This is a genomic window from Flavobacterium agrisoli (assembly GCF_016522065.1).
Classification (GTDB): Bacteria; Bacteroidota; Bacteroidia; order Flavobacteriales; family Flavobacteriaceae; genus Flavobacterium; species Flavobacterium agrisoli.
This window is the reverse complement of record NZ_JAEHFV010000002.1, coordinates 346,029-403,699: the sequence shown is the minus strand read 5'-3', so window position 1 is coordinate 403,699 and position 57,671 is coordinate 346,029. Positions and strand designations below refer to the sequence as shown.

52 protein-coding genes (2 of these 52 cut by a window edge) are annotated in these 57,671 nt (G+C 35.8%); 15 read left to right on the top strand and 37 right to left on the bottom strand.

Going from position 1 to position 57,671, the window contains the following annotated elements; genetic code table 11:
* From dusB to I5M07_RS06645, 33 genes are all read right to left on the bottom strand, one after another.
* Positions 1 to 302, bottom strand: the start of a protein-coding gene (gene dusB, locus I5M07_RS06805) for a tRNA dihydrouridine synthase DusB (protein WP_200105468.1). 691 nt of this gene lie to the left of the window's left edge; the window shows 302 of its 993 coding nt (coding positions 1-302); its start codon is at positions 300 to 302; its stop codon lies off the left edge, out of view.
* A gap of 154 nt (positions 303 to 456) precedes the next feature.
* The gene (locus tag I5M07_RS06800) at positions 457 to 1,743 is read right to left on the bottom strand and encodes a phenylacetate--CoA ligase family protein (protein WP_200105467.1); all 1,287 of its coding nucleotides are present in this window, start codon (positions 1,741 to 1,743) and stop codon (positions 457 to 459) included.
* Positions 1,740 to 3,404: a C45 family autoproteolytic acyltransferase/hydolase gene (locus I5M07_RS06795; RefSeq protein WP_200105466.1), complete on the bottom strand. Its 1,665-nt coding sequence runs from the start codon at positions 3,402 to 3,404 to the stop codon at positions 1,740 to 1,742. The genes I5M07_RS06800 and I5M07_RS06795 overlap by 4 nt, the downstream gene beginning before the upstream one ends.
* A 7-nt stretch (positions 3,405 to 3,411) precedes the next feature.
* On the bottom strand, positions 3,412 to 4,929 hold the full coding sequence (locus I5M07_RS06790; RefSeq protein ID WP_200105465.1) for a phytoene desaturase family protein: 1,518 nt from the start codon (positions 4,927 to 4,929) through the stop codon (positions 3,412 to 3,414).
* Positions 4,926 to 8,603 (bottom strand): 1-acyl-sn-glycerol-3-phosphate acyltransferase, encoded by a 3,678-nt coding sequence (locus tag I5M07_RS06785; RefSeq protein ID WP_200105464.1) that lies wholly within the window; start codon positions 8,601 to 8,603, stop codon positions 4,926 to 4,928. Before I5M07_RS06785 ends, I5M07_RS06790 begins: the two co-directional genes overlap by 4 nt.
* Before the next feature lie 41 nt (positions 8,604 to 8,644).
* Positions 8,645 to 9,820, bottom strand: a complete 1,176-nt coding sequence (locus I5M07_RS06780; protein WP_200105463.1) for a DUF2062 domain-containing protein — start codon at positions 9,818 to 9,820, stop codon at positions 8,645 to 8,647.
* Positions 9,821 to 9,835: 15 nt separating this feature from the next.
* Entirely contained in the window at positions 9,836 to 10,321 is a 486-nt protein-coding gene (locus I5M07_RS06775; RefSeq protein ID WP_200105462.1) for a hypothetical protein, read from the bottom strand.
* A 2-nt stretch (positions 10,322 to 10,323) separates the two neighbouring features.
* Positions 10,324 to 10,695: a hotdog family protein gene (locus tag I5M07_RS06770; RefSeq protein WP_200105461.1), complete on the bottom strand. Its 372-nt coding sequence runs from the start codon at positions 10,693 to 10,695 to the stop codon at positions 10,324 to 10,326.
* A gap of 3 nt (positions 10,696 to 10,698) precedes the next feature.
* Entirely contained in the window at positions 10,699 to 11,298 is a 600-nt protein-coding gene (locus I5M07_RS06765) for a porin family protein (protein WP_200105460.1), read from the bottom strand.
* A gap of 34 nt (positions 11,299 to 11,332) precedes the next feature.
* Positions 11,333 to 11,968, bottom strand: coding sequence for a hypothetical protein (locus I5M07_RS06760; RefSeq protein ID WP_200105459.1), 636 nt, complete (start codon positions 11,966 to 11,968; stop codon positions 11,333 to 11,335).
* Positions 11,934 to 12,563 (bottom strand): LolA family protein, encoded by a 630-nt coding sequence (locus tag I5M07_RS06755; RefSeq protein ID WP_200105458.1) that lies wholly within the window; start codon positions 12,561 to 12,563, stop codon positions 11,934 to 11,936. Before I5M07_RS06755 ends, I5M07_RS06760 begins: the two co-directional genes overlap by 35 nt.
* Positions 12,553 to 13,212, bottom strand: a complete 660-nt coding sequence (locus I5M07_RS06750) for a polysaccharide deacetylase family protein (RefSeq protein ID WP_233621976.1) — start codon at positions 13,210 to 13,212, stop codon at positions 12,553 to 12,555. The genes I5M07_RS06755 and I5M07_RS06750 overlap by 11 nt, the downstream gene beginning before the upstream one ends.
* Positions 13,213 to 13,325: 113 nt before the next feature.
* Positions 13,326 to 14,387, bottom strand: coding sequence for a beta-ketoacyl synthase N-terminal-like domain-containing protein (locus tag I5M07_RS06745; RefSeq protein ID WP_200105456.1), 1,062 nt, complete (start codon positions 14,385 to 14,387; stop codon positions 13,326 to 13,328).
* The gene (locus tag I5M07_RS06740) at positions 14,384 to 15,583 is read right to left on the bottom strand and encodes a beta-ketoacyl-[acyl-carrier-protein] synthase family protein (RefSeq protein WP_200105455.1); all 1,200 of its coding nucleotides are present in this window, start codon (positions 15,581 to 15,583) and stop codon (positions 14,384 to 14,386) included. The genes I5M07_RS06745 and I5M07_RS06740 overlap by 4 nt, the downstream gene beginning before the upstream one ends.
* 131 nt (positions 15,584 to 15,714) lie before the next feature.
* Positions 15,715 to 15,972, bottom strand: coding sequence for a phosphopantetheine-binding protein (locus tag I5M07_RS06735; protein WP_200105454.1), 258 nt, complete (start codon positions 15,970 to 15,972; stop codon positions 15,715 to 15,717).
* A complete protein-coding gene (locus tag I5M07_RS06730) occupies positions 15,960 to 16,589 on the bottom strand; it encodes a 3-oxoacyl-ACP synthase (protein WP_200105453.1) in 630 nt (209 codons plus the stop codon). Before I5M07_RS06730 ends, I5M07_RS06735 begins: the two co-directional genes overlap by 13 nt.
* Before the next feature lie 31 nt (positions 16,590 to 16,620).
* Positions 16,621 to 17,625, bottom strand: a complete 1,005-nt coding sequence (locus tag I5M07_RS06725; protein ID WP_200105452.1) for a virulence RhuM family protein — start codon at positions 17,623 to 17,625, stop codon at positions 16,621 to 16,623.
* Between the two features lie 3 nt (positions 17,626 to 17,628).
* Positions 17,629 to 18,768, bottom strand: a complete 1,140-nt coding sequence (locus I5M07_RS06720) for a beta-ketoacyl synthase N-terminal-like domain-containing protein (RefSeq protein ID WP_200105451.1) — start codon at positions 18,766 to 18,768, stop codon at positions 17,629 to 17,631.
* Positions 18,769 to 18,867: 99 nt separating this feature from the next.
* Positions 18,868 to 19,317 carry an acyl-CoA thioesterase gene (locus I5M07_RS06715; protein WP_200105450.1) on the bottom strand — a complete coding sequence of 150 codons (450 nt, stop codon included), beginning with the start codon at positions 19,315 to 19,317 and terminating at the stop codon, positions 18,868 to 18,870.
* Positions 19,292 to 20,572, bottom strand: coding sequence for an ABC transporter permease (locus I5M07_RS06710; RefSeq protein ID WP_200105449.1), 1,281 nt, complete (start codon positions 20,570 to 20,572; stop codon positions 19,292 to 19,294). The genes I5M07_RS06715 and I5M07_RS06710 overlap by 26 nt, the downstream gene beginning before the upstream one ends.
* Positions 20,562 to 21,314: an ABC transporter ATP-binding protein gene (locus tag I5M07_RS06705; RefSeq protein WP_200105448.1), complete on the bottom strand. Its 753-nt coding sequence runs from the start codon at positions 21,312 to 21,314 to the stop codon at positions 20,562 to 20,564. Before I5M07_RS06705 ends, I5M07_RS06710 begins: the two co-directional genes overlap by 11 nt.
* 101 nt (positions 21,315 to 21,415) lie before the next feature.
* Complete coding sequence (locus tag I5M07_RS06700) at positions 21,416 to 22,414, bottom strand: BtrH N-terminal domain-containing protein (protein WP_200105447.1); 999 nt, start codon at positions 22,412 to 22,414, stop codon at positions 21,416 to 21,418.
* Positions 22,414 to 22,818: a hypothetical protein gene (locus I5M07_RS06695; protein ID WP_200105446.1), complete on the bottom strand. Its 405-nt coding sequence runs from the start codon at positions 22,816 to 22,818 to the stop codon at positions 22,414 to 22,416. Before I5M07_RS06695 ends, I5M07_RS06700 begins: the two co-directional genes overlap by 1 nt.
* 15 nt (positions 22,819 to 22,833) lie before the next feature.
* On the bottom strand, positions 22,834 to 23,298 hold the full coding sequence (locus tag I5M07_RS06690) for an ABC transporter permease (protein WP_200105445.1): 465 nt from the start codon (positions 23,296 to 23,298) through the stop codon (positions 22,834 to 22,836).
* Positions 23,299 to 23,302: 4 nt separating this feature from the next.
* Complete coding sequence (locus tag I5M07_RS06685; protein ID WP_200105444.1) at positions 23,303 to 23,725, bottom strand: hypothetical protein; 423 nt, start codon at positions 23,723 to 23,725, stop codon at positions 23,303 to 23,305.
* A gap of 10 nt (positions 23,726 to 23,735) precedes the next feature.
* Complete coding sequence (locus tag I5M07_RS06680) at positions 23,736 to 24,869, bottom strand: beta-ketoacyl-ACP synthase III (RefSeq protein ID WP_200105443.1); 1,134 nt, start codon at positions 24,867 to 24,869, stop codon at positions 23,736 to 23,738.
* A gap of 19 nt (positions 24,870 to 24,888) precedes the next feature.
* Complete coding sequence (locus I5M07_RS06675) at positions 24,889 to 25,791, bottom strand: dialkylrecorsinol condensing enzyme DarA (RefSeq protein WP_200105442.1); 903 nt, start codon at positions 25,789 to 25,791, stop codon at positions 24,889 to 24,891.
* Positions 25,792 to 25,887: 96 nt separating this feature from the next.
* Positions 25,888 to 26,778: an LpxL/LpxP family acyltransferase gene (locus I5M07_RS06670; RefSeq protein ID WP_200105441.1), complete on the bottom strand. Its 891-nt coding sequence runs from the start codon at positions 26,776 to 26,778 to the stop codon at positions 25,888 to 25,890.
* On the bottom strand, positions 26,778 to 27,032 hold the full coding sequence (locus tag I5M07_RS06665; RefSeq protein WP_200105440.1) for an acyl carrier protein: 255 nt from the start codon (positions 27,030 to 27,032) through the stop codon (positions 26,778 to 26,780). The genes I5M07_RS06670 and I5M07_RS06665 overlap by 1 nt, the downstream gene beginning before the upstream one ends.
* Positions 27,033 to 27,035: 3 nt before the next feature.
* The gene (locus I5M07_RS06660; protein WP_200105439.1) at positions 27,036 to 28,259 is read right to left on the bottom strand and encodes a beta-ketoacyl-[acyl-carrier-protein] synthase family protein; all 1,224 of its coding nucleotides are present in this window, start codon (positions 28,257 to 28,259) and stop codon (positions 27,036 to 27,038) included.
* Positions 28,260 to 28,279: 20 nt separating this feature from the next.
* Positions 28,280 to 29,011, bottom strand: coding sequence for a 3-oxoacyl-ACP reductase FabG (gene fabG, locus I5M07_RS06655; protein WP_200105438.1), 732 nt, complete (start codon positions 29,009 to 29,011; stop codon positions 28,280 to 28,282).
* Positions 29,012 to 29,161: 150 nt separating this feature from the next.
* On the bottom strand, positions 29,162 to 29,857 hold the full coding sequence (locus I5M07_RS06650; protein ID WP_200105437.1) for a WG repeat-containing protein: 696 nt from the start codon (positions 29,855 to 29,857) through the stop codon (positions 29,162 to 29,164).
* 30 nt (positions 29,858 to 29,887) lie between these two features.
* Complete coding sequence (locus I5M07_RS06645; RefSeq protein ID WP_200105436.1) at positions 29,888 to 31,408, bottom strand: HAL/PAL/TAL family ammonia-lyase; 1,521 nt, start codon at positions 31,406 to 31,408, stop codon at positions 29,888 to 29,890.
* A 101-nt stretch (positions 31,409 to 31,509) separates the two neighbouring features.
* Between I5M07_RS06645 and I5M07_RS06640 the strand changes: the two genes are divergently transcribed.
* A complete protein-coding gene (locus I5M07_RS06640; protein ID WP_200105435.1) occupies positions 31,510 to 32,766 on the top strand; it encodes an NAD(P)/FAD-dependent oxidoreductase in 1,257 nt (418 codons plus the stop codon).
* Between the two features lie 18 nt (positions 32,767 to 32,784).
* On the opposite strand, the gene I5M07_RS06635 is transcribed toward I5M07_RS06640, so the two are convergent.
* A complete protein-coding gene (locus I5M07_RS06635) occupies positions 32,785 to 33,393 on the bottom strand; it encodes a hypothetical protein (RefSeq protein ID WP_200105434.1) in 609 nt (202 codons plus the stop codon).
* A gap of 207 nt (positions 33,394 to 33,600) precedes the next feature.
* Here I5M07_RS06635 and I5M07_RS06630 point away from each other — a divergent pair, with 207 nt between their 5' ends.
* Both I5M07_RS06630 and I5M07_RS06625 read left to right on the top strand, forming a co-directional pair.
* A complete protein-coding gene (locus tag I5M07_RS06630; RefSeq protein ID WP_200105433.1) occupies positions 33,601 to 34,875 on the top strand; it encodes a Y-family DNA polymerase in 1,275 nt (424 codons plus the stop codon).
* On the top strand, positions 34,866 to 35,306 hold the full coding sequence (locus I5M07_RS06625) for a LexA family protein (protein WP_200105432.1): 441 nt from the start codon (positions 34,866 to 34,868) through the stop codon (positions 35,304 to 35,306). Before I5M07_RS06630 ends, I5M07_RS06625 begins: the two co-directional genes overlap by 10 nt.
* A gap of 49 nt (positions 35,307 to 35,355) precedes the next feature.
* On the opposite strand, the gene I5M07_RS06620 is transcribed toward I5M07_RS06625, so the two are convergent.
* Complete coding sequence (locus I5M07_RS06620) at positions 35,356 to 37,041, bottom strand: sodium/sugar symporter (RefSeq protein ID WP_200105431.1); 1,686 nt, start codon at positions 37,039 to 37,041, stop codon at positions 35,356 to 35,358.
* A 297-nt stretch (positions 37,042 to 37,338) separates the two neighbouring features.
* Entirely contained in the window at positions 37,339 to 39,690 is a 2,352-nt protein-coding gene (locus tag I5M07_RS06615) for a glycoside hydrolase family 2 protein (RefSeq protein WP_200105430.1), read from the bottom strand.
* Between the two features lie 124 nt (positions 39,691 to 39,814).
* Here I5M07_RS06615 and I5M07_RS06610 point away from each other — a divergent pair, with 124 nt between their 5' ends.
* Positions 39,815 to 40,813: a GntR family transcriptional regulator gene (locus tag I5M07_RS06610; RefSeq protein ID WP_200105429.1), complete on the top strand. Its 999-nt coding sequence runs from the start codon at positions 39,815 to 39,817 to the stop codon at positions 40,811 to 40,813.
* A gap of 36 nt (positions 40,814 to 40,849) precedes the next feature.
* Here the strand turns inward: I5M07_RS06610 and I5M07_RS06605 are convergent, their stop codons facing one another.
* Complete coding sequence (locus I5M07_RS06605) at positions 40,850 to 41,539, bottom strand: NUDIX hydrolase (protein WP_200105428.1); 690 nt, start codon at positions 41,537 to 41,539, stop codon at positions 40,850 to 40,852.
* Positions 41,540 to 41,961: 422 nt separating this feature from the next.
* Here I5M07_RS06605 and I5M07_RS06600 point away from each other — a divergent pair, with 422 nt between their 5' ends.
* The 11 genes from I5M07_RS06600 to I5M07_RS06550 all read left to right on the top strand — a co-directional run.
* The gene (locus I5M07_RS06600) at positions 41,962 to 43,509 is read left to right on the top strand and encodes an alpha-N-arabinofuranosidase (protein ID WP_200105427.1); all 1,548 of its coding nucleotides are present in this window, start codon (positions 41,962 to 41,964) and stop codon (positions 43,507 to 43,509) included.
* Between the two features lie 10 nt (positions 43,510 to 43,519).
* Positions 43,520 to 44,491, top strand: a complete 972-nt coding sequence (locus tag I5M07_RS06595) for a glycoside hydrolase family 43 protein (RefSeq protein ID WP_200105426.1) — start codon at positions 43,520 to 43,522, stop codon at positions 44,489 to 44,491.
* A 54-nt stretch (positions 44,492 to 44,545) separates the two neighbouring features.
* Entirely contained in the window at positions 44,546 to 46,870 is a 2,325-nt protein-coding gene (locus tag I5M07_RS06590; protein ID WP_200105425.1) for a glycoside hydrolase family 127 protein, read from the top strand.
* 8 nt (positions 46,871 to 46,878) lie between these two features.
* Positions 46,879 to 47,859 carry an arabinan endo-1,5-alpha-L-arabinosidase gene (locus I5M07_RS06585; protein ID WP_200105424.1) on the top strand — a complete coding sequence of 327 codons (981 nt, stop codon included), beginning with the start codon at positions 46,879 to 46,881 and terminating at the stop codon, positions 47,857 to 47,859.
* Between the two features lie 38 nt (positions 47,860 to 47,897).
* Positions 47,898 to 49,841 carry a glycoside hydrolase family 97 protein gene (locus I5M07_RS06580; RefSeq protein ID WP_200105423.1) on the top strand — a complete coding sequence of 648 codons (1,944 nt, stop codon included), beginning with the start codon at positions 47,898 to 47,900 and terminating at the stop codon, positions 49,839 to 49,841.
* A gap of 76 nt (positions 49,842 to 49,917) precedes the next feature.
* A complete protein-coding gene (locus I5M07_RS06575; RefSeq protein WP_200105422.1) occupies positions 49,918 to 51,036 on the top strand; it encodes a glycoside hydrolase family 43 protein in 1,119 nt (372 codons plus the stop codon).
* 45 nt (positions 51,037 to 51,081) lie between these two features.
* The gene (locus I5M07_RS06570; protein WP_200105421.1) at positions 51,082 to 53,064 is read left to right on the top strand and encodes an alpha-L-arabinofuranosidase C-terminal domain-containing protein; all 1,983 of its coding nucleotides are present in this window, start codon (positions 51,082 to 51,084) and stop codon (positions 53,062 to 53,064) included.
* A gap of 185 nt (positions 53,065 to 53,249) precedes the next feature.
* Positions 53,250 to 54,920: a ribulokinase gene (locus I5M07_RS06565; protein ID WP_200105420.1), complete on the top strand. Its 1,671-nt coding sequence runs from the start codon at positions 53,250 to 53,252 to the stop codon at positions 54,918 to 54,920.
* Between the two features lie 4 nt (positions 54,921 to 54,924).
* A complete protein-coding gene (locus tag I5M07_RS06560) occupies positions 54,925 to 55,626 on the top strand; it encodes an L-ribulose-5-phosphate 4-epimerase (RefSeq protein ID WP_200105419.1) in 702 nt (233 codons plus the stop codon).
* Between the two features lie 88 nt (positions 55,627 to 55,714).
* The gene (gene araA / locus I5M07_RS06555) at positions 55,715 to 57,223 is read left to right on the top strand and encodes an L-arabinose isomerase (RefSeq protein ID WP_200105418.1); all 1,509 of its coding nucleotides are present in this window, start codon (positions 55,715 to 55,717) and stop codon (positions 57,221 to 57,223) included.
* 76 nt (positions 57,224 to 57,299) lie between these two features.
* A protein-coding gene (locus I5M07_RS06550) for an aldose epimerase family protein (protein ID WP_200105417.1) crosses the window boundary here: on the top strand, positions 57,300 to 57,671 show its start. The gene runs 810 nt beyond the window's last position; the window shows 372 of its 1,182 coding nt (coding positions 1-372); it begins with the start codon at positions 57,300 to 57,302; the stop codon falls past the right edge of the window.

Sequence of the window (57,671 nt, the reverse complement as noted above, 5' to 3'; positions counted from 1 at the left end):
CCAAAATTGATATCGACCAAATCTGGTTTTACCGTAGAAACAATTTTCGAGGACATTTCCATTGCTTCTTCATCACCACCAAAAATCTGAATTCCGACAGGGCGTTCGTAATCAAAAATATCCAATTTCATGCGACTTTTAATGGCATCCCGAATCAATCCTTCCGATGAAATAAATTCAGAATACATCATGTCAGCTCCGTGCGCTTTGCATAATCTGCGAAATGGCGGATCACTAACATCTTCCATCGGTGCTAGTAATAAAGGAAATTCGGGTAATTCTATGTTGCCAATCTTGACCATCTTCATTATTTTTTGCAAAATTACAACTTTTAGTTCAATTAAAAAGATTCTGAGTTTCTAAGACGCTAAGGTTCTGAGTTTTTATACTTGTTTAATTTTAAAAAGAAAAACTCAGAATCTTAGAATCTCAGTATCTTAGCAACTTAGAATGAAGTTACCTATAGTCAAAAAACCGAATTGGTTTTCGGCTCATCGGATTAAAAACCAATTGATTTAAATGTTCTTTGGTGGCGAATTCAATTTTTGGCGTTACTCTTAATTTGGCTCTAAAGTGATCTTTTATTTCTTGTAAAAATTCGGGAGTCTGATTTTTTACGGCAATTTTTATCAGGATTTCATCGGTGCCTAAATCGCTGGTCGAAATTTCGATCAAATGATTTTCGATGTTGTCAAAACTGCTCAAAATATCATTCATCGCTGGCGGATAAAGTGTTGTGCCTTTGTATTTTATCATTTGTTTTTTGCGCCCGACAACAGGCCCGACGCGTAACGTATTTCTGCCACAAGCGCAAGGTTCGTCGTGAAACTGAACCATATCGCCGGTTTTAAAACGAAGTAACGGCATGGCTTCAATTCCTAAAGTAGTAAAAGTAAGTTCGCCAGTTTCTCCCTTTTTTACAGGCTGATTATTTTCGTCTAAAACTTCTACAATAATCAGTTCCGGATGATGATGCCCGCCTTTTCCTTGTTCACATTCGGTAAAAGCAGTGCTCATTTCAGTCGAAGCATAAGTGGAAAACAACTTGATATTCCACTTTTCGGTAATTTTTTTTGATAAAATATTCATAGAAAAATCCTGTTCACGCAACGATTCTCCAATGCAAATGGCACCTTTTATGCCCGAATTGTTGTAATCGATTCCGTGAATTTCGGCATATTCAATTAATTTTAAAAGAAACGAAGGAACTGTAATTAAATAAGAAGGTTTGTATTTTAAAATAGAATCCCACTGCATTTCCGGAATTCCGGCGCCAACACGAATAACGCCGACTTTCAATTTTCGAAGACCCAAAAAATAAGCCAGACCCGCCATAAATTTTCGGTCGATGGTAGTCATTAATTGTACAACATCGCCTTCTGTAATTCCGGCGCAGGCAAAAGAAATGGCTTCGTTATAAGCCAGCCGATCCAAATCAGAATCGGTTAAACCAAAAGTCACCGGATCGCCTAAAGTGCCTGATGTTGTAGCGTAATCGATAATTTTGTGCTGCGGAACACACAAAAAATCATCATTGTATTGTTGCAAATCTTCTTTAGTGGTAACAGGTAAAAATTGTAAATCTTCGAGGGTTTTTATTTTCGAAATGTCAATATTTTGTCCGGCAAAAAGTCTTTTGTAAAAGGGGGAATTTTGGCTAATGTAAGTTAAAAGTTCTCCTAATTTCTGTTCCTGAAAAATTTTAATTTGTTCTAAAGTATCTTTTTCTATTGCTGGAATCATGGTGATTTTCTTTTGAGTTTTTTCAGATATTCTTGAATTTTTGCTTTTTCAGGAGCAGTTGTAATTTCTTTGGATACTGCTTTTTCAAAATTTTCCCGAGCCCGATAGAATTCTTTTTTTTGATAAAAGTACAATCCTGCTTTGTAATACACAACCCAATAATCGGGATTTAAAGCCTGATAATGTTGAATAAAATCATCTGAAATCGTTTGTTTTTTTTCTAGCAGCGAATCGATTTTATGATCTTCAGTTTTAAATTTTTGATAATTGCTATAAGCAGTAGTTTCTAAAAAAGGATCTTTGGCAATATTTAAACGTTCTTTTTGAAGAGATTTTACAGAATCGTTTTTAGGCAGATTGAAAACAGCATTTAAATCATAACAGACAAATTCGCCCAATTGATAAGGATTTGCAGAGACCCATACCAGTTTATCTTTAGGTTTGAAAATAATGCCATGATGCGCTATTAATTGATTTAATGCTTTTTCGTTTCCATAACCCAACGGAATATTTTTTAACCCCTTTTTATCACGAAGAATTTCGGAAACTGTTACCGGATTTATTTTTGGATTTTCGGCTAAAAGTTCCTGAATTCTTTCCCATCGATATTCTGAATGACTTTCTTCCCGAAACTTCCTATTGCGTTTGTCTTCTTTAAAAACGGCACTCTGAAAATGATTAGAACAAATTAATTGATTGGTATTCGTTTCATAAACCCCCATTTTTTCTGGCGAAACTTCAATTAAAATCGCTTTGTTATCGTATGCGCTTCCTACCATTATTGATTCAGAAACGAAGACTTTTCTTTTTTTGGCAATAGCAATGGCTTCGTCTATATTTTTGGCATATTGTAAAATTTCGCGGGTCAAAATAGAAATAGGCGTTTTCGCACTAAGCGGAATTTTGGATTTCGCAGCATTAATTGTAACAGTTACACCTTCCAGGTTCATGCCCGAAACTACTCCAATCATGCCAGGCCAGGTCATCATCATAAACGGATGTCCTTCTTGGGGTTTTATAAATTCAACGATTTTATTTTTAGCAAAATCATCATTGACATAAAAATCAAAATTACGTCCTAAAATGATATTTCCGTCTTCCGATTTTTCATTCCATACTGCAAATGAAGAACAGCCTACCAAAGCTAAATCTTGTAGAGCATGACCAATATCGTGTGCGCCATGCAAATACAAACCGCGTTGGTATTGAGGTGCAATGTTGTCCAATTCATGCGAAGTATACGAAGAAACGCCAAAAATCTCGGTTTGATATTCGGGTTGAATGTTTAAATATAATTTTCGGTTGTACCATTTTAGAAAACGACTCAGCATTTTTTGCTGAAAGTTTGAAGGCACAAAATCTTCTATTTTAGAGAAGAAAACCTGCTGTTGTTTTTTCAAAAGTGAATCTGTTAAAGCTCCGGTAGTGAGACCAATTTCTAATGGATTTCCTTCAACGTATAATTCCCAAAGACCTTGTTTGTTTTTAAAAAACGAATTTTTGCCGGAAACAAAAACCGAATCGGAAAGCGGCCTAACAACCGGTTTGGTAATAGTATAAGCACTAAGATCAGGAAGGTGTTTGGCCGATTTTGAAACACCACAAGATACCAGCAGGCTTAAAAAACCGATAAATAAACAAGAAGTTAGTCGGTTTTTCATAGTAGGTTTAAGTATTAGCCTGCTTAATTTTAGTCATCAAATATTCTTTTCCAACAATTTCTGCACAAGTGATTACCGCACCAATAGTAACGCCTAAAACGCCATGCATGTTGATACTTTGCCCGGTTAGATACAAATTGTCTAATTTGGTTTTTGACGGAATCATAGTTTTCATCGGATCATTTGAATCTTTAACATAACCATACATGTTTCCCCGGTCGCCTCCAATATAATCGCGATACGAAAGCGGGGTTGAGGTATGAATCGATTGAATGCAGTCTTTTATTCCGGGAAATTTTTTTTCGATTTTGTCTAAAAATTTCGATGCTTTTCTGTTTTTAAATTCTTCATAACTTTCGCCACGATTATTTTCTTGGGCAACGGTATTAAACGTATCGGCCCAAGGCAAGACATCTTCATATTTCATGTACGTTAAAAAGGTCATGCCTTCGGCCCAGATTTCTTCTTTTTTAGAAGCATTCATCGAAGCCATAAAGGTTTTTGGCCACGAATTTTCATCATAATCATAAGAAGTCCAAACATCATCTGCACTTTTAAAATGGTAATAATTATGATTGATATACTTGAACGTTTTGGATTTAAAAACAATATACAAGCTAAATGCTGAAAGTACACTATCAAGATTTTGAATGCGGTTAAAAAAGGGCTTTCTAAAGTTTTCCTGTCCCACCATTCTCAAAGTTGTTTTCGGTTCAATATTCGAAATAAAAAGAGAGCCTGCGATTGTTGTTCCGTCTTTTAATTCAACATAATGGACCCGATTATTATTGACTGCAAAACGGATTACTTCTTTGTGTTTGTAAAATTCGCCACCGTTTTTTTTAAGCTGCTTCAACAATTGTTTGGTAATCTGACTGCCGCCATTGATACAGCGCCAGGCACTTTCGATGTAGGAGTTGGTAATGAGGGCATGTACATAAAAAGGCGATTTATCGGCAATGCCCGCATATAGAAAATTAGAACCTGCCAAAATTGCTTGGAGCTTTTCATTTTGGGTAAAAGATGCGATGGTTTCTTTTGTATTTAGCGTAAAAATTTCAGGGCCATATTGGCCTTCCGAGTTTACATTATAAAGCGGAAAAGAGGCACAGACGGATTTGATTTTTTTGCAGTAATTTTTAAGATTTGTTTTTTCTTCAGGGAAATATTTTGTCAGTTGTTCAATGAAATTTTCGAAACCCTGTGCATGCGGATATTCGGTATTATCCTCTTCAAAAGAAATAATATCGAATGCATTTTTGTCTAATTGTTTCAGATTTAATTGATCGACAATACCCAAATAGTTGAAATATTGATATAGATTTTGTCCTTTACCTAAACCTCCGATATAATGAATACCAGTATCAAAAATGGTTTTGTCCCGAACAAATGTCTGAAGATTTCCGCCAAATTGATTGTTTTTTTCGAGCACACAAACGCTGTAGCCTTCTTTTGCCAGAATGATAGCCGAAACCAATCCGCCTAAACCGCTGCCAATTATGACTACATCGTACTGTTTTTTCATCCTTTTTTCTTTAAAACGATTAAAGCATTTTCTTCGGCAACAATTTCAAAATCGGTTAACTGATTTTTCAAGCGGGAACAATTCACTAAAATTATAGAAGAAGCAACTGGAATTATTTTTTTGATTTCTTCTTGATAACTTTCGCTGGAAATTAGAACTGCATCGTAATGATTTTCAAGTGGCAATTCTAATTTTTCGAGATACGTTATTTTTCTCTTTTTAGCTGAATAATTGGTTTTGGCTACCGCGCGTTTTTCTTCATCATTTATAAAAGAAACTATTTTTCGCTGTGGTTCCTGTAATGCCAGTAAAACATCCAGTTGCCCGTAATCGTTGGCTAAATGCAGAATTTTAGCTTTCGCCGAAAGATACTGATTTAAAAGGTAATAGGTTTCTAAATTTGTTTTTACATCTTGTTTTACAAGTTGTACAACGTCATTTTCTTTATAATCGTAACTGGCAATAAGCATTTTTTTGAAATAATCTGGGCCTTCTAATTCTTGTCGGATTTTATGAAATTTGGTTTTGAAAAAGGTACTGATTTGCTTGGTTCTTTCGGTATAATTTTTCCCGAACGAATGATTTTCGGGTGTAATTCTTTCTAAAATCGTAACCGTTAATTTTCCGTGATGAATAACAAAATCGCCTTTCGGAATTAACTCCGAAGCGCCGTGAATTACAATCGGGAGAATATCCAAATTGAATGTTTCCGCTAGAAAAAAAGCGCCTTTATGAAATCGTTTGATGACGTTGCTCTCGGAACGGGTTCCCTCAGGAAAAACCATTAAAGAATAACCTTGTTCTATTTTTTTTCGTAAATGTTCAACTCCACCTTCCAAACCTTCCGAAACGGGATAAAACCCAGCTTTTCTCACCACACCGCCAAAAATAGGTGAGTTATACACCCAATCGCTTACCAAGAAAATGATTTTCGGACTCAGCATCCCAATCGCTAAAATGTCTAAAAATGAAGCATGATTGGCAATAATTACGGCCGGTTTTTCAAACGTTACATTGAAATTATTCACTACTTTTTTGCGAATAAACGGATTGGAATACAAGACCGATTTCATGAATTTTGAAATCACATATCGGAAAGCTTTCATTTTTGATTTTTTGCTAAAAGGTAAAATCGGCATAATCGTAAAACTGAAAACCGACATTACGATGCCGCCCAAACCGTAATAAGCAAACGAAATTACACCATGAACAAAAGTGGGCAACTGAAAAGGCGGATTTCCTTTTTCTGGTCGATTCGATATTACCAGTTTAAACAAAATCGGGTAGAAGATAAACGTGATAATTAGCGCTGCAAAAACCCCAATTAACGAAACCGATGAAATGGATTTTAAAGCAGGATGTTGTGCAAAAATCAGGGCACCAATTCCTAAAATGGTCGTGATAACCGCTAGAATTATCGAGGTTCTGTAAATTGCTATTTCATTTTTGCCGGTCGTATATTCTTTTTGAAGCGCACTGGTCATGAAAATACTAAAATCAACTCCGTGACCAAAAATAAGGGTACACACAATCATACTGAAAATATTCATCTGAATGCCAAAAATGCCCATAATTCCTGCGGTTACAATTCCCGTTAACGCAATCGGAATACAGCTAACAATTACCAATTCGATTCTTCTGAAAAAGAAAAACAGAATTAAAATTACAGCAAGAAAAGAGTAATTTACCAGTGAATTAAAATCGGTTTTTAAAGTGCTGAAAAACGTTTCGTTCATCTGCTGACGATCGATTGCAATTATATTTTCTTTAGTTGAAGCCGATTTTACAAAAGCGTCTCGTTGTTTTGGCGATACTTTTACTAAAGTTGAAATCGTATAAAAACCATTTTTTTCGGTTATGAATTCTTGTAAATGAAGCGCTTTGATTTTGAGGAATTCAGCCGCAGAAATGGGTTTGAAATCAAAATCTAAATGATCAAAAAACAACGTATAAGTCGAAGGTTTAAAGCCAAGTTTAGCGCTTTCAGCAATTAATTCCGATTGTACGAATTGTTTTTTCTGTGAATTCCAGAACGAATTCCATTTCTTGATTTTTTCGATTTGTTCTTTTTGCGAAAGCACAATACCGCCAACAGAACTAAAGTTTAAAATTTTATCTTGTTGTTTTTCTTTCGATAAATCTTTAAAAAGTCGGCTGTTGTGTTGTAAAACTTCTTCCATCGTTTTTCCGTACGATGCGACATAAATGGTTTTGGAAGTTAAACTCGTACTTTCTTCCAATTGTTTTTCGGCAGCTTTGATTTCGTTCGGAATAAAATTCAGTTGCGATAAATCGTTATTAAATCCGACATTATTATATGTGAAAAAACAAATAATCGTAATGATAGCACAAAGTCCGATTAAGATTTTATTGTTATGAAAAGAAAAATGCGCCAGTTTATCGATTACATTTTTCTTTTGTTCTGTCGGATTTCCGTTTGGTTTATATAAATGAGGAACAATCAAAAGCGAAAAAACAGCCGAAGCCATAACGATTACGGCAGCAAAAATGCCAAGGTCATTTAGCGCATCTGATTTTACAAAAAGCAGACATAAAAAAGCAACCGCCGTGGTCGAACTGCTCATGATGACCGGCATCGTGATGTCTTTGTACAAGGTTTTAATATCGCTGTTGTGTTTGTAGTGCGTAAGAATATGAATGGAATAATCGATCGTAATTCCGAGTAAAATTGAGCCAATTCCGAGCGAAATGGCCGAAATTTGTTCCTTTACAAAGTATAAAAATGCCACCGCAAACAAACCACCAAACAGTGTTGGAATAAAAATGATAATCGGAATCAGGATTTTACGGTAAAATAAAATCAGAATCAACATTAAAGTAAACATCGCGATGGATGTGGTCAAAATGATATCATGCTTAATTTGATTAGCATTGGCAACCGCAATTAAAGCTGAACCAAAATAACTAATCGAAGTTTTTCCTTTAAATTTCGTATTTAGATTTTCCTGAATCGATTTCAACTTTTCAGCAAAAATGGTATTCTTAGCCGTTTCGCTTGATGGAATATTGGAAGTGATAAAAAGTAATAATTTGGTTTTATCTTTCGTCATTACAAAACCATTTTCGAGCGTAAAATCGTCACCTAGATTAAGTTGCTGTAATTTTTTTAAAGCAATGAACGAAATCCCAAACGGATCCCGCTGTATAAAATCTTTTGTAATAAATCCGGAAGGCGAAATAATCGATTTGTAATTTCCCTGAACCGTTGCGGCAATGCTGTCTTTTTGCAGTTTGTATTCGATGCTCGCATAATCTTTTTCATCTAGAAAAAGTGGCAGGTTTTGGTAAACAAAATCAATCGTTTCCTGAATGTTTTCTTCGTCAATTTTTCCTTGAATTCCGCTGATGAAAGGTTTGCAGGAGTTGGAAACGCTGTCTGAAAAGGCAGTCGCCATTTCTTTCAAATCATCGACAGAACCTTTTTTTTCGAGTTTGAAAATAACGGTGGTTTTATCTGCAAAATTGAGTTGTTTTAAAACTTTAGCGGTAACATCAGCCTTATCGTTTGTTGGAATTAATTTGGTAATGTCTTCTTCAAATTTGATTTGAGAAGCGAAAAATCCGAACATAAAAAGCATCAAAACAGCCAAAAAAACCGATAGCGATTTTCTTCGAGTTACAAATAAATGAATGGCGTAAAAGTAGTGATGCATGATTTAAGGAGAATTTTACCCAATACTAATGGCAAAAATAACTATATTTTTTCGACCGCTTTTTGGGAGAAAGCCGTTAAAAGTAAATAACTAATCAAACCAACGATTAGCGCCGAAACGGATGCTAAAATAAGACTTCCTACGATATATTGTGTAGCATTTTTTTGAATATCATCAAATGTGAGCGAACTGTCTAAAATTAAAATGGAATCATTAGCAACAAAAAAGCTTCCCATTTTAAGAGATCCATAAATTACAAACGGAATAAAAGGTGGGAAACTCACATTAGAAGCCAGATAAGCAATGACTTTGTTGAGTTTGAATAAGGCGGCAAAAGTAAAAAGCAAAATGGTCTGAAAGCCCCAAAAAGGCGAAAACCCAATAAAAATTCCCAAGGCAATGGATGCCGATTTTTTGAAATTAGAATCATTACTTTCTAAAATATCTTCGAGAAAGAATTTTTTAAATCCTTTTTTTTTTGCTTTTCTAAAAAAATCACGCGGTTTGATGTAGAGCAAAGCATTGGTGACCAAAACCGTATTTAGAATGCTGATTCGGGTAAAATCACGAAACGGGCGAAAATGCGAAACCCGCTCGGCAGGATCGTACAAAACCTGAATCGGAATGTTTTTTACTGTAATTCCTTTCCATGCCGATCGTACTATTACTTCAATTTCAAACTCAAATTTATTGGTGTAAAATCGTTTTGGAAGCAACAGAAGCGGATACAAACGAAAACCAGACTGAGTGTCGTCGAGCTTAATCCCGGTTTCGAACTTGAACCAAAAATTCGAGAATTTGTTACCAAAACTGCTTTTTTTGGGTACACCTTCTTGTGTCATGTTGCGGCTTCCAATTAAAAGTGAGTTGGGTTCTTTTTGAATTTCGTCAATAAATTTCGGAATGTCGGAAGCAAAATGTTGCCCGTCAGAATCGATGGTGATGGCGTATTGAAAATTTTGTTCTAATGCTTTTCTGAAACCATTTCGAAGCGCACGTCCTTTTCCTAAATTTTGCGGATGATGAATTTGTGTTAACTGCGAATACGATTTTAAAATTTCGCTCGTAGAATCAGTTGAACCATCATTGACGATGATGATATTTGTGGTGAAATCTAAAACAGCATCCACTACTTTTTTCAGTGTTTTTTGATTATTGTAGGTGGGAACAATAACGCAATAGTTAGTCGAACGAAGCAATTCTTGCTGTGATTTCATGAGGTTTATATGAGTTTACTTTACAAATTGCTTCTCTTTTTCGGAGAAACTTTTTGACTGTAAAACAAAATCTTTTAAATAGGCTTTTAAGGCTGCATTTTGCGAAGCATAATGATCCGTCAGGAATTTTTTATCCTCTTTGATATTTTTTTTGTAACCGGTTATCGGCGGAACATTTTCCTGAATACTCAATCGAATCATACGGATTTCGATGTTAGTCGGTTGTTTTTTTACGGTAGATTCTAAAAGTAACGCACCTTCTTTAAAGCGATCCATTTTGTCTTGTACTTTTTTTTCGAGCTTCGAATCTAACAAAATCGAAGCCGCTTTATAGGCAACTAAAATGGGTTCGTCATCTGTCGAAATACCAGTTAATTTTGCTGTGAATTCTTTAGCATTTGCATCCGATTTGGTTACAGTTTGGTATATTTTTCTAATTTCAGTCAAATCCTGAGCACCTACAAAATTTACCCACAATAACAATGTTAGCAGCAGTTTCATCTTTATATTTTTTTAAAAATTGTACTCAATTTCAAAGCAACGGTATCGTTAAAATAGGTGGTGTTTTTTACTTTTACCAAATTGTCTTCGGTTAGGCTAATGTCCAATTCCAAACGCAGTTCCGGATTCACTTCGGGATTAATTAAAGCCATAAATTTGACATTAGAAAGTGTTTGCATCATCAACGTTTTTTGCGTCAAGTTCTCGGTTACTTCTTTAATAATCTGAATCATGCAAACACCAGGCATAATCGGATTTCCCGGAAAATGACCTTTGAAAATTTCGTGTTTTTCATTAACCAAAATCGTAATCGTATGTTTGGCATCTGCTGTTTTTTCTTCCGAAAGTATTTGGTAAAAGTCTTTTAAAACCATAGTTTATTTCACTTTAAACGTATAACTAATTCCAAATTGGAAAACGGTATTTAAGATAAGATCATCATAATAGTAGTTGCTATCAATACCATCGTATCCGTAAATATCGATTAAACCTTGTTTAAATCGTGCTTCAAAACCTAATCCGTTCGGTAAAGTATACCCAATACCTCCAACAATTGAAAAGTCGGTTCCAATAGGATTATAATCGTATGCAGGAAAATTATCATCTGTTTTAATATCTAATGAAGGACCGCCTAAAATATGAAATCCGCCTCCGCCAAAATGAAATTTAGCAACAGCTCCAATAGAGATATAATTTAAATCGTAATTTACAGTACGCGATCCCGGTCCTCCAATTTCAAATTCACGAACTTCTGCACCTTGTCGCGTATAAGTCAATTCAGGCTGAAGTGTAAAATATTTATTGAATTTTATCGCTACAAAACCCCCGGCATAAAAATCTGATTTAGGATCGCTGTCAAAATTGGTCAGGTTTGAAATGTTTAAACCGCCTCGAATTCCGGGGCTTACGGTTACTTGCGCCTGTAATTTCACAAGACTCATTAAAAATACAAAAGCGATTAGGGTAATTTTTTTCATTTTATTTGGTTTAAGATTAGAATTAAGAATTGTTTTATTCTGATTTAAAATAATTTAACTCGATTTTTAACTTGATGTTTTGATGTAAAATGACGACTTTTTGAGCAAAACTATCGTTTTCGGAAGTAAAAGTAATTGTTATTTTTTCTTTTGTGTGAGAGGCACGAATGATTTTTTCCAATTTCGACTCTTTTTTAGTTAAAAAAAGATAGTTATCCTGATTACCATCGGCTGATTTGTAAATGATAAAGTTTTCATTTTCAAAAGCTTGCTCAATTTTAAAATCTTGTTTTAATAACAATCGAAAATCTTCTTTTAAAGTGTTAATCAGGATTTTTCGGTCTAATTCTGATACTATTGAATGGATTTTAAAATCGTTTTCAGAAATTTCAAAATCGAGTAGTTTATTGCCAAATTCGGTAGTAAAAACAACACGGTGCGTGGTATAGTTTATTTTTTTGGCAATGAAAATCCCAGACATTTCGTGACCGTACACCGAAATATTAGTTTTGTAAACATAATCGTTTTTCGAATTGGCAAAATAAGGAACTTCAATTTTGGTTTGGTCTAATTCTTTTGGTGTATAGTTTTTTGAAACCGAACTGCAAGAAACCAAAACAAGCAGCCAAAAGCAATTAATTAGTAAAAACGGATTCGTCGATTTTTGCATTGATTACTTTATTTTTTAGTACAATTCGGGTATAATCTTCAGAGGATTCCAGCAATTTTACCTGAACCACACTAGCATCTTCTTTATCAAAAGTCAGTTCAATTTGTTTGATGTATTTTTTCAAAGTCGCCTCTTTCGGAATGAATTTTGCCAGATTTTTACCTTTCAATTTAAAATACGAAATCGTAAATGCCGCATCGTCAAACATGTTGCCGCTCACGCTTCCAACAATCAATTTGTTAATTCTTGCAAAGATTTTGCTGTTGCCAATATCAACCGCACTTTTCTTTCCTTCGTCGTTAATCAGAATTTTTCCGTTCTTGAAAACGATGCTGTAATTATATGGTTTTTTGTATTGCCAAGACAACAACGCCGGTTCTTTAAAATACATTTTCCCTGAAGTTTCAATGTCTTTTGACAGAAAATCCAAATGTTTGTACTGAACAAAATCGGTACTTAAGGTTTTGATTTTTTTCGAAACCACATTTACTTGTTGCTTAAAAGTGCTAATTTCGGCCTCGGTCATTTTTTGTTCTTGCGCCGATACATTCAAGCCGATTAGTATAAAAAAGAATAAAAATAGTTTAGTCCGCATAAGCTTTAAGATTCAAAAGTTCTTCCACAGAAACCACTTCATAATTGTTTTGCTGTAAAAATTGCAAAAACTGTTCCAATACCAAAACAGAGTGCTTTCCCGTGTCGTGCAAAAGTACAATTCCGCCGGGAGAAATTCGTTTTTTAATTCGGTTCAAAATTAATTGTTGATTTTTTGTGCCGCCGTCAAGCGAACGAATATTCCAACCGATTACTTTGTGTTTTGTAATTTTCAAAGCTCTTCGAATCGAAGGTGTCGTGACTCCATAAGGCGGACGGAAAAAGTTGATTTTTTTGGAGGTGTATTTTTCCAGTAATTTGTCTGTTTTTCGGAGTTCATCTGTTATTTTATCTTCATGATATAAGTCGAAAAAAGTAGCATGACTGTACGAATGATTTCCCACTAAATGACCTTCAGCAATCACTTTTTCAAGAATTTCTGGATGTTTTTCGATATTTTTTCCAATGCAGAAGAAGGTAGCTTTGGCATTGTATTTTTTTAAAACTTCTAAAACTTCCAAAGTAAATTCACTTGGGCCATCATCAAAAGTTAAAGCGATTTTTTTTTCTGTTTCTAACGGATTATGGCAGAACGCTTTTACATGATAATTCGAAGAAATTCGAGCAGAACCAAAGGCATTTATTCCCAACCAAATCAAAAGAATTAAAACAAACCACCCAAAATGTATTGCCGTGTAAAGATTCAGAAGAAGTAGTAAAAGCAATAAAAATATAAAAAAAACAGATATGTTTTTATGCGTTATCATTTGGAAAGTAACGTAAAACTATGATTTTTTCCGTTTACCTGATTGTATAATAAAATGGTGTTATAAGCTGATTTTGTAACCGAATTTACTTTTACAATTTCCGGAATTTCCTGCGTTTTTAAAATTTTTGACGCTATCCACAGTCCAAAAGCCGAAGCGGTGTCGTATGCGCCGCACAAATGTTTGTAATACAATTGCGGTGTTTGGTCAAAAGTATTTTCAGCTAGATTTTTATAAAAAATATCCGATTCTAAATTTCCGTCAAAACCTAAAACAACAGCATCAAGATTGGAGATTTGTAAATTATTGTTTCTTAAGAACGTAATTATTTCCGATTCGATTTCGGTTTCTTCCAGTTTGTTTTTAATTTCAACATCCAAAATTTCAGCATAAGTTGACTCTTTTCGTTCATTTTCTAATACAAAAAAACTCGCGCCTTCGCCATACACAACGCCGGTTGAATTAGCATTTAAAACGTTGGAAGGTAGATCGCTTTCTTTTTTGATTCTTCCGGCTAATTTAAAAAGAGACAAAGTATATGCACCATTTTCATCAACACCACCCACTAAAATTGAATTCGCTTCTTCTCCTTCAATCTGCATTTTGGCATCCAAAAGCGCCGCCTCAAAAGAAACGGCGCCGTTGACATACGTAAAATTGTAACCTTTGCATTCTAATGAAAGTGCGATTTGTGCACCAACAGTATTATGAGTCGACTGAATAAAAGAAGTTGGCGTTAAAAATTCTTCGTTGTTGTCCAGAATATTTTTCAGGAATTTTTCAGAATCTTCGATGCATCCCAAACCCGTTCCGGTAATAATCGCGTCAACATTTTCGATGTTCGCATCTTTCATCGCCAAAGCCGAAGCTACGATTCCGTTTTTGACACCTTTTGCCATTCGGCGAATTGCGGCAGGAGAAATATAATCTTTGTAAACCGGAGGAACAATCGAAAGAACCGTTTCGTTTGTATTAACTACAGCTTTTTCTAAAAAAACAGTATCAAATGTTTTTTGAGTCGAAATACAACTTACTCCATTTATAAATGTTTTTTTCATTTGCTTTTAGAAAATATAAGGGTTGAACAATTTCCGCCAAAACCAAAAGAGTTGGATAAAACGTGTTCTATTGGTGCCTTTTTTAAAGTAGTCTGCGGTTTCAAATCAAATTCTTCCATCGGAATTTCGAAATTCAAATTTGGATAAATGACATTGTGTTGAATGGCCAAAACGGAATAAACTGCTTCAATTGCAGCCGCCGCTGCTAAAGTATGACCTGTATAAGGTTTTGTTGAACTAAAAGCGGGCACTTTTCCATTTTCGTAAATTCGAAGTAACGCTCTTCCTTCCGATAAATCATTATTGGGCGTTGCGGTTCCGTGAACGTTGATGTAATCAATTTCAGTTGGTTGTAAACCCGAAACTGCAAAAGCTTTTTTCATCGCTAAATAAGCGCCATCACCATTTTCTGAAGAGGCCGTTTGATGAAAAGCATCGTTTGCATTTCCGTAACCCGAAACTTTGGCCAATACTTTTTTGTTGTATTTCTGAACCATTTCATCTGATTCTAAAACCAAAAAAGCGGCTGCTTCACCTAAGTTTAATCCTTTTCTATTGTTGTCAAAAGGTTTGTTATAATCATCGGATAAAATCATCAATGTTTTAAATCCGTTGATGGTAAATTTTGCCAAAGCATCTGTTCCGCCTACAATAACCCGATCTAATTTGCCGGTTTTGATCAGTCGAGCGCCCAACATAATGGCATTTGCTGCTGAGGAACAGGCCGTACTTATTGTGGTAACCATTCCTTTTAAACCTAATTCTGAAGCTATTTTTTCCGCCACATCGCCACCGTCGTGACAGGAAATGTATTTAATCAATTCCGGATTTTCGAAATAATCGTAATAATGGGTTTCGGTCATGTCCATTCCGCCCACACTCGTAGCCGAAATCAATCCGGTTCTACATTCGTTGATTGAGCTAATTCCGGCATTTTTAACCGCTTCTTTGGCAGCCAAAGTACCAATCAGCGCTGTTCTCGAAAAATTATTGTTTTCAGAAAGCTGTAATTCGGCAACCAGTTCTTCGTTGGTTTTTTTGATTTCGCCCACCTGGATTACATCAGCATGAACCGTACGAATATTTTCAATACGGGAAATACCGATTTTATTTTCGATTAACGACATATAATTTTCTTCGACTGAATTTCCAATCGAAGAAATAATTCCCATTCCGGTTATGGCGACTCCTTTCATCTAATTTAGATTTTAGATTTACGATTTTAGATTGTGAACGTTATCGACGTTTTAAAATTTGACAAAGTTGTACATTTTCAGATTTCAGTAAGATTTTCAGAAATCCATAATCTAAAGGCAGCAATCTTCAATTATTTGGTTCTGTTGGCGCTAATATAAGTTGCCATCGTTTCGATTGATTGGAAAATGGCTTTTCCTTCTTTCGGGTCAACCAGTTTAATACCGTAATCTTTATCTAAAATCACGATTAATTCCAAGGCATCAATCGAGTCCAAACCCAAACCGTCTCCAAACAAAGGGTCGTTGTCGGCAATGTCTTCTACGGCAATGTCTTCTAAGTTTAAAGTGGTGATGATTTTATTTTTTAATTCTTCTTTTAATGCTTCCATGATGCGTTTTTGTATAATGTATTGATAGTTTCGTTCGTGTATTCTGTGTTTTCTTCCTTACCGATGAGGCAAAGAAACGCTTTGTAATGGTCATTAAAAAATTCGACCCAACCGCAAAGCACCGTATCAGCTTTATCCGAATTTAGTAAAATAGTTGCGTAATTCGAGATAAAATCCGTGTTGAAAGTATCAAATATAAAGAAAGAATTTTCACTTTTCAGCTGATGACGGATACTTATTTCGCCCAAGCAAATATTAGGCAGCGTATAAACAAAAACTGCCGGACTCGGATAATAGTTTTCTTTGTCTGAAATCGATTCTTGATATTTTACATCGGTATCCAAACTCGAAGATTTATTGGCCAAAAGCAAAGCGATATTGTTTTCTGTTTCCGCAGAAATAATCGGACTCAAAAGCAGCTCTGTACCCAAAAAAGCCAGTTTACTCAACCCATCCATTTTGAAAAACTTCGGATATTGAATGTCAAAATTGCGATAGGCTTGTTTGGCAAAATCAGCAAAATCGGTTGGTTCCGTTTTGAATGCTGAAGTTCCATTCAAAACCATTTCGTTGTTTTGGATGGTGATGTAGGATTGTATGTAGGTTTTTTGAGTCATGAGACATATTCAAAATTATCAGACAATTGTTTTATTTTTTCTTTCCGATTTGTTTTATCTCTTTATCAAAATCTGAAATGATTTTTTGAGTTTTATTGAACTCATCATATTCTTTAATGGCTTTTTTATCAGCTTGAATTTTCGATATTTTGCCTTTTCCTTCTAGAATTTTATATTCATTAAATGAAAGAAACTTATTTACACTTGTTGCTAATTGTTCCATTGTGAAAGTATTTTCTCTTTCAATCAAACCTTCTATATAATCGAAATAACCTGTAACTGTTCTTTCTAGTTGAGTTATTTCTTTCTCTTGTAAATAGTTTTTAGCAACTATAACATCTGATTTTATGATTCTTCCATCAGGAGCATTTTTCCAAGTAGTAAGACCCATATTCTCCTTTTCCTTGTCAGCATTTTTATGAATAATTTCTGCAGCAGTATTTCCAGTTATAGCAAAGTGAAACTTATTTTGAACCATAGCATAAAAGTTTTTGGTAACTTCTGAATTTCTATCATAATCAATACTGCATTCTGCAAAAATATCACTTACTTGTTGGTAAATGCGACGTTCGCTGGCTCGAATCGAACGAACTCTGCGTAATAATTCTTTGAAATAATCTTTTCCAAAAACGGTTTGCCCTTGTTTTAACCGTTCATCATCTAGTACAAAACCTTTGACTATATATTCTTTTAGAGTTTGGGTTGCCCATATTCTAAATTGAGTTGCCTTTGCTGAATTTATACGATATCCAACCGAAATAATAGCATCTAAATTGTAAAATTTTTGATTTCTTGAAACTTTACGATTACCTTCAAATTGAACTTGTAAGATTTCCTTACAAGTTGAATTTTCTTGCAATTCTTCAGATTCATAAATGTTTTTGAGGTGTAGTGTAATATTTTGAGGTGTAGTACCAAATAACTCACTCATACCTTTTTGCGTGATCCAGACAGTCTCATCTTGCACAATAACATTAACCCTAACATTTCCGCTTGGATGATTATAAATTATAAATTTAGTTTCATTATTTTCCATCTCTCATTTTATCTTTTCAAAAACAACAGCCGTATTACAACCTCCAAATCCAGAAGCTGTTTTCAGGAAATATTCAATAGTCGCTTTTTTATTTTTCTCAATAACATTTACAGTTTCACTCACACCAATTTCATCAAAACCTTTCGATTCAAAAAGCATATTTTTATTTGCCGATTCAATTGCAATTACCGTTTCCAATAATCCCGAAGCGCCCAACGTATGACCGTAAAATCCTTTTAAACTATTTACCGGAACATTTTGTAAATCCAAACGATTCAAGGCAATCGCTTCCATTTCGTCGTTGTAAGGCGTTGCAGTTCCGTGCGCGGAAATATAATCTAATTTATTGGCTTCAATTTTTGCTTCTTTCATTGCATTCTGAATACTTCTGAATAAACCTTCACCAGTTCTTGAAGGCCCGGAAATATGATTGGCATCGTTGATTGAACTATCGCCAATTACTTTAATTGTAGCATTTTTGGCTTCCGCCGAAACTAAAACAGCAGCTGTTGCTTCACCCAAACTTACTCCGGTTCTGTTTTTAGAATACGGTTTGCAAGGCAAATTGCTCATGGCCTGAAAAGCATTAAAACCAGACAATACAAATTCGGATACTTCATCGCCGGCAACGACAAAAATGTGATCATAAAGCTCCGACTGAATCATTCTTTTTGCCACAGAAATGGCTAAAATTCCGGAAACGCAGGCATTTGAAACTACAATTGGCTGCGTTTGAAATCCGAAGAAATTCGCAATATTTTGAGCTAAAATAGCTAAATGCGCATTGTTGAAACTTTCTTCAGAATTGTCTTTTAAAGCCGTTACATTTCCTTTTGTTGTTGAAAGTATAAAAGCGGTTTTCGAATTCAAATCAACTCTCGAATTTTTGATTATCGGCTCTAAAACCAAAATCATCATTTTCTCTAAGCGGGAATAGTTGGTTTCCGAGCTGATTTTTTCAAAAGCAGGGTTTATTTTTTCATCGCTGATAATCGAAGCATAAAATGAATTAGGCATCAAAGAAATGTCATTATGCAACTGAATCCCGGAATCACCACGAAGAATCGCTTCGATGTTGGATGCAACATCAAAACCTAATGGCGTGATACAATTCGTTTCTGTAATGTATATTTCTCTTAACATTTTATGATTATTCCTGTATGGTTTTTATGATACGCAGATTTGGTAGATTTGACACAGATTATTTATTTTTTAATTTGTGCTATTTCCTGAAATTTGTGTCTATTTCAACAATCCCACTTTCCGTTTCCATTCCTCATAAAAAGGAGGATTGGTCAACATTAAATTTCCTTCTTTATCTAAAAATACTTGAACGGTTTCGCCTGTACAAGCAATTTCTCCTTTTTCGTCTATAATTTTAAAACGATAAATGATTTTGGCGGCTGGCGTATCAACAACGCTGGTTTCTATTGTGATCACATCGCCATAGCGCAATGACAATTTATGTTCGCAGGTCGATTTTACAATTGGTGTGGTGTAGCCTGTTGCAGCAATATCCAAATAGGTCAGTCCGTGTTGGCGACCAAAAGCTTCTCTTCCATCTTCAAAATAGGTAATATAATGGCCGTGCCAAACAATTCCGAGCGGATCGGTTTCATTAAAACGAATTCTGATTTGGTGTGAAACCGTCAACGCTTCGACTTCGTTAGACAGCTCTTTTCTTTTTTTCATAATACAAAGCGATAGACGTGGTGAATAGAAAAAACAAAAATAGCAAAGATAAATTTGGCAAAATATCGAGGAAAGAAGCTTGGCGCAACAAAACATCGTAATATGCTTCGAGTCCCCAATTCATAGGAGAGGCTTTGGCAAAAACTTGCATAATTTTGGGCATAGCAAAAACGGGTACCCAAACACCGCCAATGGCTGCTAAAATGATGACACTAGTTGCTCCAAAAGGTGCCGATTGTTCTTGTGTTTTTGCAAATGTTCCAATTAATAAGCCAAAACCGATGGCGGCTAATCCAGCAAATAACGTTACGACAGTCATCAAAAACAAATGACCGTTGAGGTGCAAAGGTGGTAAGCCAATTTGTGGAAAAAAATAAACGGCCAGGGCAAGCATCATTAAAAACTGAATTAGGCAAATGACCAAATACAAAACAGTTTTACCTCCCAAAACAATAGCATTCGAAACCGGATTGGTAAGCAAACGTACAAAAGTGCCTTGTGATTTTTCTTTTACAATGTTGATGGAAAGCGGGATGACAATAAAAAAAATGGCGAATAACGTCCAAGCAGGCACATTGTGTTGTACGGAGTTCGGGCGGATTTCTTGATTGTTAATTTTGGGAACAATTTCTTTAAAAGTGATGAGCTTATCTTCTTGAAAATGAATGGTTTCTTCGCCTAATTGTTCTTGAAAAGCGCTGTAAATAGTTTGGGTTTCTATTTGCGAAATCATTTTATCTACCGCATTCATCACGCCGTCTTTGAAACTGTTTTGTACCGCAGGATCAAAATAAAGTTTAACTTCTTTTGGAGTAGATTTTGTTTTGGAAATGGAAGTAACCGAATCGTTCATGCCAACACTATTCACAATTTGGGTGACATTTTCTTCGATTTTGTTTTGCAATGTCTTGCTCAGGTTTTCCGGAATCACAATGGCCAATTGGTACTCTCCTTTGTTTACCAATTCTTGAGCCAAGGATTCGGTTAGTTTTTTGTCTTTGACTTGGGAAATGACTTCAAAAGAATGGCTTTTACCTAAATTTTCGAAAACCGATTGCGCGATTTTTCCGTGATCGTTATCCACCAAAAGAATTTGAATTTTGGATTGTGTGGCCGATTTAAAAGTGCTGTCCTGAATGATAGTTACGGTGATAACCAAAATCAAGGGCATGACAAAAAGGGTAAGCAAGCCACCAATATCGCGCTTTAAAAGCAGAAATTCTTTGATTATGGATTGTGCTAATTTATATACCATCTCGCAATTCTTTTCCGGTTAATGCAATAAAAACGTCTTCGAGATTTCGCGCGTTTTCGGTAGTTTCAATTAAGCTTGACGGCGTTCCTTTTGCATAAATTTTGCCACGGTCTAAAATGGCAATATGGGTGCAGAAATCTTCGGCTTCAGCCAAATGATGCGAGGTGTAAATAATCGTAGTGCCGTTTTGATTCAATATTTTCAAATAATCCAAAATGGCATTTTTAGACTGAACATCAACACCAACGGTTGGCTCATCCAAAAACAAAACTTTAGGATTGTGCAGAATTCCAGCAATCAAATTGACACGGCGTTTCATTCCGCCCGAAAAGGTTTCAATACGTTTGTCAGCAAATTTTAAAAGTCCCAAAAGGTCTAAAGTTTCTATTACTTTATCTTTCAAATCAGCACCTTTTAAACCATACATACTTCCAAAATAGTGCAAGTTTTCTCTAGCGGTCAAAGTGGGGTACAAAGCATATTCCTGAGGAACAACACCAATAATTTTTTTGATTTTTGCAGCATGATGCTGATAGTCTAAATCATCAATCAAAAAAACGCCCGAAGTTGGTTTTATCAATCCGCAGAGCATCGAAATTAAAGTGGTTTTTCCGGCGCCGTTTGGTCCTAATAATCCAAAAATCTGACCTTCGTTTATTTCCATCGAAACATCGTTCAAAGAAAACTGATCGGCATCTTTATACTTTTTCGAAAGAGATTCTATTTTGATAATGGTTTTCAAGATATGATACGAGATTTATATAATGTGCTATTTTAAAGGTTATATGTTTTTTAATGGTTTTATCAGTATTTTGACTTATGACTTTAAAACGTTTGACTTACTTAACTAATTGCTTTTTTTAATTTTTTGAAAAAGATTTCCTCACGATTGGCAATGTCTAAAAGCGCATCTGCAATTGCGTTATAAGCATCTTCTTTAGCGCTTCGGTTTTTGTAAATGCGAGAAGCCTCTACCGCAAAATCACGCCATAAATCACCAATTTGCGTCATTTCTTTAGAAAGGTCTTTTAATTCTTCATTGCCTAAAATAACGGATGCTTCTTGCAAAAACGCGGCGTAAATAAATCGAAAACCACCGCCTCCGGTTCCAATCTCTTCCTGCATTCTAACCATTTGTGCCAAATAGTGATTTGCTTTTCGAACGCCGTGTTTGGCTGGCCATTTTCGAATTCTTCTGGAAACCAATCGAATTCCGCGAACACCGACTATGGGCATAGGAGCCAGCATATCGCGACAGGTATTTTTAATTCCTTTGATAATGGCACTTTTAAAATCAATTTCTTTCGGAATTTGAATGGGATAATACATTTGTCCTTTTGGCGCAAACGCACCTTTAGCAAAACGCACTTTTTCTAATTCGGCGTGCGTTAATGTGGTAACGGTTTGCATCACCGGATCACTAATTAAATAATCGGTTTCGGTTTTTCCGTAAACCACTAAATTGTGCGCGTTGAAATGAAAACGATACTCGTCTGGAAAATAAGTAAGGTTGTACACCCCGACTTGTAATCCGGTGGGAATGTTATTTTTTAAATTTTCTTCCAATGCTTTATTCGCATTGGCTACAGAAGAAAATTTTTGTCTTTTTATGGTAAGGTGTAAACGTTTGGCGACTTTATTAAAAATGTGTCCAGGCAAGGTTCTATAACTGATGGCCGGTGCATGATTGACTTTTAAGAAAGGCAAATACACGAACAAAAGCCCGGAACCAATACCAAAAACCATCGGTTCGCTGATGTTCAGTCCGTTGTTTTTTAAAAGGTTCGATGCTACTCCGTTTTCACAATGAGCAGCCTGATGATGTGTAAAAGTAACTTGCATTAATCGGTTTTAAAATTTTTTAATTCGGCTAATGAAATGTCAAAAGCAGTAGCATATTTTTGTAAAGTTTTGTCACTTAATTTAGCGAAAACAGCAGGCTTAAAATGTCTTTTTACGCGCCATTTCCACATTTCTACATATCCTGCCAGAATAGAAAGATCCATTTTATGGAGTTCCATATAATAGCAAATCGGACTCACTTCGCCACGTTTCACTTTCAGTTTGGCTTCTTCAGCGCGTTCTTTTATATCGTCGATTGCGTTGGAAAGTGCGATGGCTTTGGGCTCCCAACCCGTACTTAATGCCGTGGTGTAATTGCCGTTTTCGTCGGTAGCATATACCAATTCTTTTAAGTCTTTTTTACTCAAATTAGGATCGTGCTGTGGTACATTTTCTTTTTCCATGATAGCGGATTAAAATCAAACTTTTGGTGTAATTGTCTTTTGAATAAACAAATTCATTTCGCATTCTAAAAGCACAGTGGTGGCTAAAAAAATGGTGCAACTCATCGCGCACAAAGTATAATCGTCACCGACAAATTTAGAAACTAAAGTCGCTTTAGTGGTAATGGTTTGGTTAACGTTTGGAAGCGAATGGATTTTTACTTTTTTCAAAGCACTAATAAAACCAATTACACTCACCTGCTCGTTTTCGGTACCATCTTCTTCAAAAAAATACTTTTTGCCTACAATGGCAGAACAGGTTTGCGCAGCATTTTCTATTAATCCCGCTTCAATAAAAACGTTTTTAGTTACAAAAATCGTATCTTTTTTGATTTTAAAACGAGTTGTTACGCTTTCGACATCTAATTCTAATATACAATCCACCATTAGCATTGGTGCTCGGTGAGGTAAATAATTTTGAATGTTGATAGCCGTTTCCATTTTGTTATGATTTAGCCAAAACGGTTTTCATTTGTCCTTTGGCAATTTCTTCATTATTTAAAGTGGTTACAATATCGACTAAAGTTACACCTGCAAATTCTTGTAAAATGGTTATTTTAGACTGAATGCTGTCGTGTACTTTTGGCAATTTTTGTATATCAATTTGTTTGATGGAGCCAATGTAACCTGTGGGTGCTTTTTCGTTTTTTAAAAAAAAATGATAACCAGTATGTAGCGCCACTGTTTGCGCCATGTGTTCGATTAAACCGGCTTCTAAAAAGGTATCGTTTTGAATAAAAACAGCCTCAGGATTAATGGTAAAACCTGCTACCAATTCGGTTTCTGAAAAAGTCAGCATGCTGTCTACCATTACGAAAGGAAATTTTTGCGGAATCAATTGGGCTACTTTATCTTTATCTAACACCATGATATTTGTTTTAGCAAACGGTTAAATAGGCATAGGCAAACGAAAAACGACCACTTTCGGGTACACTTAACAAAATGCGTTCGCCTTTTTTTAATTTACCCGAATTCATGAGTTCTTCTAGTGCAATGTAGATTGAAGCCGAACCAATATTGCCTACGGTTAACAAGTTCATGAACCATTTTTCTTCCGCAATATCTACTCCTTTTTCTTGTAAACCTTTTTGAAGGCCGTTTACAAAATAGTACGAAGAAACATGGGGTAAAAAATAGTCAATTTTATCGGCTGTAATTTGATGTTTTTCTAACGCTTCGCACATGCTTTGAACGCCTTTTGGCAAAATAAATTCGTCTAATAATTTCACATCTTGTTTTACCGAAAAAATAGATTCGTTTAGCCATTGCTCGGGCGAAAAATCATTCCACGGTTTAATGTCGCCGTTGGCCAATTTTTCACCTCCGGCATACATGCACGCTTCTAATTCGTAAGCATACGAAAAAGCCTCCATCCATTCAATTTTTAAAGAAACGGGCCCTCGAGGTTGATTTTCTAGTAAAAAAGCGCCGGCACCATCAGAAAGCATCCAGCGTAAAAAATCTTTTTTAAAAGCTATAATAGGTTGTTCTTCTAGACTTTTTAAGTTGATGATTTCGTGGTTGTATTTTTGAGCAGCGAGTCGGGTTGAAACTTTTTCAGACCCAGTGCAAATGGCATTTTTAGAATTTCCGGATTTGATAGAAAGAAAGCCGTATTTTAAAGCATTCATGCCCGAGCAACAAATTCCCATCGACGAATTCAGTTCTACCGATTTGTTTTTGAGCAAACCGTGTACCATGGCGGCATGCGAAGGAACCAAAACATCGGGCGATGAAGTTCCGCACGAAAGTACTTCTAATTCTTGGGCGCTAAAATCGGCATCAAATAATTGTGCAATGGCATTGCGGGTTAATTCGGCATTGGTGTGGGTGCTATTTCCTTCTTTATCTACGGCATAGTAGCGACTCACAATTTTATTATTTCGCAAAATAATGCGACGCGCTTTAGAAGCGGTATCGTTAATCAAGCCCAAATAGGTTTCCATTTCTTCGTTCGAAACGGGTTGGTTGGGTAGGTATTTTGCTGCTTTGGTAATGTATACGTCAAACATAGTATGTGTTGGGCTTCTACTAAACTCCTTGATAATATTGAGTTTCTTTTTTTATTTTATTTCGTTTAAATGGATAGGTAATAAGATGCAATATATAGACTATTGGCGAGATTATCCATATAGCCAAGAACAAATACACCGAAAATAGTTTCAAAAGTTGTTTTCGTTGTTTGGGATGCTGATGTATAAAGGTGGACCATTTTTTAAAAATTTTATTGGCCGTTTTATCTACCGTTACCAAATACGAACTTATTCGAACGCCATCTAAACTAACGAGTTTGGGTTGTAACAATTCGAAGTTGTTTTGTAACAAGGCAGTACGAATGGCAAAACCAAATTTAGTAGCTTCCTGAATGTCTTTTTCCGAAACACCTGGCAATGGGAAAAAGCCCAAATAGCGTTTTTTGACTCCCGAAAACATCCAATGAACAATGGTAATAACGCTAATTAAATTGCCCACTCGGTCAACCAAGGCAATATTTCCGACTAATTTTGCGCCATTTGTTTTTAGTAATACTTTTATTTTTTCTTGAGCCAAAATCCACATGTTACGCGAACCGTTAATGGTGACTACCGGCGTGTTTTTCATTATTTTTTGAGCAGATTCGCTTTTTAAAAATGAATTAATGGGGATAGAAGGCGATAAATACCAAACTTGATAATGAAAAAGAATTAAATCAAATCTCATTTGGCTAAGTGCTTCGTGCATTGGTTCTAATTCGGTCGGAATCTGTAAAAATGATTCCGGAAAAGCATCAAAAAAAGTGGTTTTATTCCAGGGAAAAGGAAATGCTTTTTGTGTTTTTATTTGATGAAAATGAACGTTAATATCGGCAGATTCTACAAAAGGAAGGGCCAAGTTTTGTGCAATAGTTTGCAACTGCCCTGACTGAGAATAATAAATTACTAAAACATGCTTCATGGAGCGGTTCTTTTGGTTATTTGGTAAATTCGCAGTTTTAAAAACGAAAATAGAAATTCAATCGAATCAAATATATTCATTTTACGCTAATGCAAACTAGCATTTTTCCGAATTGTTGTTTTTCCAAAAATCAAAATAATTGAACCATTGCAACGGGTATCGCGAAAGAATTTGGCTAACACTTTCAGTATAAGCTTGTAAAAGAGCCTGTTCGTCTCGGTGTTTTGTTTCGGTTGTTCGGGCATACAAATGATAATGCAGTTTGGGCTCTTTTATTACATACACAAAAACAACTGGCACTTTTAATCGGGAAGCAATTAAAAAGGGGCCAGCCGGAAAATGAGCTTCTTTTCCTAAAAACGATGCTTTCAGCGATTTTGTCCCTTCAAAATAACGGTCGCCGGTAAAACAAACCAATTCGTTTTTGGCCAAAGCCGCATTGATTTCGAAAATATGCGATAAGTCGTCTTTAATGATGATGAACTTAACGGTCGATTTTTGTGTAACCCCCTCTAAATATTTTTTTATGGCCGAATGTTCTAAATCGGAAGTAACCAAATTGATTTGAAAAGTAGGGTCTATATCGGCCAAAAAGTGTTCGGCAATTTCAAAATTACCCACATGAGCACTAATTAAAATACCTCCTTTTTTTTCGGCAAGCAGGTTTTTTAAAACGGTAATGCCATCAAATTCGTAAGTAAATTTGTTTCGTAAACCCGCGTTAATAGCCACTTTGTCTATAATGGTTTGGCCAAAAGTAAAATAACTTTTGTAAACCATTTGTTTGGATTTAAAATACGAGAATTTTTTTCTTTTTCGGAAATAGTAAAATATAGCGCGATTGCTCTTTTTTAGAAATAGGAAATAATAAAAAGCGACAAAGTACAAAAGACAGTACGCAAAAGAAATTCCGGCATTTTTGATTAGAAACACAAAAATTTGATAGCCAAGAACGGTGCCTTTAGATTTGCCATCCCATTGACTCATTATGCTTTTTTTGCGGCTAATTTTTGGTCAATTAAATTATAAAAATCGTCAAAACTAGCAATGCCAGCAAAATCGGCTTCGACTAATTTAACTCCAAAATTAGATTCAATAGAAACCACTAAATCTACATAATCCAAACTATCTAGCCCTAAGGTATCTTTTAAATTCGCATTTGGATGAATATCATCACCATCAACCTCAAACTCTTCAATCAAAAAACCATTGATTTTTTGTATGATTACTTCTTTATTCATTTTTTATTTAAACTTTTTAACTACCAATGCCGAGTTGGTACCTCCAAATCCGAAGGAATTGGACAAAAATATATCAAATTTTTTATTTAAGGTAGTTTTAACTAAATTTAATTTGGCCGAGTCTTCGTCTGTAGTATTTAGATTAATATTTGGTGCAATAAAGTCGTTTTGCATCATCAAAATGGAATAAATTATTTCGCTGGCCCCCGCCATCCAGCATTCGTGTCCGGTCATCGATTTGGTCGAACTAACATAAGGGTTGCTTTCGCCAAAAATCTCAAAAATGGCTTTGGCTTCGTTGGCATCGCCCACTGGTGTTGAGGTTGCATGCGCATTAATATAGACAATATCGGCTGCTTGCAATTGGGCATCGTCTAAAGCACGTTGCATGGCGGTAGCGGGACCTTCAACATTTGGTGTTGAAATATGACCTCCGTTAGAGGAAAATCCGTAACCCGAAATTTCGGCCAAAATAGTAGCCCCACGAGCCACGGCCGAATCGTAACTTTCTAAAATTAATGTAGCACCTCCGCCACTTGGTATAAGTCCGTCGCGGTCTTTATCAAAAGGTCTTGAGGCTTTTTGGGGTTCGTTTTCGTGGTTCGAAAAAACGCCTAATCCGTCAAAACTGCTCATGGCATAAGGGTTAATTTCCTGTGCGCCACCTGTGATAATCATGTCCTGAAAGCCGCCTTTAATTAAAAAATAAGCCAAACCAATGGCATGTGATCCGCTGGCGCAAGCTGCACTTACGGTCAAATTGATGCCTTTCAGTTTAAAAATGGTCGAAAGGTTCATGGTAACGGTCGAATTCATCGATTTGAAAATGGCACCCGAACCAATTAAAGCAGTGTCTTTTTTTTCGCGAACAATATCCGTTGCTTCAATAATGGCTTTAGAAACGCTGTCGTTTCCGTACATAATGCCTACTTCGTTGTTTTCAAAAAAAGCGGCATCAATTCCGGCATGTTGCATGGCTTCGATAGTGGCCATATAGGCGTACTCGGTTTCTTCGCCCATGCTAATGCGTTGTCTTCGAGTTAATAAATTTTTCAAATCGGGTTTAGGTACCATTCCGGTTAAAGCCGATTGAAATCCAAAAGCTTTGCGTTCGGCGTCAAATTGAATGCCCGATTTTCCGTTGTATAACGATTCTTTTACTTCGTTTAAAGAAGTTCCGATACAAGAATAAATTCCCATTCCGGTAATTACAACTCTTCTGTTCATCGTCTTTTTAAAGTAATTTTTTAAGAATAGATTCCTCCGTTAATGTTGATAATTTCTCCTGTAATGTAACTTGCTTTTTTTGAAAGTAGAAAACTCACTAAATCGGCTACTTCTTCTGCTTCTCCAAAGCGGTTTACCGGGATTAATTTTAGTAACTCTTTTTCGTCTAATTCGCTAGTCATATCGGTTTTGATAAATCCGGGAGCAACAGCATTTACAGTAATATTTCGTTTGGCTACTTCCTGAGCCAAGGCTTTTGTAGCAGCCACGATAGCTCCTTTGGCAGCCGAATAATTGGTTTGTCCAGCAGTGCCTTTGACACCCGAAACCGAAACGATATTTACAATACGACCGTATTTATTACGTAACATTTTTTGAATAAAAAACTGGGTAACATTAAAAAAACCGTTTATGCTGGTGTTCATCACGCCATTCCAATCTTGAGGTGTCATCCACATAAACAAACCGTCTTTGGTAATGCCGGCGTTGTTCACAATGGCTTCTACTAATGCATCCGGATTTGCTTCTTGCCATTGGGTTAAAACCGTTTGTGTTTCTTCCCAATTGGCCACATCAAAACGTAAAATTTCGCCAGTTGCACCCGCTTGTTGAATTTCTTGCAAAGTTGCTTCGGCGGCGGTTTGGTTAGAATGATAATTAATCAGGATATGATAGTCAGATTCAAGAGCCAATTTTTTGCAAATGGCGCTCCCAATTCCTCTAGACCCTCCTGTTACTAATACGCACTTCATACTTATATTTTGTTGTTTTTTGAAATAATTTAGCATCGTCTAATCATTGATTTTAAGAGTCATTTACTAGGGCTTAGTACAGACTTTTATAAAACAACTTAATGCTATCAAATTTTGAACTGACATCCCTAGTTTTTTACTTCTTTAAAATTAATTATCTTCTTTTTCAGTGCTAAGATCTTCTGTTTCAAAGTCCCAAATCTTTTCCGCTCCTTCAACAGGAATAAATTTGCCATCATTTACCAATCCAAAGGTATCTCCTTTTTTTACCCAACCCGTATTATTGTTATAACGCCCAACGTCGTCGTATTCTGTTGGTATAATAATTGCTCCTGCGGTATTGATAATTCCCCATTTTTCGTTCTCTTTTACTCTAGCAAAACCATTTTTAAAAGACCGGATGATGTCGTATTTTGGTGGTACAACAATTTCCATCTTGGTGTTGATAATTCCCACTTTTTTGTCTTTTTTTATGAAAGCAATACCGTCTTCAAAATGATACAATTTGTCTGAATCAGGGGCTTTTAGTACTTCTCCCTTCATATTGATGTATACCCAGTTTTTGTCTTTGGATACAATACAAATACCGCTATTAAAATGCTTTATATCATCAAAAATGGCTGGAATAATCCAATTTCCTTTTCTGTCTATAAATCCCCACTTCCCATTTTCTTCTACAGCCGCCAAGCCTTCTGAAAAATTTTTCGCTGCCTCGAACTTGGGCGCAATTGCAAAAGTACCTTCTTTTGAAATGTATCCAAGTTTTCCATCTTTTCGAACTAGAGCTAATTCTTGAGCAGTCCCAAATTGTATGGCTAATAAAAGTGCGAAAAAAGCTTTTCTCATATCAATTAGAAATTAATCAATACTATAAAATTAATTTTCAATCAAATAATCTTTTACATTTTGAACAAAAGGATACATAACCTGATCTTCTTTAAACGTTGGAATAATTGTGCGGATATCGGCATACCATTTTTGGGTCACCGAGGATATTTTGTCTTTTTGTTCTAAATAATCAATGGCCTGCACAATAGTAATCATTTCGATAGCCAAAACTTCGAAGGCATTTTCGATTACTTTAGAAGTAATTACGGCCGAATTGGTTCCCATACTTACAATGTCTTGGTTGTCATTGTTATTTGGGATACTGTGCACGTACATCGGGTTGGATAACATTTGGTTTTCGGCGGTAGTCGAAGTAGCTGTAAATTGCACCCCTTGCATTCCGAAGTTAAAACCCAATGTTCCTAAATTAACAAACGGCGGAAAAAGTTCGTTGATTTTCGCATTCAACAAATAATTCAATTGCCGTTCGGCTAACATGGTTAATTTGGTTACGACTATTTTTAGTTTGTCCATTTCTAACGAAATATAATCGCCATGAAAATTACCTCCGTGATACACGTGTTGGTTTTTAACATCGATAATCGGATTGTCGTTGGCCGAGTTGAATTCGTTTTCTAAAACCGTGCTAACGTTTTGTATGGTGTCCCAAACCGGACCTAAAATTTGCGGTACACAGCGTAACGAATAATATTCTTGTACTTTTTCTTTAAAAATATCTTCGTTGTTTTCGCCTGTATATAAATGGTCTTCTCTCTTGCGAATTAGGGTGCTGTCGGAGAGGTTTTCTCTCATTTTAGCGGCAATTTCTTGCTGCCCATTATGACGTTTGGTTTGGTTTAATTCGGATGAAAAATGATCGTCGTAAGCTTGTACCATTTCGTTAATAGCGCATGAACATTTTACCGACCAATCGACTAATTTTTGAGCATAGTGCACGTTAACCACGCCAATTCCCGTCATAACCGAAGTCCCGTTGATTAAGGCCAAACCTTCTCTAATGGCTACTTCAATCGGTTGTAGGTTTTCGAGTTCAAACACTTCTTTAGTAGGTCTGCGTTCGCCTTTGTAAAAAACTTCGCCTTCGCCAATTAAAACCAAAGCCAAATGCGAAAGTTGTACCAAATCGCCACTAGCACCCACACCACCATGTTCAAATATTAAGGGTGTAATGTCTTTGTTGATTAACGCTGTCATTAAATGAATAACCGACGGGTGAACACCCGAATTTCCTAACGAAAGAGTATTAAGACGTGCCAAAATAGCTGCTTTAACACATTTAGCCGAAAGTGGTTTTCCGGTACCCGACGAATGGCTTCGAATCAAATTGTATTGCAATTGAATGCGGTCGGAATCCTTAATACGGTATTGCGCCATCGGTCCAAAACCCGTATTCACACCATAAATCACTTTGTTTTCTGAAAAGCTTTTCAAAAAATCAAAACTGGCATTTACACGTTCTAAAACACGCTCACTTAAAGAAACTTTCTGATTTCCAAAAAGGATGGATTCAAACTCTTGTAAACTTAAATAGTCGTTAATGGTACTCATTTAAAGCAATTTTATTGTGCTAAATTAATTTTATTTATTAAAATAATTATACTTATTTTGATGAAAGCAAATGTAAGGTAATAATTAGTAACAAAGTATATATGCAAAAGGAGTTTGTTGATGTTTTAGTAATTGGAGCAGGGCCTTCGGGTTGTGTTTCGGCGGCTTTTTTGCAGCAAAACAATGTGAAAGTTAAGGTGGTAGAAAAAACACATTTTCCCCGATTGGTGGTGGGCGAAAGTTTGATTCCGAGGGTAATGGACCATTTTGAAGCAGCCGGTTTGTTGGATTGCTTGCAAGCGATGAATTTTGAAAAAAAATGGGGCGCTCGATTTATTAGAGGCGAACAAATTTGTGTTTTTGATTTTTCGGAAAAATTTTCGGAAGGTTGGGATTGGACTTGGCAAGTGCCTCGCGCCGATTTTGATAATGCTATGGCGCAAGAACTCATCCGAAAAGGAATTGATTTGGAATTTGGTTCGGAAGTGATTGCGGTAACTTTTGAAGGTAAAAAATCCATTACGACAATTAAAGATCAAGATGGAAATGAGAAAGAAATCCATGCCAATTTTATAATTGATTCGAGTGGTTATGGGCGCGTATTGCCTCGTTTATTGGACTTGGATGCTCCTTCGGGTCTGAGTCCGCATTCGTCTATTTTTACGCATGTTAAAGAAGCCAATAGACCGCAAGGGCAAGAAGGAACCATGATTTCTTTCGATATTTTAGAAACCGAAGTTTGGTTGTGGGTAATTCCTTTCTCCAACGGAAATACGAGTTTGGGAGTAGTAGGGCCAACCGATTTTATTAATTCGTTATCAGAAAATCAAAATACGAAAGAAGCTTTAGAAAAAGCCATTTCGCTATCGGATTATTACGTGAACCGATTTGGAGGCGTGCCTTTTTTATTCGAGCCTGTAAAACTCGAAAATTATTCGCGTTCGGTAAAACAAATGTATGGCACTGGTTATGCTTTAACGGGTAACAGTACCGAGTTTTTAGATCCCGTTTTTTCGTCGGGTGTGGCTTTTGCAACCGAATCGGGTATGTTGGCGGCCAAACTGTATTTAAAAGAAACGGCTGGCGAATTGGTGAATTGGGAAACCGAGTATACCGCCTATATGAAAAGCGGAATAAATGTATTTACCACTTATGTAAAAGAATGGTACACCGGAAATTTACAAACACTGTTTTTTCATCAACCCGAAAATTTAGATGTCAAACGTAAAATTTGCGCGGTATTGGCAGGCTATGTTTGGGATGAGGAAAATCCGTTTGTAAAAAAGCACGAAAATGTAATTAAAAATATGGCCTATATTTTAAACATGGAGGCCGAAAAACAAAAAAGTCCTGACTAATTCAGGACTTTTTTTTTATTATTTATAAGCGTTTCTCAGCAATAGTTTGGCCATCGATTTGGCCGTTTTGGCATACCCTTCGCCAATTCGGGACTCGTTGCTGAAATTGTTTCCGTATTGATCGCCGGGTGCTTCGTTGCTGGTAATTTCTAGCATCACATTTTCTTGATTATTGGTTTCTACAAATTTCAAAATAGTCGAAACTTTAGCGGCTTGTTTCATTACACCGGCATCCCATCCTGGATAAATCCAAACGGTTTTCACTATTAAAGTATACGGAACATTTTTAAAATCTTCCTGAAAAGCCACATCTACATGCTCTTTAAAATAGATGTGATTGGCAAGCTCTAAAAATTTTAAATTCCAAATGGTTTCTTTGGCCGAAGTCCATTTCTTTTTCCAAATATCGCCTTTGCTGCCGCCTTTTTCATTTAAATCGTTAATTCGGTCTTCTACATATTGGGCTTCGGTTTTGTTGTCTTTCATCAGTGTAAAATCGCTGTAATCAAAAACCACATTAATTTTGGTTTGGTCTTTTAAAAAGGCAAAATTTCCGTTCGTCACTTTCATGTCTTGGGCAAAGGCATAGCCCGAAACGAACAATAGGGCAAGTACTAGTTTTTTCATAATAAATAGGTTGGGTTAAGGTTTTCAAATGTATCTTTTTTTCGAATATGTTTTGAATTTCAGAAAAAAATCACGCTTAATTATTTTGAATTGAGAATGAGTTCCGAATCCACCGGCTGCTTATGATATGGAAAAGCGTTTTTATTTACCGCCAAAAATTAACTATTGATTCCGAAAGGCTATTCGGCTATTTTGTAATTTTGCAAGATGTATGCTTTAGTCGATTGTAATAATTTTTATGCCTCCTGCGAACGTGTTTTCCAACCGGAATTCAACGGGAAACCAGTTGCGATATTATCCAACAACGATGGTTGCGTTATTTCGAGAAGCGAAGAAGCCAAAGCTGTTGGAGTTCCGATGGGAGCGCCGATATTCAAGATTAGGGATTTGGTACGAGAAAAAAACGTTACCATATTTTCCTCTAATTATCCGTTGTATGGCGATTTGAGTAATCGGGTAATGGCTATTTTGGGTCAATTTACACCTAATGTCGAAATTTACAGCATAGACGAAGCTTTCTCGAATTTTGACGGACTTTCCGTTTCCGATTATCACGATTACGGAATCCAGATGAAATCCAGAATTCAGAAATGGGTAGGAATTCCGGTTTGTATTGGCTTTGCCGAAACCAAAGCGTTGTCTAAAGTAGCCAATAAAATTGCTAAAAAATTTCTCGAAAGAACAAAAGGCGTGTATGTTATTGATACGGAAGAAAAACGCATCAAGGCTTTAAAATGGACGAAAATTGAAGATGTTTGGGGCATTGGTTACCACACTATAAAAAAAGTAAAACTTCGTAATATTCATACCGCGCTCGATTTTATTCAGCCGCAACACGAAGCTTGGATAAAACGGGAAATGGGTGTTATCGGACTGCGGTTAAAATACGAGCTTGAAGGAAAGTCGGTTTTGGATTTAGAGCCGGTTTCGGAGCAAAAAAAGAGCATTGCCACTACAAGAAGTTTTCCGAAGCAAATTTCCGATTTTGATTCGTTGCGGGAACGTGTGGCTACTTTTGCTGCCGTTTGTGCCGAAAAATTACGCAAACAAAAATCCTGTTGCCATACTATAATTGTCCTGCTGGTGATAGATAAACATACCATTACTACGCCCAAATATTATTTTAATCGAGCTGTGACATTGCCTTATGCAAGCAACTCGACCTTGACTATTTCGAATGCCGCAATCGAAATATTAAAGACAATATACCAAGAAAATCAAGGAATAAAGTTTAAAAAAGCAGGCGTTGTGGTAACCGATTTAATTGATGAGGATAAAAAACAATTTCAATTATTTGAAGAAGAAAATCCAAAACACCTTGCTTTGATGAAAGTCATGGATCAACTCAATACCAAAATAGGAGATCGAAAAGTAAAACTGGCCACGCAGGATTTGGAACGGACTTGGAATATGAAACAGAATTTTTTATCGTCTAAATATACGACCGATTTTAGAAAATTACTTGAAGTAAAATGTCTGTAAAAAAAGAACAAAAATTAGATTTTTTTCAGCCCGATTTCGAAAGTGAAATTCGGATTCCTTACATAAAAGAAGGTGTTTCGGCCGGATTTCCGTCGCCGGCTGCCGATTTTATGGAAAACAGTATCGATTTGAATAAAGAATTAACCGAAAATCCGCTGGCTACTTTTTATGTTCGAGTGAAAGGCAATTCGATGATTGATGCCGGAATAAACGATAAAGATGTTTTGGTCGTGGATCGTAGTTTGGAACCACAAAATAACAAAATCGCCATTTGTTTTGTAGATGGCGAATTTACCGTAAAACGAATTCAGGTTGAACAGGACTGCTTGTATTTACTGCCCGAAAATCCAAATTATACTCCAATAAAAGTTACCGAAGAAAACCAATTTATTATTTGGGGAATGGTAACCTATGTCATAAAAAAAATCTGAAACCAAACGAATTTAGTTTCAGATTCTTTTAAATTGAAAATACTATTTTTTACCAGAATTTTACGTAAAGACCAGCAATTGCTAATAAGGTAATTACAATCATTACCATCGTTTGTGGTTTTACTTTGAACATTTCCGAATCCAATTCAAATGCTTTAGGGTTTACTTTTGGCCCAGTTAAACTAATCAATACCATAGTTAAAGTGGTAAAGAAGAATGACAATCCCATGCAAATGTGGAACGGAATTTCGAAACCACCTTTTCCGTTTGGATAAGCGGTATAAATTAACGTTTCGTTTCCGAATAAAGCAGGTGCATATTCATTGAATAAAACCGATAACAAGAAACCTAAGATTACACCAACAATTGCGGCTGTTCCTGTAGTTCTTTTCCAGAACATACCCAACACGAACATAGCAAAAACTCCAGGACTAATAAATCCGGTGTACTTTTGGATGTAAGTAAATCCTCCTGTACCGCCAATTCCGAGTACATCGTTCCAAGTAAATAAAACGGCTAACAGCATCGCTCCAAAAACGGCAATACGACCAATGTTTACTTGTTGTTTTTCGCTTGCATTTTTTTGAATGTATTTTTTATGAACATCTAAGGTATAAATCGTAGAAATGGAGTTTACTTTACTCGCCAAAGAAGCTACAATTGCCGCTGTTAAAGCCGCTACCGAAAGTCCTTTGAAACCAGTAGGCAAGAACGTTAAAATAGCTGAATAAGCACCATCTTTACCACCTACTAATTGAGGTAATTGTCCTTCTTTGTACAATACAAATGCAGCAATACCAGGCAACATTACAATTAAAGGCATCAATAATTTTAAGAAACCGGCAAATAAAATTCCCGTACGAGCGGTTTGCAAATCGGCACCCAAAGCTCTTTGTGTGATGTATTGGTTACAACCCCAGTAGTTCAAGTTGATGATCCAGATACCTGCAGCATAGGATAATAAACCTGGAAAAGTAAGGTATTTGTCAATTTCCAATTGAGTAGAAGTTGGTGTCGGTCTTGGAATAATCATTTTGAAGTGCTCAGGCGCTTGTTCCATCAATACGTTGAAACCAGCAATAGCATTTTCGCCTACTCCAAAAGCTTTTCCAACAGTGGTAAGTGCAATATAAGAGGTCACCAAACCACCGATAATTAATACAGCAACCTGAATAACATCGGTATACGCTACTACTTTCATTCCACCTAAAGAGATGAATAAGGCAAAAATGGATAAACACACCATGATAATATGCAAATAACCACCGCCAGCTAATCCATCAATGGCAACCGCACCTAAATATAAAATCGAAGTTAAGTTCACAAACACATACAAAAACAACCAAAATACAGCCATAATTAAAGCAGTAGATTCGTTATAACGCATTTTTAAAAATTGCGGCATGGTATAAATTTTGTTTTTAAGATATACCGGGATAAACCATACGGCTACAATGATCAAAGCTACAGCAGCCAACCATTCATAAGCGGCAACTGCAATTCCTAAAAAGAAGCCTTCACCACTCATTCCGATGAATTGCTCTGCCGAAATATTCGAAGCAATAAGTGAGGCTCCAATTGCCCACCAAGTTAGATTTCCTTCGGCTAAGAAATAGCCTTTGGCATCTTGTTCTTCTTTTTTACGTTTGCGAAAAACACTGTAGCCGTAGGATGCGACTACAATAAAGTAGACAATAAAAATCGCATAATCTGCGAAAGCTAAATTTTGACTCATTTGATTTTAATTTTTTTGATTGGTTATTTAGGTTATTTTCTCGAATTATTCTGCGCCTCACTTGCAATAAATAATTAGAAATGTTTTTATTCGCTGTTTTTTTTGTCAATTTCTGAAAGCCAAATATAAATAATTTTATTTTTAAAAAAATTTTAAATGTGATTTTTACATTTTTTAATTTGCTGTTTCCGTTTTTGAATTGTGTTATTTGTAACGATTTGTTAAATCGATGCTGCAAATTACAATACATTGTTTAACTAAGGGGGGATTTTTGTATAATTCGCATCCTATCAATTGTTAATTTTTAGTAATTAAAAGAATATCACTTGTTAATCCTTCACCACTTGCTCTGATTTTAATGGTTTTTTTATTGTTTTCAGTTTTTAATAGTACCGTTGCAATGCCTGCTTCTGCTTTTACTGGGTTTTCGCCAATCAGTTTGGCATTTCCTTCTATTAATTCAAATTGAATTTTGTCTGTTGTATTCGGAATCACCGTACCATTGGTGTCGGTTATTTTAGCATATACAAAAACCATATCCGGATTGGAAGGATTGATAACTTGACCAGATAGGTCATAAGTTAACTTTATTTGAGTCGGTTTTTGTGGAGTGGTTACGGCAAAGTCGGTTACTTTTTTGCCTTTAATTAATCCTTCGGCTCGCAAGGTTCCTGCTTTAAATGCATCGAGCTGAAAAATAAAAGGAGGATGGGTTAAGTTATTGCTATTGGCATCTACAAAAGGTTTTTGTTTTCCAAATACTTTATCATTTAAATAAAGGATAACTTCATCGCAATTACTAAAGACCGTTATTTTTAAAGTCGATTCGGGCGTCCAATAATTGGCGATGTACACCATTGGTCCCGATTGTAAAGGTTTATTTAAAACAATATCGGCATCGCGTTGACTTTGATAGAAAAAATGAGCGAATTTCGGAATTCTAAAAATATCCGAAATACCCGAGCTTTCTAAATCGGAACTGTATCCTCGGTTGTAATCAAACATAAGCCAATTGGCCTCGCCAATCGTGTTTTTTCCTTTTCTGTTGGAGTTAGAAGCTTCCTGAAAATTATAAGCTTGTTGCAACAAACGTTTTTCGCCATCGGCACGTAATTGTCGAGAGGTACGTTCGTTTTCTTTTAAATCGGCAAAATCGGTTTGGTTAAAGCCAGCATTTTGCGCATAATATTCCCAATCGCCATATTCGGCAATAAAAATTTTGCGATTTCCTTTTTTGTAGTTGTTCCAATAATGAGGCGCTTTGCCGTGTTGTCGTGCCGGTATGAACAAATCGTAATTAGCATTATCAAGCCAACAAGCGGTATAATTGTGGTCAAAAGGCAATTCTTCTTTAATGATTTGTGTGGCTTTTTCCATAAAGGCGTTACTCATTCGCGTTTCGTTTAGCGAGGCTTCCCAAAAGATGATACTGGGATGGTTTCGGTCACGGCGGGCCATATCACGTAAATCTTGATAGGCGTTTTGCTGAAAAGTCTCGTTGCCAAAAAACTGCCAGCCCGTTAAGCTGTTCATGACTAAAATTCCGAGTGAATCGCAGGCACTTAAAAAAGCTTCGGCATGTGGATAGTGTGACATTCGAACAAAATCAAAACCAGCATTTTTTATTTTCACAGCGTCGCGAAATTGCGCTTCATCCGAAAGGGCATAACCCAAATAGGGATATTCTTGGTGTTGGTTGGTGCCGCTTATAAATAGTTTTTCGTCATTCAAATAATAACCGTCTTCTTTTAGTTCCGATTTTCGAATTCCGATTTTTTCAAACTGCGAATCGGTTACTTTGTTATCGGTTAACACCTGCACTTCCAATTCGTACAAATGCGGATTATGAATTGACCATAAATGCGGATTTTGTATGACTATTTTTTGGGTAAAAGCGGTGTCGGAATTAGTTTTTAATATGAATTCTTCCGATTTATAATTTGTTTTATTTCCGTATTTATCTTTCAAAATAAATTGTAAAGAGGTCTTTTTATCCGAAGGAAATTCGTTTTTCAAGTGTACCTGAATAGTTCCCGAAGCTTCCTTTTTCGTAGCGTTTTCAAAATTCACATAAAGACCTCCGCTGGCCATTTTGTTGGCGGCAACAGCATCGGTAATGTATAATTTTGAAGTGGTAATCAAGTGCACATTTCGGTAAATTCCGCCGTAATAATTAAAATCCAAATCCTTAAGTGGTTTTCCAGGTAAAAAATTGGGATTGTCTTCGTTGTTGACTTTTACTTTAACCGTTGCTTTTTTATTTTGATTTAAAAACGGAGTTAAATCTATTGTAAAAGGCAAATAACCACCTTGATGCCGTACTAATTTGCTGTCGTTAATCCATACTTCGGCTTGTTGCATTACTCCTTCAAAATACAAAAAGGCTTTTTCGTGTTTTGATAACTTTTTCGAAAAGGTTTTTTGATACCAACAATTGCCTTGAAATTGATTGTTTACGACTAAAGGTTCAATTTTAGCAGTATGCGGTATGGAAATTTTTTCCCAATTCGAGCTGTTGTTTTTCTCTCTTTTAAATTCCCAATCCGATCCAAAATTTGTTTTAGTTCGGCTTTGTGCTTGGCTTTGTTGTGCCGCCAAAAGGAGTAATAAAATCAAGAGTAATGGAAAATATTTTAGGAGTATTTTCATGTAATTCGATATGATGAAATAAACAAAGCAATAAGACAAAAATCAAAAATAACGAAACAGTTTAATTAACCATACTAGTACCTACCAGTTTTTTTGTAGCTTGCATTCAAAAAGGCTTTGGATTATGAAATACATAGTGGTTCAGGACAACCAAGGAATTCCGAAATACAAACAAATTATTCATTCGATTGAAAAAGCGGTTTCGGAAGAAAAATTGAAAAAAGATGAAAAATTGCCCTCGGTTAACAAAATATGTTTGGCGTATTCCTTGTCACGCGATACTGTTTTGCAAGCTTATGACGAACTCAAAAAAAGAGGTATTGTATATGCTATTCCGGGTAAAGGCTACTATATAAAAAGTACGGACATTGCCGTAAAACAACGCATTTTTTTACTTTTTGAAGAACTCAATTCGTTTAAAGAGGATTTGTACACGGCGTTTTTAGATGAGGTTGGCGATCATGTAGAAGTTGATATTTATTTTCATCATTTCAATCCAACTGTTTTTCAAAAACTCGTTCAGGATGCGCAGGGTAATTACACGAAATACATTATAATGCCAACCAATTTGACCAATGCCGCAGCGGTTATTAAAACCCTACCGGCTAATGAAGTGTATATTCTGGATCAGACCAATTCGGATTTAAACCAATATCCTGCGGTTTTTCAAAATCATAAAAAAGATATTTATGAAGGGTTAACAGCCGGAAAGTTTAAAATTGATAAATATGAAAAACTAATTTTAATTTTTCCCGGTTTCCGAGAACCTTTGGGTATGAAAGATGGTTTTGTGAATTTTTGCAAAGATTTTTCGTTTGAGTATGAAGTGCTTGCCGAATTCAAAAACCGCAACATTGCCAAAGGCGAAGTCTATGTTATACCGAATGATCGTGATTTGGTAGCGGTTATCGAAAAAGCGAAACAACAAAAGTTAATTTTGGGTTCTGATTACGGAATTATATCCTACAACGAAACGCCTTTGAAAAAAGTGGTTGAAAACGGAATTACCACCATTTCGACCGATTTTCAAGCAATGGGACGCCTTTTGGCTCAGATGATTTTGAAAGGGAAAAAGCAACAAATGGCTAATAAATTTTCGTTGCTTTTACGAAATTCTTTGTAATATTTTTTTGTTTTGAATTTAAGGTGAAAAGCATCATTACAAATTCAAAACAAAATTGTTAAGCAATTTATCTTCGTATTTATCTTTGTCAAATTTGTACAAATAAGAGCCTTTTCGAGATGACTGCATGTCTTTTTCATCTAATTTTATTAAAATATCAAGCGAATTGATTTTACTGATAAAGTTACGTTTGTCTAATTCTTTGCTCAAAATTGCTTCGTATAATTCTAACAATTGACGCATAGTGAATTTTTCAGGCAATAATTCAAATCCAATTGGTTTTATAGAGGTACGGTAACGCAAACGGCTAATGGCAAAACGCAACATTTGATTGTGGTCAAAAATCAAATTAGGAGCTTCCGACACGCTAAACCATTGCGCATGGTAATTTTTAATTAATTCGGCATTGTGATTTTCGATATTAATTAAGGCGTAATATGAAACCGAAATGGTTCGTTCTACAGGATCACGGTCAATTTCGCTATACGAATGCAGTTGTTCCATATAAATATCATGTAGCCCAGTATAAGTATTCAATATCCGAATGGCAGCGCTGTTCAAATCTTCTTCTTTTCGTAAAAAACCACCAATTAGTGACCACTTTCCCTTTTCTGGTTCAAAATCCCTTTTAATAAGTAAGATTTTTAAACCGTCTTTATCGAATCCAAAAATGATACAATCAACGGCCAATAAAACTTTATCTACAGCACTGTATTGGTTAAGCATATTTTACAATTTTGAAGTAAATATATAAACTTCAACTTTTTAATCATAATATGTTAATGTATTTTGTACACTTAATTTTATTGTCGCTTTATTTTATTCGTTTTCTGAAAATTGTTATAAATAGATTTCCTTTCAAAAAGTTTTAATTGTGAGGTTTTTCAAAGGGAATAAAACTTCTTAAACTTATTTTTGATAGTAATCTCTTTAGTTATCTTATCTATTATTTATAAGTTTAACGTTTAAATTATTTAAAACGTTTTTTTAAAGTGTATTTTTTACGCAATTGATTGTTTGATGCCTATTTTAAATTATATTTACAAATGTAAAAAGAACACTTGTGGTGTTTTATATACAAATGGTTACAGTTTTTTTGATAAGGTTATGAGTTATAAATTCTATTAGATTAAACTAAAAAGAAAATCATGAAAAAAACAATTGCAATAGCAACATTAGTATTACTGGCGAGTCAATCGCTTTTTGCACAAAAAGACAAAACAGTGGTGAGTTTAAAAACCGATGAAAATGCGCCCATAATCAGTAAAAATATCTACGGACATTTTGCAGAACATTTAGGGCGCTGTATTTACGGTGGATTTTTTGTGGGAGATACTTCTAAAATTCCAAACACCAATGGCGTACGAAATGATGTTGTGATGGCATTAAAAGAGTTGAAAATTCCAAATTTAAGATGGCCGGGTGGTTGTTTTGCAGATACCTATCATTGGAAAGACGGTATCGGACCTCAAGAGCAAAGACCAACAATCGTAAACAAATGGTGGGGAGGTGTTACCGAAGATAATAGTTTTGGAACGCATGATTTTTTAAATATGTGCGAATTGTTAGAAACCGAGCCATATTTGTCTGGGAATGTTGGGAGCGGAACGGTTCAAGAATTGGCTGATTGGGTACAATACACCAATTTTTCAGGTAAAAGTCCGATGAGTGATTTGCGTGTAAAAAACGGTCGTAAAGAACCTTGGAAAGTAAAATTTTGGGGAATTGGTAATGAAGCTTGGGGTTGCGGAGGTAATATGATGGCAGAATACTACGCCAATGAGTACCGTAAATATGCGACATTCATGTCGGATTGGGAAAATACAGGTGGTATAACGCGTATTGCGTCCGGAGCCAACAGTGGTGATTATCACTGGACCGAAATTTTAATGAAAAATATTCCGCTTAATATGTTAGGAGGAGTAGGAGTTCACCATTATGCAGTAATTGACTGGAAGAAAAAAGGAGACGGCAGAACATTTACCGAAGAAGAATATTTTAAAACCATGCAATCGGCTCTAAAAATGGAAGAGTTGGTTACCAAACATGTTGAAATTATGGATAAATACGATCCAAAGAAAAAAGTTGCCATGATTGTAGACGAGTGGGGAGCTTGGTATGAAGTAGAGCCTGGAACCAATCCTGGATTTTTATATCAGCAAAATACGATGCGTGATGCAGTATTAGCAGGAGCTACTTTAAATATTTTTAATAATCATGCTGATAGAGTAAAAATGGCCAATTTAGCGCAATGTATTAACGTATTACAAGCGGTCATTTTAACCGATAAAACCAAAATGATTTTGACGCCTACTTATCACGTAATGAAAATGTATGCGGTTCACCAAGATGCGCAATTAATTCCAGTAAATTTCACCTCGCCTAAATATACGGTTGGAAATGAAAATTTACCGGCCATTTCGGTATCGGCTTCAAAAGACAAAAACAATGCAGTTCATATTTCAACAGTAAACATAGATGCTTCCAAATCGCATACGATCGAGGTAGACCTAGCGGATTTCAAACTAAAAAATATTACCGGATCCATTTTAACATCTTCTAAATTACAAGACCACAACACTTTTGAAAATCCATCAAAAATTACAACCAAAGCATTCAAAGGTTTTGAAAACAAAAAAGGAAAATTGGCCATCACCATTCCTCCTTTCTCGGTTGTAGTTTTAGAAGGAAAATAAATATAGTGTTATGAAGAAATCAATCCTTCAGTTTAGCTTAACATTAGTTGTTTTAACCGTCAATTTACAGGCTCAGACTAATAAAACTGTTGAGGTAAAACAAAATAACCCAATAATTACAGATAAATACACGGCAGATCCTGGTGCTTTGGTTTATAAAGACAAAGTCTATATTTATGCAGGTCATGATCAGGCGCCAAATGATGTCAATTCATATCGAATGAACGAATGGCTGGTATATTCTTCTTCAGATATGAAAACCTGGAAAGAACATCCGATTCCGTTAAAACCAACCGATTTTTCTTGGGCAAAAGGTGACGCCTGGGCAAGTCAGGTAATAGAAAAAAACGGAAAGTTTTATTGGTTTGTAACCGTTACCCACAACGAAAGTATACATGGGAAAGCCATTGGTGTTGCCGTTGCCGATAATCCGCTTGGCCCTTTCAAAGATGCTATCGGAAAAGCGTTAATCACCAACGATATGACTACGCAAACCAAAATCAGCTGGGATGATATTGACCCAACGGTTTATATTGATGATGATGGGAAAGCTTATTTATACTGGGGAAATACCGTATGCAAATACATAAAATTAAAAGATAACATGATCGAAATGGATGGCGAAATTCAAACAGTCGATTTGCCAAAATTTACCGAAGCGCCTTGGATTCACAAACGTAAAGACTGGTACTATTTATCGTATGCTTATGATTTTCCTGAAAAAATTGCCTATGCAATGAGTAAATCTATTACCGGACCTTGGGAATTCAAAGGGATTTTAAACGAAGTAGCCGGAAACAGTAATACCAATCATCAGGCGATAATTGAATTTAAAGGGCAATGGTATTTTGTGTATCACAACGGATCTATTCCAACACATGGAGGAAGTTTTCGTCGTTCCGTTTGTGTTGACAAACTATTTTATAACAAAGACGGCACTATGAAACGTATTGTGATGACAACAGAAGGAATAGCGAATTAAATATCCTACACGCGCATAATCCAAAATATATTTTCCAAAACATAATTCTTAGGCATGTATTCTCGCTCTGTAAAAGTGACTTTTAAAACACTGTTCCATTCAACTCAAAAAACACTTTTTTTAGTTGTAGCATTATCATTTTCATTTTCTTCAATCGCTCAGATGAAGGAATTTAAGCTACAAGAAGTACGATTAACAAGCGGACCTTTTAAGAATGCGCAGGATGTTGACTTAAAATATATTTTAGCCTTAAATACAGATCGATTATTAGCACCTTATTTAATTTCGGCCGGACTTCCTACCAAAGCAGACCGATATGGAAATTGGGAAAATATTGGACTGGATGGACACATTGGCGGACATTATTTATCGGCATTGGCCATGATGTACGCATCGACTGGAAATGTAGAAATCAAGACTCGTTTAGATTACATGCTTTCAGAATTGGCTCTTTGTCAGGATAAAGACGGAACGGGTTATGTTGGAGGAATTCCCGAAGGAAAAGTTTTTTGGGATCGTATTCATAAAGGCGACATCGACGGAAGTGGCTTTGGATTAAACAATACTTGGGTTCCCATTTATAATATTCACAAACTTTTTGCTGGTTTGATTGATGCGTATAATTATACCGGAAATCAAAAAGCAAAAGACATTGTTGTAAAATTAGGCGATTGGTTTATCGAATTAATCAAACCGCTTTCGGAGGAACAAATTCAACAAATTCTAAAAACTGAACATGGCGGTATCAACGAATCTTTTGCCGATTTATATCTAATTACAAAAGACAAAAAATACCTGGAAACAGCTGAAAAGCTTTCGCAAAAAGCCATTTTGGAGCCGTTACTCAATCATGAAGATAAGTTAACCGGATTACATGCCAATACGCAAATTCCAAAAGTGCTTGGTTTTGAAAAAATTGCCACTTTATCCGATAACAAAACATGGTCTGATGCTGCGCAATTTTTCTGGAAAAATGTTACCGAAAAAAGAAGTGTGGCTTTTGGAGGAAATAGCGTAGCCGAACATTTTCACCCGACTGATGATTTTAGCGGAATGCTGAAATCCAATCAAGGGCCAGAAACCTGCAACTCCTACAATATGGAGCGTTTGAGTAAAGCACTTTACTTAGACAAAAACGATGTGAGCTATCTGGATTTTTACGAGCGTACCTTATACAATCATATACTTTCGAGCCAAGAACCTAACAAAGGAGGTTTTGTTTATTTCACACCTATCAGACCGAATCATTACCGCGTGTATTCGCAACCAGAAACCAGTATGTGGTGCTGTGTGGGAACTGGACTTGAAAATCATTCCAAATACGGAGAGTTGATTTACAGCCATTCGCAAAATGATATTTATGTGAATCTTTTTATTCCATCAACTTTAAATTGGGAAGAACAAGGAATAGCATTGGAACAAATCACAAAGTTCCCTTATGAAAACAACAGCGAAATAGTTTTGAAACTTAAAAAAAACAAAATCTTTGCTGTAAATATTCGTGTTCCGAAGTGGGCTGAAAATTTTGAAATTTTAGTCAATGGGCAGTTGCAAAAAACCGAAGCCAAACCAAACAGTTATGCAAGTCTGAATCGCAAATGGAAATCGGGAGACAAAATAAAGGTGAGATTCAAAAAATCAACACATTTAGAAAATTTACCAGATGGTTCCAATTGGGTTGCTTTTGTGAATGGGCCAATTGTTTTGGCAGCCAAAACATCTACCGAAAATTTAGACGGACTTTTTGCCGATGACAGCCGAATGGGACATGTGGCAAGCGGAAAATATATTCCTTTGGATAAAGCGTATGCTTTGGTGGGCGAAAAAGGAAGTTATCTTTCTAAATTGAAGGACTTAGGAAACACGCGTTTTCAATTGGATTCTTTACAGTTAGAACCTTTTTTCGAAGTGCATGATGCCCGTTATCAAATGTATTTTCAAACTTTTACAAAAGAAGAATACAAAGAAAAACAAGCTTTGTTAAAGCAACAAGAAATAGAAGCGATGGCTATTGAAGCCAAAACGGTTGATAAAATAAACTGCGGAGAGCAACAACCCGAAGTGGATCATCATTACAAAGGCGAAAAAAGCGATTCTGGTTATGATGATGGGCTTTTCTGGAGAAACACTCGCTCTTATATTTCCTATCAATTGGTTAATAAAAATAAGGAAGGAAAAATTATCGAAATCAGTTTTTTAGGCAATTATAAATTGGATAATCTTGAGGTTTTAATCAATGAAAAACCAGTAGAAATTATTTCAGCAACTGATAAATTAATTCGTTTCAATGTGCATAAAGATGAAATTTTTACTTTAAAAATAAAATCAAAAGACGGTCGTCCAACGGCAAAATTGCATCAAATACGAATTGTAAAATAAAACGAAGAATGAAAGTATATTCGAAATTAAACTCATTTTTAATGTTTCTGATTCTTTCCATAGGATTACAAACATTCGCACAAGATATAACTGTGCATGATCCTGTTATGATTAAACAAAAAGACAATTACTATCTTTATTGCACAGGAATGGGGATCAGTGTTTTTAGTTCAAAAGATTTAAAAACATGGAATAAAGAGCCACAGGTTTTTACCGAAAAACCCGTTTGGGCTGATGGTGTAGCGGCTAATTTCAAGAACCATATTTGGGCACCGGATATTACATTGCACAAGGGTACTTATTATTTATATTACTCGGTTTCGGCTTTCGCCAAAAATACTTCGGCGATTGGAGTTACCACCAATACAACTTTAGACTCAAAAGATAAAAATTACAAATGGGTCGATCAGGGAATTGTCATTCAATCTATTCCGAATCGAGACCTTTGGAATGCCATTGACCCAAATTTGACCTTTGACGAAAACAACACACCTTGGTTGGCTTTCGGTTCGTTTTGGGAAGGACTCAAAATGGTCAAATTAAATTCAGATTTAAAATCCATAGCCCAACCGCAAGAATGGCACACGATTGCCAAACGTAAACGAACTTTTGAATTAAAAGACAATGACCCCGGAGATGCGGCTCTCGAAGCTCCTTTCATCTTCAAAAAAAATGGTTACTACTACCAATTCCTTTCTTGGGACTTATGTTGCCGAGGAAAAGAAAGCACCTATAAAGTAGTAGTAGGTCGCTCTAAAAATGTTACGGGTCCGTATGTCGATAAAGACGGAAAACCTTTAAACGAAGGTGGAGGAACATTGCTCATTCAAGGAGACAAAGATTGGTTTGGAGCCGGGCATAACAGCACTTACACTTTTGACGGGAAAGATTATATCATTTACCATGCGTATAGCTCCAAACAAAACGGACGTCCTGTTTTACAAATCAAAGAATTACAATGGGATGCTGATTTGTGGCCGACCTTGTAAGGCATAATTATAATTTTAAAAAAAGATTGATACAAAAAATGAATAATTTAATAAAGAATACCTTATTGTTTTTTCTACTTCCAATCTTAACGATAGGACAAATAAAATCGGTTACCTCTCAAGATGGTAAATTACTATTGAATTTTTATATAGATCAGGGGATTCCTTCATATTCTGTAGAATATAATAAAAAAGTATTGGTCGAAAAATCTCCTTTGGGACTTGTAACCAATCACGGAGATTTTTCAAAAGGAATGACATTTCAATCTGCTAAAGAAAACACTATTGATGAAAAATATGAATTGGAAAAAATAAAAGTTTCTTCTGTTCATTATCAAGCAAAAGAAATTATTTTGACTTTGATGAATGAGAAAAAACAGCATATCGATTTTATTTTCAGAGTCAATAATAATGATGTTGCCTTCAAATATTCATTGCCACAGGAAGATGAAACAGCTTGTTGTGTGGTTGAAAAAGAGATTTCAGCATTTAATTTTCCTCAAAACACGACCACTTTTTTAACCCCACAAGCAACTCCGATGATTGGTTGGATGCGAACTAAACCAAGTTATGAGGAAGAATATGTGGCTGATGAACCTGTAGGGACTCCATCAAAATACGGTGAAGGATATACTTTTCCAGCACTTTTTCATGTAGCAAATAATGGTTGGGCGCTGGTTTCAGAAACTGGTGTTAATAGTTCTTATTGCGGATCTCATTTGAGCGATGGAATCAAAGACGGAGTTTACTCAATCGCTTTTCCTAACCCAAAAGAAAATAACGGCAATGGTACTGCACAACCTGCTATGAGCCTTCCGGGAGAAACGCCTTGGCGTACGATAACAGTTGGAGATAACCTCAAACCAATAGTAGAAACCACAGTACCTTTTGATCTTGTAAAACCACTTTATGAACCTTCACAAAAATATAAGTATGGGCGAAGCACTTGGAGCTGGATTATGTGGCAGGATAATAGTATCAATTACGAAGATCAGGTTAAATACATCGACCTAGCTTCAACAATGGGGTACGAATATGTTTTGATAGACGGACTTTGGGATAAGCAAATAGGTCAAGACCGCTTACCAGACTTATTCAAATATGCACAATCTAAAGGTGTGGATGTTTTTCTGTGGTATAATTCAAATGGATATTCAAATGATGCGCCACAAGGTGCAAAATACCGTATGAACAATTCAATAGCCAGAAAGAAAGAAATGAAATGGCTAAAAAGTCACGGAGTTAAAGGCTTGAAAGTTGATTTTTTTGGAGGCGATAAACAAGAAACAATCAAACTTTACGAAGATATTTTATCAGATGCCAATGAATATGGTTTGATGATAATATTTCACGGTTGTACCCTACCAAGAGGATGGGAAAAAATGTACCCAAACTATGTTAGTAGCGAGGCAGTTTTAGCATCCGAGAATTTGATTTTCACACAACACGCAAACGATAATGAAGCATATAATGCTTCATTGCATCCTTTTATCAGGAATGCAGTCGGCTCTATGGAATTTGGTCCAGTTTTGCTAAATAAAAGACATAATAAAACAAATGACGGCGGACAAACGAGAAAGACAGGAGATGTATTTCAATTAGCTACGTCAGTCTTATTCCAAAGTTCGGTTCAAATGTTTGCCATTGCTCCAAACAATCTGCAGGATGCACCTTCATTTGCAATAGACTTTATGAAAAATGTGCCTACTACTTGGGACGAAACACGTTTTATAGAAGGTTACCCTGGAAAATACTGCCTATTGGCCAGAAGACATAATGACAAGTGGTATGTGGTTGGAATAAATGCTACGAAAGAACCTTTAAAATTAAAAGTGAATTTACCAATGCTAGCCGGTAAAGACGCTTCCTATTACTCCGATGAAAAAGGAAATAAACCCGAAATGAAGAATATAAAAATCAATAAAAATGGGGAAGTTTCTTTGACAATTCAACCAAACGGAGGAGTGATTTTATTGAATTAATTTAAATCAAAAAAAAGATAGCCTTAAAAAGTTTACTGTATAAAACTAAAATTTAAACTTAAAAAAATACAAAATAATGAAACCAAATTTAATCACAAAAATAGCCCTTTCTGCCGTTGTTTTGGCAAGTGTTGTTTCTTGTTCTGATAAAAAAGAACAAAAAGAAACATCTAAAGAGGAAGTTGCTACTATCGCAAACACAAAAGGTTCTAACAAACCGATTGTGCTGCAAAGAGCAGATCCGTTTATCTATAAACATACAGATGGGTATTATTATTTTACAGGATCTGTACCAACTTATGATGCGATCGAAATTAGACGTGCAAAAACGATTGCTGAATTACAAAATGCAGCACCTTTTAGAGTATGGGAAAAACACGCTAGTGGACCAATGAGCCGTCACGTTTGGGCTCCAGAAATTCATTATTTAGATGGAAAATGGTATGTGTATTTTGCGGCAAGTAAAGAAGATGATATTTGGAGATTACGACCTTATGTTTTGGAGTGCTCCGGTCAAGATCCTCTAAAAGATAAGTGGAAAGAATTAGGACAAATGCAAGCTGCTGATAACGACCCAAAAAGTTTTACTGATTTTTCGCTAGACGGAACTGTATTTGAACATAAAGGCAAACGTTATTTTTGTTGGGCAGAAAAAACAGGCGGACAATTCGCAGCGTCTAATTTGTATTTAGCCGAAATGGAATCGCCTATCAAATTAAAAACCGTTCAGTTCATGCTCACTACTCCGGATTATGATTGGGAGCGCATTGGTTTTTGGGTAAATGAAGGGCCAGCATTCATTAAAAACAAAGGAAAAATTTACATCACTTTTTCGGCAAGTGCTACAGGAGCTTGCTATGCTATGGGTATGATGGAAGCAGACGAAAATGCGGATTTATTAGATAGAAATTCCTGGAAAAAATCGAGAAATCCAGTTTTAAAAACGAACGCATCAAAAGGTATTTACGGACCTGGTCATAACTCTTTCACAGTGGATGAAAACGGAGATCCATTAATGATTTACCATGCAAGGGATTATGAAAATGCGGTTGGAGATGCAAAAGTGGTACCCGCGACTGATAAGAGACCGTTAAAAGAGATTGTGGCTGACCCGTTATACGATCCTAATCGTCATGCAAGAATGATGAAAGTAAAATTTGATAAAGAAGACAAACCATTGTTTGAATTTTATTAATCAGGAAAGTGCAAGAGTCTGTGAAGAATGGAAAGAAATTATAAAATGAAATCAAATTTAATTACAAAAATTACCCTTTGCGGTCTTTTACTAAACGGTTTATCAGTACTCGCACAAACCAATCTTGAAGTAAATACCGCACAAACCATTGCCAAAATTCAGCCAACAATGTACGGTGTCTTTTTCGAAGATATCAACTTTGCTGCCGATGGTGGTTTGTATGCTGAAATGGTAAAAAATCGTTCTTTCGAATTTGCCTCTCCACTTATGGGTTGGTGGCAACCCAATAGTAAAAATCATTCTTTAAATCAGGAATCTGGTATTGCCACGCCAATGCGAACTTCTGGAAACGCAAACAACTCTGATTTTTGTAGAATTATAATTAATAATGACAAAGGATACCAAATCGTTAATGAAGGATTTCGTGGAATGGGAGTTATAAAAGATGCCAAATACAATCTTTCCTTAAAAGCAGCCAACCACAATAATGGCATCAAAAAGATTATTATTCAATTTATTACTAAAGACAAAAAAGTTTTAGGCGAAACAACTATAGTTCCAACAGATACGAATTGGAAACAATATTCTTCTCAAATCATTGCTACTGAAACCGAAGCGAAAGCACAACTGAGAATCACTTTTGAAGGAACTGGAACGATCGATTTGGATATGATTTCATTGTTCCCAGAAGAGACTTGGAACAATAGGAAAAATGGTTTACGTAAGGATTTGGTACAATTATTATACGATTTAAAACCTGGATTTTTACGATTCCCAGGCGGTTGTATCGTTGAAGGAAGAACATTGGAAAACAGATACCAATGGAAAAAAACGGTTGGCGCTGTAGAAGATCGAGAAACCATGATTAACCGTTGGAATACCGAATTCAAACATAAAGATGCACCCGATTATTTTCAATCTTTTGGTTTAGGTTTTTTTGAATATTTCCAATTGTCAGAAGATATAGGTGCAGAACCGCTCCCGATTTTAAGTTGTGGAATTGCTTGTCAATACAATACAGGCGAATTAGTTCCTATGGAAGAACTAGATCCTTATGTACAAGATGCTTTGGATTTAATTGAATTTGCCAATGGAGCAGTTACTTCAAAATGGGGGAAATTGCGTTCTGATATGGGACATCCAAAACCATTTAACCTAAAATTTATTGGGGTTGGAAATGAACAATGGGGACCACAGTATATTGAGCGATACAAAGTTTTTGCAGAAGCGATAAAAGCAAAATATCCAAATATGATTATAGTATCAGGTTCGGGACCTTCGCCTGACGGAGCTTTTTTCGATTATGGAATGCAAGAACTTAAAAAGTTAAATGCTGAAATTGTTGATGAGCATTATTATAAAAATCCTGAGTGGTTCAAAGAAAACGCAACGAGATACGATAACTACGACAGGAAAGGGCCAAAGGTTTTTGCAGGTGAATATGCCGCGCATCCTAAAGGTGTAGAAGATGGAATGAAAGAAAATAACTGGTTATCAGCAGTGTCTGAAGCCGCATTTATGACTGGTTTAGAACGCAATGCAGATGTGGTTCATTTAACTTCTTATGCACCCTTGATGGCTCATGTTGATGCTTTTCAGTGGGCTCCCGATATGATTTGGTTTGATAATATACATTCTTTTGGTACAGCCAATTACTATGTTCAAAAGTTGTTTTCTACCAACAAAGGAACTGATGTTGTTGCCATTACAAAAGATGGAAAAGCCTTGACAGGTCAAAACGAGTTGTATGCCACTGCCGCAAAAGACATAGACAAAAAAGAATTAATTGTGAAACTTGTTAACACATCTGCGAAAGCGCAAGACGTTGCTCTTAACTTGTCTGGAAACGCCCTAGAATCTAAAGGTAAATTAATCCTTATGACACATTCCAATTTAGAAGATTACAATACTATTGCTGAACCTACCAAAATAATTCCAACTGAAAGTGAATACAAAATGAAAGGTAGAAAAGCAGTATTGAATTTGCCTGCTTACTCTGTTGCTATTTTAAAATTAAAAATAAAATAAAGTTATGGTTTTAGATATTTAATTGAAGAAACACATAATAATAACATTCAAGAATGATGAAAGTAAAATTTGATAATGATATGAAATCTTTGTTTGAATTTTATTAATTTAAAAAAGTGTAAAATAAACACTTATTAAAAAGAGAATATTATATTTGTAACCTAAAAAAGTAAAAGTCTTTTAAGATGAAAAATTATGTAATTGGCTTAGATTACGGAACGGATTCTGTTCGTGCTGTTTTGATAGATGCAGAAAATGGCCATGAAGTAGCATCAAACGTTCATTATTACCAAAGATGGAAAAACAAGCAATATTGCAATGCTGCCATCAATCAATTTCGTCAACACCCTTTGGATCACATCGAAGGACTTGAAAATACAATTAAAAACGTAGTGCAATCGGCAAATATTCCTGCGGAGCAAATCAAAAGTATTTGTATTGACACTACTGGTTCTTCTCCAATTCCTGTGGCAGCTGATGGAACGCCATTAGCATTAACTCCAGAATTTGCAGAGAATCCAAATGCCATGATGATTCTTTGGAAAGACCATACTTCTATTAACGAAGCCGATGAGATAAATAAATTAGCGGTTTCTTGGGGAGGCGAAGATTTCACTAAATACGAAGGTGGAATTTATTCGTCTGAATGGTTTTGGGCTAAAATTTTACATATCGCTCGTGAAGATGAGGCAGTGAAAAAAGCAGCACATACTTGGATGGAGCATTGTGATTTAATGACGTATTTGTTAGTTGCTGACAAAGATGTAAAATCATTCAAACGCTCACGTTGTGCAGCAGGCCATAAAGCAATGTGGCATGACGATTGGAACGGATTACCTCCAGTTGAATTTTTATCAAAATTAGATCCGTATTTAGCTGATTTAAGAGAAAACTTATTCGATGCAACATTCACATCTGATGAGGTTGCCGGAACTTTAAGTGAAGAATGGGCAACTCGTTTAGGCTTAACTACAGATACTATAATTGCAGTTGGAACTTTTGATGCGCACTCGGGAGCTGTGGGAGCAAAAGTGGATGAGCACACATTGGTTCGTGTAATGGGAACTTCTACTTGCGATATTATGATTGCTGATAAAGAAATCATCGGTTCAAATTGTGTTCGTGGAATTTGTGGACAAGTTGACGGCTCAGTAATTCCAAATTACATCGGATTAGAAGCTGGACAATCGGCTTTTGGTGATGTGTTGGCATGGTTTAAAGAAACGTTGAGCTGGCCTTTGGATAATTTGGTTTACAGTTCAAACCTTTTATCAGACGATCAAAAAATTAGATTAAAAGAAGAAGTTGAAAATAATTTCATTAAAACATTAACCCAACAAGCAGAAGCTATTCCGTTGTCAGAAAGTATTCCAACGGCTTTAGACTGGGTAAATGGACGCAGGACTCCAGATGCGAATCAAGGGTTAAAAGCGGCAATGACCAATTTATCTTTAGGAACAAAAGCACCACATATTTTTAAAGCTTTAATTAATGCGATTTGTTTCGGTTCTAAAAAAATTGTTGACCGTTTTGAAGAGGAAGGTGTTCGAATTGATACCGTAATCGGAATTGGTGGAGTAGCGCGCAAATCGCCTTTCATCATGCAAACGTTGGCTAATGTTTTAAATAAACCCATTAAAGTTGCGGCTTCAGATCAGGCACCAGCTTTAGGTGCGGCTATTTATGCAGCGGTAGCAGCTGGAATTTATCCAAATGTTATTGAAGCAAGTAAACATATGGGGAGTGATTTTGAAAGTGAATATCATCCAGAAGCGGATAAAGTGGCTGAATATGCTAAAGGAATGGCATCTTATAGTGCTTTATGTGAATTTGTAGAATCAATTACAAAAAAATAAAAACATGAGTTCTATTTATAAAAGTTTAAAAGAAGAATGTTACGAAGCCAATATGGAGCTGAATGCTTTGAATTTGGTGGTTTACACTTTTGGAAATGTTAGTGCGGTGGATAGAGCAAGAGGAACTTTTGCCATTAAACCGAGCGGTGTTCCTTATGAGATTTTAAAGCCGGAAGATATTGTTATTGTTGATTTTGATAACAATATTGTGGAAGGAACTAAACGTCCGTCGTCTGATACCAAAACCCATGCGTATTTATACAAGCATTGGGAAAATATTGGCGGAATAGCACATACACATGCAACCTATTCTGTGGCTTGGGCGCAATCGCAAAGAGATATTCCAATTTTCGGAACTACTCATGCCGATCATTTAACATCAGACATTCCTTGTGCTGCGCCAATGGAAGATAACTTAATTGAAGGGAATTACGAGCATAATACGGGTATTCAAATTTTAGATTGTTTTACAGAAAGAGGACTTTCTTACGAAGAAACCGAAATGGTTTTGTTAGGAAATCATGGTCCTTTTGCTTGGGGAAAAAATGCTGCTAAAGCCGTTTACAATTCTAAAGTTTTAGAGGTAGTTGCAGAAATGGCGTATTTGACTTTGCAAATCAATCCGAATGCACCAAGATTGAAAGATTCATTAATCAAAAAACATTATTTACGTAAACACGGAAAAGATTCGTATTACGGACAATAAAAAAGATTGCAGAATTAAGAAAATAGAATAGAGAGAATAGATTTTACTAAATCTTGAAAAACAATAAACGATAAAAAAATATACTAAAATGATAGATATTTCACAAAAAGAAGTTTGGTTTGTAGTAGGAAGCCAGGAATTATACGGACCGGAAACATTATTAAAAGTAGCAGAACATGCTGCAATTATGGGAAAAGCTTTTGATGAAGCTTCTCAAATTCCAGTAAAAATCGTTACTAAAGACACTTTAAAATCGCCTAAACAAGTTTTAGATTTATGTTTAGAGGCAAATTCTAATAAAAACTGTATCGGTATTATTACTTGGATGCACACTTTTTCTCCAGCAAAAATGTGGATTGGTGGTTTGACAATTTTAAACAAACCATTATGTCACTTACATACACAATACAATGCTGAAATTCCATGGTCTTCAATCGATATGGATTTCATGAACTTAAACCAATCAGCTCACGGAGATAGAGAATTTGGATTTATGGTATCTAGATTACGTAAAAAACGTAAAGTTATAGTTGGTCACTGGCAAGAAGAAAGAGTTTTAACAAAACTTGGAAACTGGACAAGAGTTGCTTTAGGTTGGAATGAATTGCAAAACTTAAAAGTAGCTCGTATTGGTGACAATATGCGTGAAGTTGCCGTTACTGAAGGTGATAAAGTTGAAGCGCAAGTGCGTTTCGGAATGTCTGTTAATGGATATGATTCTTCAGATGTTACTAAACATATCGAAAAAGTTACTGATAAACAATTGGCTGATTTATTAGCAGTTTATGAGTCTTCTTATAACTTAACACCACAACTTTTAGAAGGTGGTGCACAAAGAGATTCTTTAGTTGAAGCGGCTAAAATCGAATTAGGTTTGAGAGCTTTCTTAGAAGAAGGAGGATTTGGAGCCTTTACCGATACTTTTGAAAATCTTGGAGTTTGGAAACAATTGCCAGGAATCGCAACGCAACGTTTAATGGCAGATGGTTACGGTTTTGGTGGAGAAGGTGACTGGAAAACTGCGGCTATGGTTCGTGCTTTGAAAGTAATGAACATTGGTCTTGAAGGAGGAACTTCTTTCATGGAAGATTACACCTATCACTTTACACCTCAAAAATCATACGTTTTGGGTTCTCACATGTTGGAAATCTGTCCCTCTATTGCTGACGGAAAACCATCTTGCGAAGTACATCCATTAGGAATTGGAGGAAAAGAAGATCCAGCTCGTTTGGTATTCAACTCTCCAGCTGGTGATGCTATCAACGTTTCGTTGGTAGATATGGGAACTCGTTTCCGTTTAATCGTTAACGAAGTAACTGCTGTTAAACCAATGGCTGATTTACCAAAATTACCTGTAGCTCGTGTACTTTGGGATTGTAAACCAAACCTTGATGTAGCTGCTACTGCTTGGATTTTGGCTGGTGGAGCGCACCATACTGTTTACAGCCAAGCAATTACTACTGAGTTTATGGAAGATTTTGCTGATATTGCTGGAATTGAATTATTAGTTATTGACCAAAACACAACAATCCGTAATTTCAAAGATACTATCAATGCAAATGAAGCTTACTTTCATTTGTTTCAAACAAGATTGTAATTAATATATTTGTAATAAGGTGCCTTTTAGACAAGGCACCTTGTTTTTTATTAACTATTAACTAAAAAAACAATTTATGAACGGTTTACAGAAAGGTTTTCTTGGATTAAGTTTATTGGCTTTAACTGCGGTTACAGTACAATGTAAAAGCGAAAAAAAAGAAGAAAAAGAAGTTGTTGCAACACAACAAACTGACAGTGTTTCAATTGTAAAATCAGCTTATGGAATTACTCAAAAAGGTGATTCTATTTCGAGTTACAAATTGAAAAACCAAAACGGAATGGAAGTAGATATCATTACTTACGGAGGTATCATTACTGACCTAAAAGTTCCAAATAAAGCAGGAGTTTCTGAAAATGTTGTGATTGGTTTTAATTCAATTGATCAATATCAAAAACCGAATCCTTTCTTCGGAGCATTGATTGGAAGATATGGAAACCGTATTGCA

Excerpts from the sequence above, each read along its gene's own strand:
- I5M07_RS06800 (WP_200105467.1), bottom strand. The coding sequence starts at position 1,743 with ATGATTCCAGCAATAGAAAAAGATACTTTAGAACAAATTAAAATTTTT.
- I5M07_RS06795 (WP_200105466.1), bottom strand. The coding sequence starts at position 3,404 with ATGAAAAACCGACTAACTTCTTGTTTATTTATCGGTTTTTTAAGCCTG.
- I5M07_RS06790 (WP_200105465.1), bottom strand. The coding sequence starts at position 4,929 with ATGAAAAAACAGTACGATGTAGTCATAATTGGCAGCGGTTTAGGCGGA.
- I5M07_RS06785 (WP_200105464.1), bottom strand. The coding sequence starts at position 8,603 with ATGCATCACTACTTTTACGCCATTCATTTATTTGTAACTCGAAGAAAA.
- I5M07_RS06780 (WP_200105463.1), bottom strand. The coding sequence starts at position 9,820 with ATGAAATCACAGCAAGAATTGCTTCGTTCGACTAACTATTGCGTTATT.
- I5M07_RS06775 (WP_200105462.1), bottom strand. The coding sequence starts at position 10,321 with ATGAAACTGCTGCTAACATTGTTATTGTGGGTAAATTTTGTAGGTGCT.
- I5M07_RS06770 (WP_200105461.1), bottom strand. The coding sequence starts at position 10,695 with ATGGTTTTAAAAGACTTTTACCAAATACTTTCGGAAGAAAAAACAGCA.
- I5M07_RS06765 (WP_200105460.1), bottom strand. The coding sequence starts at position 11,298 with ATGAAAAAAATTACCCTAATCGCTTTTGTATTTTTAATGAGTCTTGTG.
- I5M07_RS06760 (WP_200105459.1), bottom strand. The coding sequence starts at position 11,968 with ATGCAAAAATCGACGAATCCGTTTTTACTAATTAATTGCTTTTGGCTG.
- I5M07_RS06755 (WP_200105458.1), bottom strand. The coding sequence starts at position 12,563 with ATGCGGACTAAACTATTTTTATTCTTTTTTATACTAATCGGCTTGAAT.
- I5M07_RS06745 (WP_200105456.1), bottom strand. The coding sequence starts at position 14,387 with ATGAAAAAAACATTTATAAATGGAGTAAGTTGTATTTCGACTCAAAAA.
- I5M07_RS06740 (WP_200105455.1), bottom strand. The coding sequence starts at position 15,583 with ATGAAAGGAGTCGCCATAACCGGAATGGGAATTATTTCTTCGATTGGA.
- I5M07_RS06735 (WP_200105454.1), bottom strand. The coding sequence starts at position 15,972 with ATGGAAGCATTAAAAGAAGAATTAAAAAATAAAATCATCACCACTTTA.
- I5M07_RS06730 (WP_200105453.1), bottom strand. The coding sequence starts at position 16,589 with ATGACTCAAAAAACCTACATACAATCCTACATCACCATCCAAAACAAC.
- I5M07_RS06725 (WP_200105452.1), bottom strand. The coding sequence starts at position 17,625 with ATGGAAAATAATGAAACTAAATTTATAATTTATAATCATCCAAGCGGA.
- I5M07_RS06720 (WP_200105451.1), bottom strand. The coding sequence starts at position 18,768 with ATGTTAAGAGAAATATACATTACAGAAACGAATTGTATCACGCCATTA.
- I5M07_RS06715 (WP_200105450.1), bottom strand. The coding sequence starts at position 19,317 with ATGAAAAAAAGAAAAGAGCTGTCTAACGAAGTCGAAGCGTTGACGGTT.
- I5M07_RS06710 (WP_200105449.1), bottom strand. The coding sequence starts at position 20,572 with ATGGTATATAAATTAGCACAATCCATAATCAAAGAATTTCTGCTTTTA.
- I5M07_RS06700 (WP_200105447.1), bottom strand. The coding sequence starts at position 22,414 with ATGCAAGTTACTTTTACACATCATCAGGCTGCTCATTGTGAAAACGGA.
- I5M07_RS06695 (WP_200105446.1), bottom strand. The coding sequence starts at position 22,818 with ATGGAAAAAGAAAATGTACCACAGCACGATCCTAATTTGAGTAAAAAA.
- I5M07_RS06690 (WP_200105445.1), bottom strand. The coding sequence starts at position 23,298 with ATGGAAACGGCTATCAACATTCAAAATTATTTACCTCACCGAGCACCA.
- I5M07_RS06685 (WP_200105444.1), bottom strand. The coding sequence starts at position 23,725 with ATGGTGTTAGATAAAGATAAAGTAGCCCAATTGATTCCGCAAAAATTT.
- I5M07_RS06680 (WP_200105443.1), bottom strand. The coding sequence starts at position 24,869 with ATGTTTGACGTATACATTACCAAAGCAGCAAAATACCTACCCAACCAA.
- I5M07_RS06675 (WP_200105442.1), bottom strand. The coding sequence starts at position 25,791 with ATGAAGCATGTTTTAGTAATTTATTATTCTCAGTCAGGGCAGTTGCAA.
- I5M07_RS06670 (WP_200105441.1), bottom strand. The coding sequence starts at position 26,778 with ATGAGTCAATGGGATGGCAAATCTAAAGGCACCGTTCTTGGCTATCAA.
- I5M07_RS06665 (WP_200105440.1), bottom strand. The coding sequence starts at position 27,032 with ATGAATAAAGAAGTAATCATACAAAAAATCAATGGTTTTTTGATTGAA.
- I5M07_RS06660 (WP_200105439.1), bottom strand. The coding sequence starts at position 28,259 with ATGAACAGAAGAGTTGTAATTACCGGAATGGGAATTTATTCTTGTATC.
- fabG (WP_200105438.1), bottom strand. The coding sequence starts at position 29,011 with ATGAAGTGCGTATTAGTAACAGGAGGGTCTAGAGGAATTGGGAGCGCC.
- I5M07_RS06650 (WP_200105437.1), bottom strand. The coding sequence starts at position 29,857 with ATGAGAAAAGCTTTTTTCGCACTTTTATTAGCCATACAATTTGGGACT.
- I5M07_RS06645 (WP_200105436.1), bottom strand. The coding sequence starts at position 31,408 with ATGAGTACCATTAACGACTATTTAAGTTTACAAGAGTTTGAATCCATC.
- I5M07_RS06640 (WP_200105435.1), top strand. The coding sequence starts at position 31,510 with ATGCAAAAGGAGTTTGTTGATGTTTTAGTAATTGGAGCAGGGCCTTCG.
- I5M07_RS06635 (WP_200105434.1), bottom strand. The coding sequence starts at position 33,393 with ATGAAAAAACTAGTACTTGCCCTATTGTTCGTTTCGGGCTATGCCTTT.
- I5M07_RS06630 (WP_200105433.1), top strand. The coding sequence starts at position 33,601 with ATGTATGCTTTAGTCGATTGTAATAATTTTTATGCCTCCTGCGAACGT.
- I5M07_RS06625 (WP_200105432.1), top strand. The coding sequence starts at position 34,866 with ATGTCTGTAAAAAAAGAACAAAAATTAGATTTTTTTCAGCCCGATTTC.
- I5M07_RS06620 (WP_200105431.1), bottom strand. The coding sequence starts at position 37,041 with ATGAGTCAAAATTTAGCTTTCGCAGATTATGCGATTTTTATTGTCTAC.
- I5M07_RS06615 (WP_200105430.1), bottom strand. The coding sequence starts at position 39,690 with ATGAAAATACTCCTAAAATATTTTCCATTACTCTTGATTTTATTACTC.
- I5M07_RS06610 (WP_200105429.1), top strand. The coding sequence starts at position 39,815 with ATGAAATACATAGTGGTTCAGGACAACCAAGGAATTCCGAAATACAAA.
- I5M07_RS06605 (WP_200105428.1), bottom strand. The coding sequence starts at position 41,539 with ATGCTTAACCAATACAGTGCTGTAGATAAAGTTTTATTGGCCGTTGAT.
- I5M07_RS06600 (WP_200105427.1), top strand. The coding sequence starts at position 41,962 with ATGAAAAAAACAATTGCAATAGCAACATTAGTATTACTGGCGAGTCAA.
- I5M07_RS06595 (WP_200105426.1), top strand. The coding sequence starts at position 43,520 with ATGAAGAAATCAATCCTTCAGTTTAGCTTAACATTAGTTGTTTTAACC.
- I5M07_RS06590 (WP_200105425.1), top strand. The coding sequence starts at position 44,546 with ATGTATTCTCGCTCTGTAAAAGTGACTTTTAAAACACTGTTCCATTCA.
- I5M07_RS06585 (WP_200105424.1), top strand. The coding sequence starts at position 46,879 with ATGAAAGTATATTCGAAATTAAACTCATTTTTAATGTTTCTGATTCTT.
- I5M07_RS06580 (WP_200105423.1), top strand. The coding sequence starts at position 47,898 with ATGAATAATTTAATAAAGAATACCTTATTGTTTTTTCTACTTCCAATC.
- I5M07_RS06575 (WP_200105422.1), top strand. The coding sequence starts at position 49,918 with ATGAAACCAAATTTAATCACAAAAATAGCCCTTTCTGCCGTTGTTTTG.
- I5M07_RS06570 (WP_200105421.1), top strand. The coding sequence starts at position 51,082 with ATGAAATCAAATTTAATTACAAAAATTACCCTTTGCGGTCTTTTACTA.
- I5M07_RS06565 (WP_200105420.1), top strand. The coding sequence starts at position 53,250 with ATGAAAAATTATGTAATTGGCTTAGATTACGGAACGGATTCTGTTCGT.
- I5M07_RS06560 (WP_200105419.1), top strand. The coding sequence starts at position 54,925 with ATGAGTTCTATTTATAAAAGTTTAAAAGAAGAATGTTACGAAGCCAAT.
- araA (WP_200105418.1), top strand. The coding sequence starts at position 55,715 with ATGATAGATATTTCACAAAAAGAAGTTTGGTTTGTAGTAGGAAGCCAG.